Raw genomic sequence first — 57,671 nt, 5'->3', positions numbered from 1 at the left:
GAAGTAAATATTGGGAAGCAAGGCTATCAGGCCTCCGCAAAGGCCTGAGTATCCGGCGACGACTCCTTTCCATTGCCAGAGCGCCAATGTGGCGATCAGTACGACGGTGAATTGAGCCATCAGAACCGGGAAAACTGCCAGACGATGGAACGGCAAGCGGTTTGGCGTGCGGGTTTCCATCGCTTTTGCTCTCCAATAGTCGGCCGCCATAATTCAATAACTTGGCATAATTTGTGCCGACAAAATGCGCGCAGAGTATAGGGGCGGTTCTGCCCCTATTCAACTGTCAGGTAGTGATTTCCGACTGCGCGCTACAAGAGCAATTGTTTCAGCGAATGTGTGCAAGGACACCTTGCAACTCATCGAGGGAGTTATAACCGATCACCAATTGGCCCTTGCCCTTCTTTCCGTGGCGAATCTGCACCGCAGAGCCCAGGCGCTCGGCCAGGCGTTGTTCGAGGCGGGCGATATCCGGATCGGTCTTGGGAGCCTCGACAGGTGCCGGTTTGCCACTGAGCCACTGGCGAACCAGTGCCTCGGTTTGGCGCACGGTGAGACCGCGTGCGACAACGTGTCGCGCCCCTTCAACCTGTTGATTTTCCGGCAAACCGAGCAATGCCCGGGCATGACCCATTTCCAGGTCGCCATGGGACAGCATGGTCTTGATGACTTCCGGCAACGCAATCAGGCGCAGCAGGTTGGCCACGGTCACGCGAGACTTGCCCACCGCCTCGGCAACCTGTTGTTGGGTCAACTGGAACTCCTGCTGCAAGCGTTGCAGGGCCACGGCTTCCTCGATCGGGTTGAGGTCTTCACGCTGGATGTTCTCGATCAGCGCCATGGCGATGGCGGTTTCATCCGGCACATCGCGGACCATCGCCGGGATGGTTTCCTGGCCGGCCTGCTGGCTGGCGCGCCAACGACGTTCGCCGGCGATGATCTCGAAGCGTCCATTGGCGATCGGCCGGACCACGATCGGCTGCATCACGCCTTGGCTCCTGATCGATTGGGCCAATTCTTCCAGCGCCTGCGGGTCCATGTCCCGGCGCGGCTGGTATTTGCCGCGCTGGATCAGGTCCAGGGGCAAGTGCTGCAGCTCGCGCTGGTCGGCCTGTACGGCCTGTTCTTCCAGCGAGCTGACAGTCGGACCGCTGAGCAGTGCATCCAGTCCACGTCCGAGACCTCGTTTCTTGACGGCCATGGGGTTTCCTTAAGTTGGCTGGGCTGCAGCGGTGCGTGGGGTGCGGCGCTGACGACGAACCATCTCGCCCGCCAGGGCCAGGTAAGCCAGCGCACCACGGGATTGTTTGTCGTAGGCCAGGGCCGGCATGCCATAGCTCGGCGCTTCGGCCAGACGGATGTTACGGGGAATGACGGTGTCGTAGAGCTGCTCGCCGAAATGTTCCTTGAGCTGGGCCGAGACATCGTTCATCAGGCTCAGGCGCGGGTCGTACATGGTCCGCAACAGGCCTTCGACCTTCAGGTCCGGGTTCAACAGTTCGGCGATGCGCTTGATGTTATCCACAAGGTCGCTCAACCCTTCCAGGGCGAAGTACTCGCACTGCATGGGGATAATGACTCCATCGGCGGCCACCAGGGCGTTGAGGGTCAGCATCGACAGCGACGGCGGGCAGTCGATCAGGATGTAGTCGTAGTTTTCCCGGATCGGCGCCAAGGCGCTGCGCAGGCGGCTTTCCTTCATCTGCATTTCCAGCAGCACCACTTCGGCCGCCGTCAGGTCACGGTTGGCCGGCAGCAGTTGATAACCGCCATGTTCGGAAAAGTGCATGGCCTGGCCCAGATCGCATTCGCCGATCAGGACGTCGTAGATGGAGTTTTCCAGGCCATGTTTATCCACACCGCTGCCCATGGTGGCGTTGCCCTGTGGATCGAGATCGATCAACAGCACCCGGCGCTTGGTCGCGACCAGGGATGCTGCGAGGTTGATGCAGGTGGTGGTCTTGCCCACACCACCTTTCTGGTTCGCTATCGCGAATACCTTAGCCATTCTTGCTTGTGTTCCCAATCATGCCGTGCGGCGCAGTATCAGCAGATGGCGTTGGCCTTGGCAACCGGGTACGGCCAAGGCGTGTTCGCTATCGAGGTGGAAGTCTGCCGGCAATGCTACCAGCTCATCGGCCGGATGAACGCCCTTCATTGCCAGCCAGCGCGTATCGGCGTCGCCCAGGTGGCGAGTCCAGTTGCTGAAGTTCTCCATGCTGCTGAACGCCCGGGAAATGATCCCGTTGAACGGCTCGGCAGGCTGGAACGCTTCAACGCGGCTGTGGATAACTTGCAGGTTATCCAGTTTGAGTTCGAGTTTGACCTGGGTCAGGAAGCGGGTTTTCTTGCCGTTGCTGTCCAGGCAGGTCACTTGCGAGTGGGGAAACAGGATCGCCAGGGGGATGCCCGGCATGCCACCGCCACTGCCAACGTCCAGCCACCGACCGTTTTCGATGAAGGACATGACGCTGAGGCTGTCGAGCAAATGCCGCGAGACCATTTCATCCGGATCGCGCACGGCGGTCAGGTTGTAGGCCTTGTTCCATTTGATCAACAGCGCCAGATAACCCAGCAATTGCGCATGCTGGGCTTCGCTCAGGCTGACGCCGAGTTCACGGGCACCTGTGGATAACTCTTCAGCGTGTTGCGAGGTGACCATCGAACTCAAGCGCTTTGCTCCAACTGGCGGCCCGCGCCGCGTTTTTTCAAATGAATCATCAACAGGGAAATCGCCGCGGGCGTGACGCCGGGAATGCGCGAGGCCTGGCCCAGGGTCTCTGGGCGGGTCGCACCGAGCTTGCTCTGGATTTCTTTCGACAACCCGGAAATGCCGGTGTAATCGATATCCACAGGCAGCTTGGTGTCTTCGCTGGCGCGCAGGCGGGCGATTTCATCCTGCTGGCGGTCGATGTAACCGGCGTACTTGGTCTTGATCTCGACCTGTTCGGCCACCTGCGGATCTTCCGCGCCCTGGCCGGTCACTTCCACCAGCCCGGCGTAATCGATTTCCGGACGGCTCAAGAGGTTGAGCAGGTTGTATTCGTGGGTCAGCGGCGTGCCGAATTTCGCCGCGATGGCATCGCCCTGCTCGGTACCGGGGCGAACCCAGGTGCTTTTCAGGCGTTGCTCTTCCAGCTCGATACGCTCGCGTTTCGTGCAGAACGCGGCCCAGCGCACGTCATCCACCAGACCCAGCTCGCGACCTTTCTCGGTCAGGCGCAGGTCGGCGTTGTCTTCACGCAGGATCAGGCGATATTCGGCGCGGGAGGTGAACATCCGATACGGTTCCTGGGTACCCAGGGTAATCAGGTCGTCCACCAGCACACCGATGTAGGCCTCATCGCGGCGCGGGCACCAGCTGTCTTTGCCCTGGGCCCGCAGTGCCGCGTTGGCACCAGCCAACAACCCTTGGGCGCCGGCCTCTTCGTAACCGGTGGTGCCGTTGATCTGCCCGGCGAAGAACAGGCCGCCGATGACTTTGGTTTCCAGGCTGTACTTCAGGTCACGCGGATCGAAATAGTCATATTCGATGGCGTAGCCGGGGCGAACGATATGGGCGTTTTCCATGCCGCGAATCGATTGCACGATCTGCAGCTGCACATCGAACGGCAGGGAGGTGGAGATCCCGTTCGGGTACAGCTCGTGTGTGGTCAGGCCTTCCGGCTCGATGAAGACCTGGTGGCTTTCCTTGTCGGCAAAGCGATGGATCTTGTCTTCGATCGACGGGCAATAACGCGGGCCGATGCCTTCGATTTCACCGGCAGCGGAATACATCGGCGAACGATCGAGGTTCGCCGCAATGATTTCATGGGTGCGGGCATTGGTGTGGGTGATCCAGCAACTGACTTGCCGTGGATGCTGTTCCTTGTTGCCCATGAACGACATGACCGGGATCGGCGTATCGCCAGGCTGCTCGGCCATCACCGAGAAATCCACAGACCGACCGTCGATACGCGGTGGCGTACCGGTTTTCAAGCGCCCGACACGCAGTGGCAGCTCACGCAAACGGTGAGCCAGAGCGATCGACGGCGGATCACCAGCGCGACCGCCGGAAAAGTTCTGCAAACCAATGTGGATAAGTCCACCGAGGAATGTTCCGGTGGTCAACACCACGGAATCGGCGAAGAAACGCAGGCCCATCTGCGTCACGACACCGCGTACCTGATCCTGTTCGACGATCAGGTCATCGGCCGCTTGTTGAAATATCCACAGGTTCGGCTGGTTTTCCAGGATTTCACGGACAGCGGCCTTGTACAGGATTCGGTCGGCCTGGGCGCGAGTCGCGCGAACGGCGGGGCCTTTGCGGCTGTTCAATACGCGAAACTGGATGCCACCCTTATCGGTGGCCACGGCCATCGCGCCCCCAAGGGCGTCGATCTCCTTGACCAGGTGGCTTTTGCCAATGCCACCAATGGCAGGGTTGCAACTCATGGCGCCGAGGGTTTCCACGTTATGCGTCAGCAACAGGGTTTTTGCCCCCATGCGCGCTGATGCAAGTGCTGCCTCGGTACCGGCATGACCGCCGCCGATGACGATCACTTCAAAACGGGAAGGGAAATCCACCACGCACCTCGTGCCTGCTTTATTCAGGTAATTCGGAAATAGGTTTTGAGTCTGGCCCTGGGCGTTTTTCGAGCCAGGTCGGCAAGTATAGGGACTTCGGCCTTTCCAAAGAACCCTTTGCACAAAATTTAACCAGCTGTGGAGAACTCGCGGTTAAAAAAATAAAAAAGAAAGAAATTTATAAAACCTTTGTTTTTATGTTTATTCTTATACACCACCCTTTCTGTGGATAAACCTCTGCAAGCCTTTAAATTCAATGTGTACAAAGATCCTAAAGGCTGTGGTCATGTGCTCAGGAGGGGGTTGGATAACCGGTGTAAGCCTGTGGATGAATGGGGTAGTTATCCACAGAGGGGATTATCCTCGGTTTTCAAGGGGGGTTATCAACGGAGCTCAGGGGCAGTTATTCACAGGGCTTAATCGTGCTTTTCGAGCACCTTGTGAAGAGCGTTGCACTCGGCTACGACTGAAAGCTTGAACGAGGCGAAAGGGCTATTGTGAGAAAACGTAACAGAGGCTAATAATAGCTATTATCATTAACGCCTCCTCCCACTATGCCTCTGTCTTCCCACACCTCTGCCATCGAGCAAATTTATGAGCAACATCACTCGTGGCTGTACGGGTGGCTCAAGGGCAAGTTGCATAACGCTTGCGATGCCGCTGATGTTGCGCATGACACCTTTGTGCGGATCCTCGGAGCACGCAATGCCGTGCAGATTCGCGAACCGCGGGATTACCTGGCCACGGTCGCCCGAGGCTTGGTGATTGATCGCTATAGAAGGCACGCTATCGAAGCGGCCTATCTGGAATCCCTTTCAGCGCGCCCCGAAGCCACTGCTATCAGTGAAGAAGACAAGGCATTGATCATCGAGACGCTGGTCGCTGTGGATAAAGCCTTGGGGGGATTGGGCGCACGGACCCAGAGAATTTTCATGCTGTCGCAGATCGATGGGCTGACTTATCAACAGATCGCCCTGCAATTGAAGGTTTCCCTGACCACTGTGAAAAAACACATGGTGCGCGCACTCACCGAATGCGCACTGGTCATGGCCGAACGCTGATGCCGGCCCCGGATCGCAAAGTCTTCGAAACGGCTGCCAGCTGGTACGTGCAGTTCCAGGACCAATCCCCTACGCACGCCGAGCGCCAGGCTTGGCAGGATTGGCTCGACAGCGACCCTGCCCACCAGGCCGCGTGGCAGCAGATCGAACAGTTGCAACGCCATCTCGGTACGTTGCCTCAGGCCCTTTCACGTCGTGCATTGAGCGCCGGACAATACCGGCGGCAAATGCTCAAGCTGCTGTTGCTGCTGGCCGGCACGGGTTATGTGGGGTGGAATCTCCAGGAGCACACGCGGTTGACCTCGGTCTGGGCCGATTACAAAACGGCAGTGGGTCAGCGTCGCACCCTCGATCTGGCGGACGGTAGCCGGGTTCATCTCAACACCGAGACAGCCATCGATGTTTCGTTCGACGCCGATCGACGATTGATCCGGTTGTTCAGCGGGGAAATCCTGGTCCAGACCGGCAAGCGCCAGGACGCGCGGCCCTTTTTCGTCGAGACCGGTGATGGTCGCATCCAGGCGCTGGGCACGCGATTCACCGTACGCCAACTGTCCGACGCGACCCGGGTGGGCGTGCTGGAGGATCGGGTCAGCGTGGCGCCAGGTGGGGCCCTGGGCAGCGCCGGTATCCTGAAAGCCGGTGAGCAAGCTGATTTCAACGGTCAGGGCATGGGGCCCATCCACGCCTACCCGTCCTCGCAGGCGGCGTGGGTGAACGGCCAGCTCATCGTCCTCGATACGCCCCTAGGCGACGTCATTGACGAGCTGGGGCGTTATCGCCCCGGTGTTCTGCAATGTCAGGAGCGGGCACGGCATCTGCGCGTGTCCGGTACGTTACGCCTGGATTCCACGGATGCCGTGTTGGCCAACCTCCAGGCGTCGTTACCCATTCAGGTTCGGTATTTCACCCGGTATTGGGTATCGATCACACGGGTGGATTGAGAAAAACCCGCAGAAAAGAAAATAAACAGGCCACAGGGTTATCTTTTTTTGTGCTGATCCGGCCCTTCAGGTAATCGCGATAACGCGGCTCTTTGCCAACCTCCAGGGCTTACCCACTCATGCGCCTTCCTACGTTTCGTCAACGTTTATCCCAGCATTGCATCGCCTATAGCCTGTTGATGACGGGGGCCGCAAGCGGCCTGCTGATCGCCTCCAACGCTTTTGCCAGCACCGCCACGCAACATTACGCCATTGCCGCCGGCTCGCTGGACAACGTCCTGAGCCAGTTCGCCGCGACGGCCAATGTCATTCTCTCATTCTCTCCTCAACAGACCGGCCAGATGCGTAGCCCGGGATTGACCGGCGACTACTCCGTTGAACAGGGATTCGCGCAATTGTTGCAAGGCTCGGGACTCCAGGCCGTGGCTCAGGCACCTGGCAGCTATACCCTGTTCGCGTTGCCGGCGAACGCCTCGATCGAATTGGCGCCCACGAGCATCAATGCGTCGGCGGCCAACCCGATGGACCTGGATTACAGCGCTGATGTGGGCTACAAGGCGAAAAACAGCCGGATCGGCACGAAAACCAGCACGCCTTTGTCGGAAACGCCGCGCTCGGTATCGGTGGTCACCGGCCAGCGCATGAAAGACCAGAAGTCCCAGACCCTGACCGATGTCTTGGGTTATGTCCCTGGAATCTTTGCCCCGCCTTTCGCCGCCGGCGACAGCCTGGCCGGGGACCTGTTCTACATTCGTGGGTTCAACGCCACGGATTACGGCTATGGTCTGCTGCGCGACGGCTTGAGAGTCCAGGGTAATCGCTACGACACCAGTTCGGAGCCGTACGGCCTGGAGCGGGTCGAGGTGTTCCGCGGGCCTTCCTCGCTGCTTTACGGTGAGAACGCGCCGGGTGGCCTGGTCAATCTCGTCAGCAAGCGCCCGACTGCCGTGCCACAAGGCGAAGTCCAGCTGGGCTACGGCTCCCACAACCGACGCCAACTGGGTGTGGATGTCTCCGGACCGCTCGCCGAGAACGACAACATCCAGGGCCGGATCGTGATGTTGGGCCGTAACGCGGATACCCAGACCGACCATGTACCGGACGACCGCCTCTACATCGCGCCGTCCCTGACGCTTGATTTCGATGATTTCAACACGCTGACCCTGCTGGCCAACTATCAGAAGGACCACACCAACATGGAGCTCGGGCTGCCGGCCGCCGGTACGCTGCTGAGCAATCCGAACGGTCAGTTACCCAAGGACACCATGCTCGGCGATCCGGACTGGAACACATTCGAGCGAGAAACCTGGAGCACCGGCTACGAATACAGTCACAGCTTCAATGACGATTGGCAGTTCCGCCAGAATTCGCGCTACCTGCAGTCACGCATCACCCGCCACGAAACCTGGCCCGGCAATTTGAACAATGGCGGCTTCGGTCGCCGCGTGAACGTCACCGCTTATGACCGTTTCAACAAATCGATGGTGTATTCCCTGGATAACCAGTTGGAGGGCAAATTCAAAGTCGGTGGCCTGGAAAATACCCTGTTGTTCGGTGCCAGTTATGACCGCACCTCGTTCAATCAGGATTGGAACGCCGGATTCGTAGGGCCTGTGGATATCTACGATCCTGTGTACATCGGCGATCCACAGACGCCGATTGCCGTGCAAAACACCCTGCTCGAACAACAGATGAAAGGGGTTTATACACAGCTGCAAAGCAAGTACGACCGTTGGTTGTTCCTGCTTGGCGGGCGCCAGGATTGGGTCGACAGCGATTTCCGTGACAAGGTCGCCAGCGCAGGGAACCTCAGCTCAAAGGACAAGAAATTCACCTACCAGGGTGGGCTGATGTACCAGTTCGACAACGGCATGACGCCTTACGTCAGTTACTCGACGGCGTTCGTCCCGGTGCAGCAGATTTCCAACGCTGGCACCCCCCTCGAACCGATTACCAGCAGCCAGTACGAAGTCGGCCTCAAGTACGAGCCCAATGGCTGGGACACTGCCTTCACCGCTTCCGTCTACGATTTGCGCAAGAAGGACGACACGTACTTTGACGCCACCACGTCCACCTATCGCCAGGTGGGTGAAAGCCGCGCCAAAGGCGTGGAGCTGGAGCTCAATAGCAATCTCACGCCCAGTCTGAATGTCACGGCCGCCTACACCTACACCGATGCCCGGGTCACCAAGGATGCGGCGACCTCTTTGGTAAAAGGACACCAGATGACCGGCGTGCCACGAAACCAGGCGTCTGTCTGGGCGAAATACCGCTTCCTCGAAAGTGACCTGAAGGGCCTGTATGTGGCAGGTGGCGTGCGCTATTTCGACAGTGCATTCGCCTACACCTCGCCCACCCTGTATGGAAAACTCGATGCCGGCGACGTCACCCTGGTGGACGCCGCCATTGGCTACCAGATCGACACCCATTGGAGCGTCGACCTGAATGCAAAAAACCTGTTCGACAAGGAATATGTGTCGGGATGCAACGATGCGGGGCGCTGCTACTGGGGGGAAGATCGAACGCTGCTCGGCACGGTCTCCTATAACTGGTAAAAAAGGGCTGTGGATAAATTGTCCACAGCCCTTTTCATTTGCCGATGCAGAAGCTGGAAAAGATACGCCCCAGCAAATCATCAGAGCTGAAAGCGCCGGTGATTTCGCCCAATGCATGCTGGGCCTGGCGCAGGTCTTCGGCGAGCAGTTCGCCGGCACCGGCCAAAGTCAGTTGAACGCGACCGTGCTCCAGGGCGGCACTGGCATGGCGCAACGCTTCCAGATGCCGCCGGCGAGCGCTGAAACTGCTTTCCGAGGTCTGCTCATAGCCCATGCAGGCCTTGAGGTGCTCGCGTAGCAGCTCCAGGCCTTCACCCGCCGACTTCGCGCTCAGGCTGATGGTCACGTGCCCGTCAGCGCTGACTTCCAGGGCAATCGACTCCCCAGTCAGGTCGGCCTTGTTGCGAATCAGGGTGACTTTCGCCGGATCCGGGCGGACCTCGAGGAACTCAGGCCACAAGGCAAAGGGATCGTCTGCTTCCGGTGCGGTGGCATCCACCACCAGCAATACCCGGTCGGCTTCACCGATGGCCTTGAGTGCGCGTTCGACGCCGATCTTTTCCACTTGGTCCTCGGTGTCGCGCAAACCGGCCGTATCCACCACGTGCAGCGGCATGCCGTCAATGTGGATATGTTCGCGGAGGATATCCCGGGTGGTGCCGGCGATCTCGGTGACGATCGCCGCCTCGCGGCCGGCCAGGGCATTCAACAGGCTGGATTTGCCGGCATTCGGTCGTCCAGCGATCACCACGGTCATCCCATCGCGCAACAAGGCACCCTGCCCGGCTTCGCGCAGTACTGTGGATAACTCGTCGCGCACTTTATCGAGCATGCTCAGCACGTGGCCATCGGCGAGGAAGTCGATTTCCTCTTCCGGGAAGTCGATCGCAGCCTCGACGTAGATCCGCAGGCCGATCAATTGTTCGGTGAGGTTATGCACACGCTGGGAAAACGCTCCCTGCAGGGAACGTAACGCGTTGCGCGCAGCCTGTGCAGAACTGGCTTCGATCAAATCGGCAATTGCTTCAGCCTGGGCCAGGTCGAGCTTGTCGTTGAGGAACGCCCGCTCGCTGAATTCCCCCGGCCGGGCCAGTCGACAACCCAATTCCAGGCAGCGCTTGAGCAGCATGTCCAACACGATCGGGCCACCGTGGCCTTGCAGTTCCAGCACATCTTCGCCGGTGAACGAATTCGGCCCGGGGAAATACAAGGCCAGCCCTTCGTCGAGCACCTGCTGGTCATCACTGAAAAACGGGCCGTAATGCGCGAACCGCGGCTTGAGTTCACGACCGCTGATAGCCTTGGCCGCGGCACTGGCCAAGGGCCCCGAAATACGGACGATGCCGACACCGCCGCGACCTTGGGCGGTGGCAACGGCGGCAATGGTTTCACGCGGTGCGCTCATAAACCGGTATCCAGACAAAAATGGCAGATAGCAAAACGCCCCACTAGGGGGCGTTTTGTGTGGTTATCCACAGAGCAAGTTACGCCTCGGCTTTTTTAGTCGCCGCTTCGATCTTACGCGTGATGTACCACTGCTGAGTGATGGACAACACGTTGTTCACAACCCAGTACAGCACAAGACCCGCCGGGAACCACAGGAAGAAGAAGGTGAAGATGATTGGCATCATTTTCATGACCTTCGCCTGCATCGGGTCCGGAGGCGTCGGGTTCAGTTGCTGCTGGATGAACATGGTGGCGCCCATGATGATCGGCAGGATGAAGAACGGATCCTTGATCGACAGGTCGGTAATCCACAGCATGAACGGTGCCTGACGCATCTCCACGCTTTCCAGCAACACCCAGTACAGCGACAGGAACACTGGCATCTGCACAAGAATCGGCAAGCATCCACCCAGCGGGTTGATCTTCTCTTTCTTGTACAGCTCCATCATGGCCTGGGACATTTTCTGCCGGTCATCGCCATGCTGTTCTTTCAGGGCGGCCAGTTTCGGCGCCACTGCACGCATGCGTGCCATGGATTTGTAGCTGGCGGCCGACAATGGGAAGAAGATCCCCTTGATCAGCATGGTCAGGAAAATGATCGACCAGCCCCAGTTACCGACGATGCTGTGGATATGTTGCAGCAGCCAGAAGATCGGCTGGGCAATGAACCACAGGAAACCGTAGTCCACGGTCAGTTCCAGGCCTGGGGACAACTGTTTCAGCACCGCCTGGCTTTTCGGGCCGGCATACAGGATGGCGCTGGTTTCGACTTTCGCACCTGGCGCGGCAGTCAATGTCGGGCCGGTGTAACCGATGATGAAGTTGCCCTTGCTGTCTTTACGCGTCTGGACAACGTTGCTGTCGCCCTTCTGCGGGATCCAGGCTGTTACAAAATAGTGCTGCAGCCAGGCAACCCAGCCACCTTGTACGGTTTCCTTGAGCTGACCCTTGTCCATGTCCTTCATGGACACTTTCTTGTACGGCTCCGAACTTGTCCACAGGGCGGCGCCCAGGTAAGTCGCGGTGCCGGTGGCGGTGCTGGAGGAAGGATCGTCGCTGGCGTCACGCTTGAGTTGCGCGAACATCGCACCGGACCAAGGCTGGGCGCTCTGGTTGTCGATCAGGTAAGAGACGGTGACGTCATACAGGCCACGTTTCAGGGTGAAACGCTTGATGTAGTTGACACCGTCCTTGCTGAACTTCAGGTCCACGACCAATTGGTCCTGACCGTCAGCCAGTTGATAAGTCTTCTTCTCGGCAGAGTAGACCGGGCGACCGGCCGGGTTCGAATCCGGGCCATTGTTACCAATCAGGCCACTTTGGGCCAGATAGGTGCGCTCGTTACCGTTGTCGAACAACTGGAACGGGATGTCCGGATGATCCTGGCGACGCGGGTACAGCGGCAGCTTCAGCTGGGCGACGTCACCACCTTGTGGATCGATTGCCAGCTCGAGCACGTCCGTCTTGACCTGGATGAGATCTTTGCTTGCGGCCACAGGGGCTTCGGCAGGCGCGCTGGTATCGCTTGCCGCGCGTGGGATGTCGTCATTGCTGGCAGCGTTGTTGCCAACGGGAGCATCCGGCAGGCTCGGTGCGGTATTGCTGGCTGCAACATTCTGAGTCGGCAGGGCAGCCTGGCCATAGTCCTGGTTCCACTTAAGGACCATGACGTAGGACACGATTGCCAGGGCGACGATCAGGATCGTGCGTTTGATATCCATGATTACTCGGCCATCGAAGAAGAACGGGAGGTAGGGATAGGCGGAACCGGGTCATAACCGCCGGGATTCCACGGATGACAGCGACCTAAACGACGAAAGGTCAGCCAGCCACCGCGCAGGAGGCCATGATTTTCTATGGCTTCGTACGCGTAGCAGGAACAACTGGGGTAGAAACGACAGTGACTGGCCATCAAAGGACTAATGGCATAGCGATAAAACTGGATCGGAACGAGTGCCAGTTTACGCATCGGGACTGTCTACCCCTACAGTTTCGGTGTTGACTGCCGGTACTGGCTTGTTGCGCGCCAGACGTTTCCAGAGCTTGCCGAAATGCTGAATCAATTCGGGGTTTTCTACGTCACCCAAACCTTTGCGCGCGACGATAACGATGTCCCATCCAACCAGTGAATCCTGGTTCAGGCGAAACGATTCGCGCATCAGACGTTTGAGGCGATTGCGCTCAACGGAGAGCTTGACGCTCTTTTTCCCGATAACCAGCCCTAGTCGGGGGTGATCGAGATCGTTGTTGCGCGCAAGGAGCAGGAGATTTTTCCCCGGAACCTTGCCGGTAGGGGAGTCAAAGACTGCCTTGAAATGCCGGGGTGTAAGCAGACGCTTTTCCCGACTGAAGTCCTGACTCACCTCCAGTGCCGGATTATCAAACTGCCAGACGCGCACGACCTTTGGCGCGACGACGCGACAGGACGGCACGACCGTTCTTGGTAGCCATGCGAGCACGGAAACCGTGGGTACGAGCGCGTTTGATAGTGCTTGGTTGGAAAGTACGTTTCATGTCGTGTTACCTGGTTCGTCCACAACGGGCCGGAATGGCCCCCGTTTTAAGAGACCGGGGATTCTAGAGAAAGCAAGCCTCTAGGTCAATTTCCAACCAGCGTTTCCTTTAAATAGATATCCAGCCCCTTTCGGCGGATTCATCACACCGCGCTAGATATAGAAATAAAGAAGGGAATTATTTAAAGCTTTTCTGTAAAGCTTATAAAAGCAAGGTTGCCACCTGTCTGTGGATAACCATGCCAAGGCCTTGTAATCCGCCATGTACAGAGAATGACAACTACAGGGGAAAGCAGTGGCAAGCCTGTGCTGCGCTGTCGGATAAGCTGTGGGTGGAATGGCCTGTTATCCACAGGGCGGTTATCCACCGAGTTTCGCCCCCACTTGTGCAACGACCTCAGGCTCGGTTATCCACAGAGCTTATCCACCGACCGTCGGTCGTCTTTCTCTCGGTTAACGCATTGATAAATCATGGGCAATGAGCAACCTGCGTGTGGATAAGTGCACGTCCGCTCGCTACAATGGCCGCTTGTTTTTGCCTCACCGGCTTTCAACTTAGGGGATATCCGTGTCAGTGGAACTTTGGCAGCAGTGCGTGGAGCTTTTGCGCGATGAGCTGCCTGCCCAACAATTCAACACTTGGATCCGTCCACTACAGGTCGAAGCCGAAGGCGACGAGTTGCGTGTCTATGCACCGAACCGTTTCGTTCTCGACTGGGTCAACGAAAAGTACCTGGGCCGGGTCATGGAACTGCTCGACGAGCACGGTAATGGCATGGCGCCTGCGTTGTCCTTATTAATAGGCAGCAAACGCAGTTCGGCACCCCGCGCCGCGCCCAATGCGCCGCTGGCCGCCGCGGCGTCACAAGCCCAGCAGGCTGCTGCCCCGGCCCCGGTGAACAACCACGCCGCCCCGGCGCCCGCGCCTGCCCCGAGCAAACGCAACACGCAAAAAGTCGCCGAAGTCAGCGAAGAGCCTTCCCGGGACAGCTTCGACCCCATGGCCGGTGCCAGCTCCCAGCAGGCTCCGGTGCGGGCCGAACAGCGCACCGTCCAGGTCGAAGGCGCGCTCAAGCACACCAGCTACCTGAACCGGACCTTTACCTTCGAGAATTTCGTCGAAGGTAAGTCCAACCAACTGGCCCGCGCGGCGGCCTGGCAGGTCGCGGACAACCCCAAGCACGGTTACAACCCGCTTTTCCTTTATGGCGGCGTCGGCTTGGGTAAGACCCACTTGATGCACGCCGTGGGCAACCATCTATTAAAGAAGAACCCGAATGCCAAGGTCGTGTACCTGCATTCCGAGCGGTTCGTGGCCGACATGGTCAAGGCGCTGCAACTGAACGCCATCAACGAGTTCAAGCGCTTCTACCGTTCGGTGGACGCCTTGCTGATCGACGACATTCAGTTCTTCGCCCGCAAGGAGCGTTCCCAGGAAGAGTTTTTCCACACCTTCAACGCATTGCTTGAAGGCGGGCAGCAGGTCATTCTCACCAGTGACCGCTACCCGAAAGAGATCGAAGGCCTCGAGGAACGCCTCAAGTCGCGTTTCGGCTGGGGCCTGACGGTGGCCGTCGAGCCGCCGGAGCTGGAGACCCGGGTCGCGATCCTGATGAAGAAGGCCGACCAGGCCAAGGTCGAGCTGCCTCACGACGCGGCATTCTTCATCGCTCAGCGTATCCGCTCGAACGTGCGTGAACTCGAAGGTGCCCTCAAGCGGGTCATCGCCCATTCGCACTTCATGGGCCGCGACATCACCATCGAGCTGATTCGCGAATCCTTGAAGGACCTGTTGGCGCTCCAGGACAAATTGGTTTCTGTGGATAACATTCAGCGAACGGTTGCTGAATACTACAAAATCAAGATATCCGACCTGCTGTCCAAACGCCGTTCACGTTCGGTAGCACGTCCGCGTCAGGTGGCCATGGCCCTGTCCAAGGAACTGACCAACCACAGCCTGCCGGAAATCGGCGATGTGTTTGGCGGACGCGACCACACCACCGTGCTGCACGCGTGCCGCAAGATCAACGAACTTAAGGAATCCGACGCGGACATCCGCGAGGACTACAAGAACCTGCTGCGTACACTGACCACTTGATGACCACCAGCGCAGCTTATTAAGGCAAGGGACTAGACCATGCATTTCACCATTCAACGCGAAGCCCTGTTGAAACCCCTGCAACTGGTCGCAGGCGTCGTCGAACGCCGCCAGACCTTGCCGGTACTTTCCAACGTGCTGCTGGTTGTCGAAGGCCAGCAATTGTCGCTGACCGGTACCGACCTGGAAGTCGAGCTGGTCGGTCGTGTGCAACTTGAGGAGCCGGCCGATCCGGGTTCCATCACCGTGCCGGCACGCAAGCTGATGGACATCTGCAAGAGCCTGCCCAACGACGCGCTGATCGACATCAAGGTCGATGAGCAGAAGCTCGTGGTCAAGGCCGGTCGCAGCCGCTTTACCTTGTCCACACTGCCCGCCAACGATTTCCCGACCGTCGAAGAAGGCCCGGGCTCGCTGACCTGCAGCTTGGACCAGAGCAAATTGCGTCGCCTGATCGAACGCACCAGTTTCGCCATGGCCCAGCAGGACGTGCGTTATTACCTCAATGGCATGCTTCTGGAAGTGTCGGCCGGCGTTATCCGCGCCGTCGCCACCGACGGTCACCGCCTGGCCATGTGCTCGATGCAGGCCGATATCGGTCAGCCGGATCGCCACCAAGTGATCGTGCCGCGTAAAGGCATCCTGGAGCTGGCCCGCCTGCTGACCGAGCCCGACGGCAACGTCAGCATCGTGTTGGGCCAACACCACATCCGCGCTACCACCGGTGAGTTCACCTTCACGTCGAAGCTGGTGGACGGCAAGTTCCCAGATTACGAGCGCGTGCTGCCAAAAGGCGGTGACAAGCTGGTCCTGGGCGATCGCCAGGCCCTGCGCGAAGCCTTCAGCCGTACCGCAATCCTGTCCAACGAGAAGTACCGCGGCATTCGTCTGCAACTGGCCAACGGGCAGTTGAAGATCCAGGCGAACAACCCGGAGCAGGAAGAAGCGGAAGAAGAAGTAGGCGTTGAGTACAACGGCGGCTCCCTGGAAATCGGCTTCAACGTCAGCTACCTGCTCGACGTGCTGGGCGTGATGACCACCGAGCAAGTGCGTCTGATCCTGTCTGACTCCAACAGCAGTGCGCTGGTGCAAGAGTCCGATAACGACGATTCGGCCTACGTTGTCATGCCGATGCGTCTGTAGTCGCTAAATGTCCTTAAGTCGCGTCTCGGTCACCGCGGTGCGCAATCTGCACCCGGTGACCTTCTCCCCCTCCCCCCGCATCAATATCCTTTACGGCGCCAACGGCAGCGGCAAAACCAGCGTGCTGGAGGCCGTGCACCTGCTGGGGCTTGCCCGTTCGTTCCGCAGCACCCGTCTGCTACCGGTCATCCAGTACGATCAACTGGCGTGCACGGTGTTCGGGCAGGTTGAACTGGCGGAAGGTGGCCATAGCGCCCTGGGGATCTCGCGGGACCGGCAAGGGGAATTCCAGATCCGCATCGATGGGCAGAACGCCCGCAGCGCTGCACAGCTGGCTGAGATCCTGCCGTTGCAACTGATCAACCCGGACAGCTTCCGCCTTTTGGAAGGCGCGCCGAAGATTCGCCGGCAATTTCTCGACTGGGGCGTGTTTCACGTAGAACCGCGCTTCATGACGACTTGGCAACGCCTGCAGAAGGCGCTGCGCCAGCGAAACTCTTGGCTGCGACATGGTACACTTGACGCCGTTTCGCAAGCGGTTTGGGACAGGGAACTGTGCCAGGCCAGCGCTGAAATCGATGAATACCGCCGCGCTTACATCAAAGCCTTGAAACCGGTCTTCGAGCAGACCTTGAGCGAACTGGTTGAGCTTGAGGGCCTGACGCTCAGCTATTACCGAGGCTGGGACAAGGACCGGGAACTGAGCACCGTGCTGGCTGGCTCGCTGCAGCGGGACCAGCAGATGGGCCATACCCAGGCTGGACCACAACGCGCTGACTTGCGCCTCAGATTGGGCGCACATAACGCCGCGGACATCTTGTCCCGGGGCCAGCAGAAGTTAGTGGTGTGTGCCTTGCGTATCGCCCAGGGGCATCTGGTCAGCCAGGCCCGGCGCGGTCAGTGTATTTATCTGGTGGATGACTTGCCGTCCGAGCTGGACGAAGCCCACCGCCGCGCGTTGTGCCGCTTGCTGGAAGACTTACGCTGCCAGGTGTTCATCACCTGTGTAGACCACGAATTATTGAGGGAAGGCTGGCAGACGGAAACGCCAGTCGCTCTGTTCCACGTGGAACAGGGCCGTATCACCCAGACCCACGACCATCGGGAGTGAAGGCATTGAGCGAAGAAAATACGTACGACTCAACGAGCATTAAAGTGCTGAAAGGCCTGGATGCCGTACGCAAACGTCCCGGTATGTACATTGGTGACACCGACGATGGCAGCGGTCTGCACCACATGGTGTTCGAGGTGGTCGACAACTCCATCGACGAAGCCCTCGCCGGCCATTGCGACGACATCAGCATCATCATCCACCCGGATGAGTCCATCACCGTTCGCGACAACGGCCGTGGCATCCCAGTAGACGTGCACAAAGAGGAAGGCGTTTCCGCCGCCGAGGTCATCATGACCGTCCTCCACGCCGGCGGTAAGTTCGACGATAACTCCTACAAGGTCTCCGGCGGTCTGCACGGCGTAGGTGTATCGGTGGTGAACGCGCTGTCCGAACAGCTTGTGCTCACGGTGCGCCGCAGTGGCAAGATCTGGGAACAGACCTACGTCCATGGCGTGCCTCAGGCACCCATGGCGATCGTTGGTGACAGCGAGTCCACCGGCACCCAGATCCACTTCAAGGCGTCGAGCGAAACCTTCAAGAACATCCACTTCAGCTGGGACATCCTGGCCAAGCGGATTCGCGAACTGTCCTTCCTCAACTCTGGTGTCGGCATCGTCCTCAAGGACGAGCGCAGCGGCAAGGAAGAGCTGTTCAAGTACGAAGGTGGCCTGCGTGCGTTCGTTGAGTACCTGAACACCAACAAGACCCCGGTCAACCAGGTGTTCCACTTCAACATCCAGCGTGAAGACGGCATCGGCGTGGAAATTGCCCTGCAGTGGAACGACAGCTTCAACGAGAACCTGTTGTGCTTCACCAACAACATTCCGCAGCGCGATGGCGGTACCCACCTGGTGGGCTTCCGTTCGGCGCTGACCCGTAACCTGAACAACTACATCGAACAGGAAGGCCTGGCGAAGAAGCATAAAGTCGCCACGACCGGTGACGATGCCCGCGAAGGCCTGACGGCGATCATTTCGGTGAAGGTGCCGGATCCGAAGTTCAGCTCCCAGACTAAAGACAAGCTGGTGTCTTCCGAAGTGAAGACCGCGGTCGAACAGGAAATGGGCAAGTACTTCTCCGACTTCCTGCTGGAAAACCCGAACGAAGCCAAGCTGGTGGTCGGCAAGATGATCGACGCCGCCCGTGCCCGTGAGGCCGCGCGCAAGGCCCGTGAGATGACTCGCCGCAAAGGCGCGCTAGACATCGCCGGCCTGCCGGGCAAACTGGCCGACTGCCAGGAAAAGGACCCTGCCCTGTCCGAGCTGTACCTGGTGGAAGGTGACTCTGCTGGCGGTTCCGCCAAGCAGGGCCGCAACCGTCGCACCCAGGCCATCCTGCCGCTCAAGGGTAAGATCCTCAACGTCGAGAAGGCGCGCTTCGACAAGATGATTTCCTCCCAGGAAGTCGGCACCTTGATCACCGCGCTGGGCTGCGGCATTGGCCGCGAAGAGTACAACATCGACAAGTTGCGCTATCACAACATCATCATCATGACCGATGCTGACGTCGACGGTTCGCACATCCGCACCCTGCTGCTGACGTTCTTCTTCCGTCAGTTGCCGGAGCTGATCGAGCGCGGCTACATCTACATCGCCCAGCCGCCGCTGTACAAGGTCAAGAAAGGCAAGCAAGAGCAATACATCAAAGACGACGACGCCATGGAAGAGTACATGACGCAGTCGGCCCTGGAAGACGCGAGCCTGCACTTGAACGAAGACGCCCCCGGTATTTCCGGTGAAGCCCTCGAGCGCCTGGTCAACGACTTCCGCCTGGTGATGAAGACCCTCAAGCGCCTGTCGCGCCTGTACCCACAGGAACTGACCGAGCACTTCATCTACCTGCCTGCCGTGAGCCTGGAGCAACTGTCCGATCACGCAGCGATGCAGGATTGGCTGGCCCAGTACGAAGTACGCCTGCGCACCGTCGAGAAATCCGGCCTGGTCTACAAAGCCAGCCTGCGCGAAGACCGTGAGCGTAACGTCTGGCTGCCGGAGGTCGAACTGATCTCCCACGGCCTGTCGAACTACGTCACCTTCAACCGCGACTTCTTCGGCAGCAACGACTACAAGACCGTCGTATCCCTTGGCGCGCAACTGAGCACGCTGCTGGACGAAGGTGCGTACATCCAACGGGGTGAGCGCAAGAAAGCCGTGACCGAGTTCAAGGAAGCCCTTGAATGGCTGATGGCCGAAAGCACCAAGCGCCACACCATCCAGCGATACAAAGGTCTGGGTGAAATGAACCCGGATCAGCTGTGGGAAACCACCATGGACCCAAGCTCGCGCCGGATGCTGAAAGTCACCATCGAAGACGCCATTGGCGCGGACCAGATCTTCAACACCCTGATGGGTGATGCGGTCGAGCCTCGTCGTGACTTCATCGAGAGCAATGCGTTGGCGGTGTCCAACCTGGATTTCTGATCCTTGTCGGCTCACAAAATAGATGCAAAAAATCACAAATAAATGAGTCAAGTCCACCATATCGGTGGGTCTGCTGGAGGCCAGCGCAGAGCGCTGGCTTTTTTTTGCATAAATTTTGTAGAGACTTGTTTGACTCTCAGAAGAACCTACGTCTTTCACAAATTTATGAAACTACTTACCAGAGTTGGGGATGCACTAGGAGTCACTACTACCAATAAAGATAAGGTGCTAACGACATCGCAGAAATCATCAGGCGGCTTAGTGTCCAGTCGAGGACTTTCATTGGGAGGATAAACAGTTTCTCTAGTATAAATAATACGTATTAACTTTTCGTTTATCTATAGGATGGATACGTATTTACTTTTAATAGCTCCGAGCTAACTAGTAGAATCATATTAAAGCATAACGGGTGGAGTTAATACTGTAACTGCAATTTTGTTGGCTGTTTGTATTATGTTTTGGTGTTATGAGGGCAAGGGGCGTTAGTTATTTTTGTGCTGTTTTTTGTGGATTTTGGTTTCTGTCTGGCTTAGTATTTCTCGGTTAATTAGGCGTGTTTTTATAGGGGGGCGGAATTAAAAAAATCGGTTTAGAGTATTTGTTAAATTCTTCGTCCCCTGCATATAGCAGGCGTCGTGAAAGGTTGACAGTACGGAGTTCAGGTTATCGAAATTTAAAAAAGCGTGAGCTGCCAAGCATTTGATGCCTGGTCACTGGTGACAATCAAAATCAATAACGAAAAGACCTTTGATTTCGTCCAGGTACCTGATTTCATGAGTGGCTGTAAGAGGTGATGACATGGGCTACTCCATAATTTATGGGCGATGCTTTACCACCAAGAGTGATGGTATCTTCACGTCAGTGGTTATGCAACCAGTCTGTACATGCATACAGTTTCCGTAGGGAGAATTTCCAGTAGCTGTTTTTTGCCGGTACCTAGTGGAACGGGGTGCGCCTGAGACATCTTATTCAATGCCCGGAGCGCACCACCATGATTGGCTGTAAACTGGCTTTTTTAGCTGTTAACCACCGCGGGTTACTGATGAAAAAATCGGTTAACTACCTACCCAAAGCATGAGTTGCAAAATTACTAAGCAGATATTTTTGAAGACAGCTCCCTGAGAAATTCTCGGCTAGATTGAATTGCTTGTTTAAAGCGTTCTTCGCCCTCTCTAACTCGACTTTGATCATGGATAAAGGCTTCCATCTCAGCCATATTGTCGTCAATATCTTGCTCGCTGCCTCCCATCTTTGGGGACGTTAGCCTAATTGAACTGTAAAAACTAAGTGCGTTAGCAAGATTGCTATCTATAGAGAGGCCGATGGAAGCCGGTACGTAGCGCCCGTGGCTTTGATTGATAAATTGTGTCTGCACATTGCATATGGACAATATGTCTAAATCTGCCAACCCTTCCAAATTACCCTTGGCGGTAAGCTTTAGCACTTTGGTAAGTAGATATTTCCTATCGGCTCCGTAGTGGGCAATAATTTGCTGATCGTTGAGTTTGCATTCAGCGATTTTTTTCTCGATATGTTCTATAAAAAAACTGCTAGCTGTACGCTTGTCAAAGTATTCTAGTTCGATTTTCTCGTACAACCCTTCAGCTGCAAAAACGGGTGGAACGATGATGAATTCTCCATTTTTCGCTGGTATTCCGGCGAAACCGCACCCCGGGGGTTGGAAAAAGTTGAAGCGCCAGTCTCTTCGCTCATAAGAATGCAGTGTTTTTGTTATTTTATCTGCATCGTTCTGGATCAGGTTTAGATAATACTCAGCTCCGGAATATGTTTCGATCCCGTCAAAAAATAAAACCGAACCGAGCTCATCTTCTATAATGGACTTCAGTTCCTTAAACTTTTCCCAGTGCTCCCGTGTGCTTTTAACATTTCTTAGTCTTAGATATTCGTAGAAAACGCTCGGCCTGATAACTAAGTCGATGTGGTGAGGAAGTTTTTTTATTAGTATGAAGACTAAAAGTATCGAAAGAACCCCCTCGTTAATTTTTCCTTGTCGATAATCCTCCAGTCGCATAATAATATTTGAATCTAAAACGAGCCTGTAAGGTCCACGCAGCATTACAGAGCTTTCAATTTGATCAAGTAGTATTACGAAATTTTCGACAAATCTCTTACGGCTCTTTGGGTTTAATTCATTAGAATACTTAATGATTTCGTCGATGTTCATTGTCTTGTGAATTCGCTCAGCTGGATATTTTGGTCGATTTCTAATTGGAAGGCATATGGGGTGGCTAATCGACAACCCGAGTTGGAAATTTTCATCACTTTCTAGATGGTGGCAATTAGCCTCCATGGTCAACACGAAATCACGGTTATTGTGTGAGAGTCAACAATATTCAAAGCAGCGAGCAGAGAGCACCCTAGAGATTGATGTCGTTCGAGTCCCATCACGTCGTGCGGTACGGACACCCGGCGTACGCCGGCAGCCGCAAAAGCTATGGAAAACGTGAAATACCGACCAACACACCTTCCACTCAAGTTTGATCCAGGACTATGCTCGTAGATAGCCCTTAGCCACCAATATCGCTCTTTGCCGCTAGGGACCAGCCAACAGGACAGGGAGGTGGAGAGTGAAATTCGATTTAAGGAACGCGATCAACAGTATCTCAGACGTGGTGATGAACCGACCCGCCCCCTTGCGCGAGTTCGACCAGATCTACATGAAAGTGGCCGACATGGTTATCCAGGCTGAATACGTCGCCCGAGTGTTCAATGGAAAGAAAGTCGTATTCGTGGGAGATGGGGACGGAATCGCTCTTTCAGCGGCACACCTGAAGGCCCAAGATGTAATCGATTACGGCCCATCCTCAATCACTCTGCTCGATTTCGACGAGCGCATCGTCAATTCAGTGCTGCGATTCGGCGAAAAACTGGCACCCAAGATCGAAATCACTGCTCACCTGTACAACGTCGCTGACCCCCTTCCGCCAGAGCACTTCGGGGCCTATGACGGTTTTCACATCAATCCCCCATGGGGAGCAAGTAACGCCGGCCAAAGTGTCACAGCGTTTCTGGAGCGAGGCAGTCAAGCTACAAACGCAAAAGGGTTGGGTATCGTAGTAATTGCTGATGACCCAGACCTTCCCTGGACTCAGGAGGTGTTGAGGGATACGCAAAAAAGAGCTATCGAATTGGGGTATGTCGTATCGGAAATGCTACCTCAGCTTCATCTCTACCACTTGGATGATGCCCCCGATTTGCGCTCTTGCTCTTGCCTATTTCGGCGGGTGGTCCCCGGCCTGATGGAGAAGGGTTCGGAAAAGTTATCAGCTAATCGACTCAGCAATTTCTACGGTAAGAACAACCCGCTCATCTATAAATATGTACGCGAGACGCCAAGCCTCAATGTCAATCGAGAGGCCGACCAGCGCTATTCACTTGAACACTACAAGGAGGTTCCGGATGTCTAATCCGCTTGAGAATGGTCAAGGCCTGATCTTTATGAAGGTCGGACTGCACGCATCAGAGAGCCTCGAAGACATCGTGCGAAGAAAGCGCCGGGAGTTTGAAGAAGCCGGTTCAATCTTTTGGGGCTATGGGGGCAGTTCATGCCATCCCCGGACGATGGTACAGCCATTCGGAAAGTCGATGCAGGAAGAGGGGAAACACCTGCTCATCATCATGAACGAGATGAACTCCAAGCACGCCGCGCCTCCAGTTGCCGCAACCCACTATTCTGAGGATGGCGTTGACTGGGAAGCCGTACCAAAAGGCATTGAAGTTCGTGGCTCCCGTTTTGCACTTGTCCTTGATGAGCTACGGCTCGACGAGTTCGAAGTCAATCTGAACGATTTCGAGGTGGGCTTAGGACAATCTCGAGGGAAAGTCGCCTCGGAATACTTGAAAGGTCAAAACGACAAGGGCTGTCTTATCTATCACGAACCTCATGTCCCTCCACCGCCTGAGGAGCGGATCGTTAAGCGGATAGGCCTGATAGCTAGAGTGAAGCCACCTTTCGCAGTGTTCCTAAAGAACTGAAACGGGGGAGTCCAGGAATGGGACAAATAATCTATCTGACGGGTGCACCGGCGACGGGAAAATCCACGCTGACCGAGCGCCTGGCTGAGCTGTCGGACCAGATAACCGTATTTACCTACAGTAAGGAGCTTGCTCGGGTTACGTCTGCCCGCGTGGGATTGGTCAGTCAGAGCGATATGCGAGAACAATCGGCGAAGCTGATCACTTGCGAAGATGTGGGGCTGGTTGACGCTGAACTGATTGAGATGGCTGCACGGTTCAAGCACAAGGAAGGCTACCTTGTGATTGATTCACATGCCGTCACAATCGAGAGCTTCGGATTCAGGGTCACTCCGTTCTCTAAGGCAATGTTGCACGACTTGGCACCGGACGTAATCGTCTGTCTCTACGCCGACGCCCAGACTCTTATTGATCGTATAAAAGCAGATCCCGCAGGACGGCCTTTACCGCCGCCAAGTGAACTCGATCGGCATGTCAGTCTTCAATGCCAGATTGCATCTCTCTATGCATTCGAGACGGGGGCGAGGCTCTACTACCAGGATGCTTCAAAGTCTGGAGTAGAGGTGTTGCAAGACTTCTTACAGGTATCCCGGATCGCTATCTCAGATAGCGGCGGCTAATCCGTGATCGGTACCAAAAAGGTCGAGAGTAAATGGTGCGCAGGCTTCTGGCTTGCGCTTGCCACGCAGCCTGGAGACAAGCAGATTCCAATCCGCAACGCCTCCGCTGGCTGAGACCTTCTCGATGGACTGTACATCGTGAGGCGAAAGCAACTCAGGGTCGCAAAGCTGTACCGAATAAGGCGCCTCCATGGTAGCGACGAAGCTCACTGCGTACTTTTTGGTAACGTTACCGCTTATCGCGAACTCGGCGTTCTTCACCACAGCCGTAACCTGCGAAGCGCCCAATGGTTTGTCGCTGGAGAAGTTCCTCAGGTACGCCGCCGTCACCTCAAGCTCCGTCCCCGCCCCCAAACGATCAGCGGATTTGCAGACCAGAGCATAGTGACTGGACTTGCGCCGCCCCGATGGCAGGTCTGCGCGGCTAGTAATCAACACGTGCTCTGGAAGTGGCACAGTATTTCCTCGGCCGTCGATCCAGCTGTTCCAGACAAAAACGTCGCCGGGAGTTACGTCGATGGCTTTGGCCTTGCTGGACATCGGTGAAAACAACACCTTCATTTCTTCTTCGATGGAAGCAGCCGCATCGCGGGCGTTCTCACCTAGGGACTGGCCAATTCCCCAAAAAAACAGACCATCCCCCAACTGACGCTCCCACTCCTTGCGACGAATGATCAAATCAAGGCCTTCGCCAGATTCGATACCCATTTTGGTCCAGCAGAAGGTAGAGGGGATCATTGTTATGAGTCCGAGTTTGCATTGACGATCGTAAGCATAGCAATTTTCTATTCATTTTAAAAATGAATTCACATATATTGAATATCATGAATAGCACACAGGTCCGGGTTTACTATACCCAAATCATAGATTCCCTAAGGTCGGATCCCCGCAGCGACGCTGAGATTGCCCGCAGAAGTGGGGTTTCCCAGCCAACTGTGTGGCGATTGCGTAACGGTGCACAACCGAGGCTCCGCTTCAGTGAACAATTCAATAAGCTTTGCAATTTTTATGGTCTTACTGAATTAAAACCCGATCTCCCTGGCAGTTCATTGGAGGGCGAGCTGAAGGGTGCAATAATGGCAATATGGGATGGCTCGGATGCCCATGCCCGGGCACTGATCAAAGTTATTCGCAGCCTCAAGGGGCTTGCCACAACTCAAGCTGATCAATCTGCCCAGCTCACTGCTGAAGGAGGTCGCAATGCCGGCCACACAAATTGATCGAATCTTCGGGGCTCTGGAGTCCGCGGGATATCCGCGGGCATTTCAGAACTCCTTGCTACCCGAATGGGTGACTGATGAGATGCTTCAGGACGAGGGCGCGGCTATTGAGGTTGCTTCGATCCTGGCGAAAAGACTCGGCCTAAGGGTCGCACCGCTGTTCTCCGATAATCCGGGACTTGAGGAGCTTCGCCGGCGGGACACGAAGTACAAAAGATCCATCCCGAACAAATCCAAAAACCTCAGCGCCGCGACGTCCTTGGCGATGTTCGTGGCAGAGTCAGTCGCGTATGCGACGCCCTATGACTACACACCATTTTCACCAGATCCGCTTGAACTCAGGGCCGAGATTCTAGGCACCGAGGGTGGTAACTGGTTGGGCCTGCGAAACCTGCTTCAGGCATGCTGGCGACATGGTGTGCCGGTGATCTACTTAGACCATATCGGTGACGGGCTTCCGAAAATGGATGGCATGGTCACTATGTTCGACGGGCGTCCAGTCATCATCCTGTCCAAGAAGAGCAGCTCCTGGGCCTGGCAGTCATTCATCATCGCTCACGAAATCGGCCACTGCGCCCTAGGGCACGTCGAACCGGATGAAATTCTTATCGATGAGGCGCTGGGTGAGCAGTCGTATGCCCTTGATGATCCTGATGAAGATGAGCAAGCGGCCGATCGGTTTGCTATCACTATGTTGAACGGCAGAGAGGATGCAACGTATGGCCATGGCACCGGGCGCATGTCCGCGCAAGGCCTCGCGGAAGCGGCCATGGCATATGGAAAGGCGAATCATGTCGACCCTGGTCATGTAGTGCTTAATTTCGCGAAGCACAACAACGCATGGGCGCTGGGAATGGCGGCGATTAATAATCTGCAGGCTGGCTTCAAGCCTGCTGGGGTTGTCGTTAATGACCTGCTTTGGCGACGTGTACATCAAGATGTTCTTCCTGATGACACGATCGAGTTACTCCGCCGCGTGGCACCAGCCGAATAGGATTTCGCATGGCGCTCAAACTCTTCGTAGACAACGACGTGATCTTGAAGCTTGCTCAGTATGGAATCCTCGAGCACCTGCCTAAGTTATTCATAGGCCAGAATGGTCAAATTCATCTGCTGGCCTTGGATTCGGCCCGATACAAGCTGCTACCGAAGCGAAACCGCATCGAGTTGTGCAAAACCGAAGAAGCAGCCATTCAAATTGAGGGGTTTCTAGATAGCGCAACGAAATTGACATCTGCGGATGTGGATCTCGAGGTGTTGGATCGGTTAAACGCCGCGCCGGGCATTGATGCCGGTGAGGCCCTCTTGTTTGCGGCTGCCGCAAAAGCTGCTGACGGTCGAGTCTTAACAGGTGACAAGCGTGCACTGGCGGGACTTGCCGAACAAAACCTCGATCACATCGGCCCACTGCTTATCAACAAAGTCATAACTCTGGAGGCCCTAATCCAGGGATTTGTCGAGCTAGATCACGCCGCGACTCAAAACGCCGTGCGTTCAAATCCAGCTGTGGATAAAGCATTAAGCATGGTTTTCGGCGTATCAGCAGCCGCTTCTGAGGAAAGCGTAGGGGCAGGACTGGGTTCGTATGTTGGACATGTCAGAAAATCCTTGGGCGAGATCTTGAACAGCGGTCCTCCGTTCGACTGACTCTCTCTAATCCCTCGTTTACGAGCAAGGTTCGGGCTGCGGTCAACCTCTTCGGCCTATTCAAGAAACATCGCGAGCTTTTCTGCTGGTAACAAACATACGTTAATGCGTGCTTTGCGTAGCAGATTCGCCTTCTCTCCCGTGATAACTCAGTGTCAAAAGCGCGGCAGCCCCTAAATGACACCTACCTCGGCAAGCACATCAATGACCCTGACCTGTCCGAATACTTCGTGCCGGTAGAATGGCTACATACGGTCCCGGTCAAACAGGCAATCAAAGAGGTAGGTATGTTCGGTAACCAGAACACCATCTGACGCCCGACCACTCCTATGTGGCGCTGGACAATTGAGCGGGTGAAAGAGCATTTCAAAATTTCGCTAGAGTAACGACCTAAGGAAGACACATAACAATCGTAGCAGTAGCCGCCCTCGCTTCGCTCTTTACCTTCCTGCCCACGACCAGGGCATTGTTTGTGGAGAGCTTGCGCTCTGCGCAGAACCAACAAGAGTGACGGTTTCGCGAATATCTGATTGATGCCTCGCTTTACCTTTAGCTGAGAATCGAAATACTCAGCGCCTACCCCTGACAGCCAAGAACGGGTTATCCGCATCTACTGCTTGCAGGTGACACCGCCAAAAACCACTGGCAGAATATACAGTGCATGAACTAATAAAAAAGGAGAACAATCATGCACGATGTACTGCTGTTCCTGGGCGTTATTGCCCTTTGCGCTGCACCCTTTATCGGCTTGGTCTGGTGGCTCAGCTACCGGAATGACCGTGATATGAAGGCGCTGGAAGAGAAGTGGGATAACGACCCATTGCGTTACCACTAGCGTTGATCGCTAGCGTTTACATTGAGGGTGGCAAACGCCGCCCTCAATGTGTTTTAGGCCCCCCTCTCGCAGGCCGCTTCCGATCAGCCCCCATCTTAAAGGTCTTCGTAATCAGGGGGACTCGGTAATGCGGACTCAGGAACGTATGGCTGGATCGCGGTCACTACAGGCATGAGCCACGTAAAAGTTGTTCATCACAAGCATGTTGACTAGGGCACGCAGTTCCGGCGAGTCGAACATGACATAGTCGTCTACCTAAAGACGCCGACTGGCGGACTTGCAATGGCATCATCAAGACAATAGCAAAAAAACCAACCCTGCCAGCGCGCACTCTGGACTACTTCCTGTGCGTACTGCCGCTCACGTTCATCGCGATGGTGTATTCCACAAACAGCGCCAGAGGGTAGAAGGGGCCGGGAATTTGGAGTTTATTGACTGGTGACGTAACCCCGCTAATGACTGGGCTCAAGCATTACCTGGATTTCTTTCAAACGGAACAATCCTTTATCTTCTGGGCGCCATCGGATTCATGAGTGCGTTCCTGTTCCGACGTCGTTTGGGGTTGAGGTTCAACATTTGGATCACATAAGGGCCAGGCGGTGGAATCAAGGCCGCGCTTGCATTCACGGTTTTCTTCGTGATGTTGCTGTCGCTATTCCCTAGCCGCCTTACGACATTCCAATGGTTCTACCTAGTCCCAGACTTCAGCATGCTGGTGGAGGGGGCATCAGCCATTGTGACTGCGATGCCCCCACTCCTGATGGTCAATTGCTTGATGAGTTTACCGAGCACGCATCAAACGCTCTTACGCACGGGCTTCAAGAAGGCCTATATCGAACGGAATTTGTTCCTGTAGGACGCCTTTCAATTCACTGGGCATATTGTCTCGTTCGGGCACTCCATCAGCAGGTCAACGGTAATTGGCAGGTTCCCGACTCAACATCAAAAGGTGGATGATGTACTCCCCCTTTTCACGACGAAGCGCACGGGACATCCAGGTGACAGACCTCAAAATCATACGAACACTTCCAACCCCCGCACCTGGTGTCTCGCTGTACTTTCAGATCCGCTTCTTCGCTGAGCAGAACCCTGAGAACGGAGCGGACTGGTACGACTGGCATTCGCTTGAGAACATCCCGCCTTGTGGCTATTTCACATTCGGGTCGGTCGACAGTCTCCGTTACACCTATCCCACAGCGACAGAAAAGTTTTGCATCGTTGAGCTACCCACCATGGCGGTACTTGAAACGATGCAACCTGAGGATAGATTCACCCTCAACCCTGCCCGCTGGCACAGAGTGAAAGCTCAGTTGCAAAACGGCGTCATCGAGTTGCCATGGATCACCACCGACTCCAATGGCGAGCCTGTGCTTATGGATGGCCGCCATCGTCTTGTTGCAATGATGAAGTTCATGCAGGCCAAAACGACCCCGTTTATTGTCGAGCAACAACACCTAGCCACAATCAGAAAATACTTCTTGCTCGATTAGTCTGAAAACCCAGGCTCAAGCAAAACCGCCCGCCTACTTACGGACGCAGTCAAACTATGACCGTGCAACAGCTAACCACAACCCCCACCGAAACTGATCTCGAAGCAGAGATTCACGCTGCTATCAGGCTTGCCTTCCCCCTTCTTCCTGCTCATGCCATTCGCCACCAGATTCAGTTCAGTTTTAAATTTGGACATGCAACTTTCAAGATCGACGGTCAAAGCGCCACCTCCGCCAGAGCGCGGGCTGATGTCGTGTTGTACATGGGCGAAAAGCCCCTGGCTGTACTTGAGCTCAAACGGGAGGGCGAGTCGCTCCTGCCTGAAGACGGCCAACAGGGGCTCTCCTACGCCCAGGCACTGAATCCATCCCCACCACTGGTGGTGGTCACCAATGGCAGCGAAACGCGCTACCTCGAAACTCATACTCGATGCGAATGGGTTCCAGCGGATACAGGAGAGCAGGCATTTTTTGCCTTGATGGACAGTGCCTCAACGGTAGCCAAGGCTGACCTGAAACTAGCTATCCAGACACTCATGGGCACTAATCCCACTGTTTGGATGCAGGCGGTCCATCAAGCCTCCAACGCGAACATGGACGAGCTGACAGGTGATATTGAGGAGACCGATCTGCCTTTCAGCCGAAACTTCCTCATACCTCGTCGTGCGACTTTGGAGGTTATTAGACTTTTTAAGGGTAACCAGAAACTCATTTTGCTCGAAGGCTCATCTCTGGTCGGGAAAAGCAACGTTTTACGTGAGCTTTGTGAACAGACAGCCAAGATCGAATGGGGTGCTACTTTTTATATTGAAACCGAAACAGGGAGCAGTATTCTACAGAGCGTTGCAGATGCACTTGAGGAGCAGCTCAACTGGCCTGTGACGCCGACTGAAGCACGCTCGTGGTTGAAACAGGTTTCACAAGGCGGTGGCCCAGATCTGATCTTGGCCATCGACGGGCTTAACAGTGATGATAGAGAAGTCCGCAAGGAAATCGAGGACCTATCCAGTAGTAAATTCGGACAGCATCTGAAACTTGTGGTGGCACTGGATACTACGGTGGCTAGCCGAATTGTAATCACTAAAAGCCGCAGCCCATCGCCGATCGGACGCAGAGCGGTGAGAGTTGAGGTGGAGCCTCTGGATGACAACGAGTACGCGCATGCCGTCCTAGCTTTGTTAAGCAATCGCCTGGCACTCATGCAGGGCGCTTTCTTCACTCCAGATTATCGTAATCCTTGGGTGCTTAGATCCGTAGCGGCTTCAACTCTTTCAAGACTTGATGACGAATGTCAGGAAACCATTCTGGCCCTCCTACCTATGCTTAACACTGAACTCATTCAATACGCTCGTGACCGATTTGACGACATCGAGCTTAGAGGCGACTTTGCTAAGCTCGCTCAGGCGATGATGATTGAGGCGAGGGACACAACCCGTCATCCGGCATTGGCGGCAGAATGGAATCGCACATTTGCGATACGGCGCACTACCGTGGTGCAGCTGTTGAGTTCCGAGAAGTTGAGTTTACTCGCTGAAGCCGGATACCTGAAATTAGCTATCCATCAGATTACGCAAGAAGAGATTTGTTACGTTCGCCAGCCGGCTCTGCTCGCCAGCGAAGTAGCGCGGGTCATAAAAAGCGAAATCATCACTCGTGCAAAAAGTGACCCTGAGGATGCCGCCACTTGGTTGACAGGCGAGGCGTCTCATCTGCCACTTGGGGATGTGATTGCTGCCCATGCACTGTTCGAGGCCGCAACAGGGGATGGTGGGTTGCCGACAGGGGTCATATTCAAACTTCTGACTATAAAACCCAGAGTGAGCTCACCTAAGAAAGACTCAATACTCGCTCTCAATCATCCTGGATTGGGCTATATAAAATTTCGGGTCATATCCGAAACCGTCATTGAGGTTCTCAGCCAAGGATTGCCAAAAAGGTACGACTTTGGTGAACCACTGGGTCGGCTGACGGAAAATCTCACGTCCTGGCAAATACTTTCACATGTGTGTGGTGTGCGAACCGAAACCATGGACGACAGTGGCAATCTGGCGGCTAGGCTCGAGCCTAGATTGCTTTTAGAGATCGCCGCGGCGCCAATGCCATTACTGCCATCACAGCAAGTGTTAGGGAAATTGCCGACACACGACCTGTCTGATGGTGTCTCAATTGTCTGCCATGCTGTGGGCATTGTAGAGCCGATCACTCAATCGCTTTTTACTTTCCTACGGCAGGACCTAATTGAGTCCAAGGCTTGGGTTGAGTTGGCGTTGACCAGAGGCTCAGGTCCCCTGCTCGCCCGAATCCACATTGCATTAGGAGAGATTGCGTGCATGACAGACCCTGACCTCGCCTCATGGGCAAGGGATGCGCTGACGAATCAGATCGTACCAGCGTTGACGAGTCTGCTACCAGGTCATGAAGGTCATTTCAACGCGCCGCCTTGCCAGTAGAGGCTCATGTCATCCCCTAAATCTGAGGTAAAAAAAGACCCGGCACACACGCTGGGTCTTTACGTGCACTCTATAGCGGGACCACCGTCACGCTAAGCTCCTGCCACAACCTGGCTCTCAGCTTCGGGTCCTTACGTTTAGGGCGAAGGCGTACAAGCTGGATCTCCATGTAAAATTTTTCTATGGTTATCGACCAGTTGCCGACCAATTTTTTCAGCTCGATCTCGTACCCTAAGGGCCTCCCTCAGAACTGTAATAACTATTACTCTCGGTTCTTCATCTGTTTTGAACGTAAGGTGATTGGTGAGGATGCTTTGTATATCACCGCGCAACTTATCGTAAAAGCTTCCCAGCATTCCTCTGTGATGCGCATGCAGCAATTGAAAGAGATTATTGGCAGCGAACTCACTGCACGGAACTCTATCGTTCAGGTAACCTAGGTAGCTCAAAGCCAGCGCTATTGAAATCTGCTCCTCTGCCTCGGATATGGAGTTATGAGGCAGCGCAAAGGTGCGTTGCACCGCAGTTTTCACATCGATGTATCGTTCATTCATTGGTCGCTTTCCTAGATCGTGCGCTTCGGTAATTAGCCAATTGGGCATCATCCGGATTTGTGCCGCAACCGAATAGCATGCTGGTTTTTTCATCATGCCGAACCAGTGAGTGAATCGCCTCTGGTTTTGTAGGCTACTCCAAGTTGAAGTGCCTGACGTCGCGCTTTTGTCTGGTGCGCCCGCTGTTGGTACTGAGGTTGAAGCAGAAGTGGGTCGGGCTGTTTGAGGTACCAAAAACCTGGTAGCCACTCATAGGGTTCGGGTGATCTCGCCCCCCACAAAGAGCCGTCCGAAGGCGGTTGAGCACACATACGTATCACTTGAGCCCGTGAGTCCAGTAACCCTTGGCCATGAGCCCGTTCCGATATTCACACCTGTAACCAACAGCCATGTGGGTTGGTCAAAGTTATCAACTCAACTCTATTTGATTCGGAATCGCCGTTCTCGACACCAACTCATCCGCGAATCCGGCATGTAAACCTACTTTTTTCACCGTAAACCACTGTGGTTAACAGTTAAAGAAACAGGTTTACAAAGTGCCGCATTGTTAGCCTTAAGCGGTCAGGCGCGTCGTAAGGTGCCGTTGGTCAGCGGCGCCGTTAACAATTGACTGGCCCCGCCGTGTTCTTTGGAGCTCGACAGCAGAATCTCGCGCGCGGCCCGGCTGGCACCGAGGTAGACACGCGATACATAGCGTCGGCGCGAGCCTTGGCCTTGGTCTTCGTCGTAGTCCGCACTATCCGCATGTATGAGGAACACGGTGTTGAATTGCAGGCCGGCTACAAATTCGGGCATGCTGAAAACGCATTTGTTCTTGGCGTAGCGCAGCTCCTTGAGGTCTTCGCGCGTGGTGATCGGCACGAATTTGTCCCGAACGCGGCCGGCGACTCGGATTTTGTCAAACATCGCCTCGTTCAAGCAAAGCACCGCCACCTGGCTGCCGCCGTCATCAAGCTCACGCCCTATGCGGGTGGCCTGCTCAAAGACGCTATCGACCAGGTTGATGTCAGTATCGTACACGGTCAGGATCGGCGTTTTGCCGTCTTCCTGCCGAGACTCGGCCACGTAGGTCGCGTACTCACCTTCGAGATCAATGGCCGGGAAAGAGGCGTCAAGGTCGCGTAGGAAAGCAGTGATCTGTGGCGTTGAGCGATAGACCTGATTGAGTTCAGTCAGCACGGATTCGCCGACGCCCGGGTTGCGGAATTTTTCCATCCCGCCGCTGATGGCGATGTCGTTGGTGGCCTGCTTGATGTCATAGGCCATGAGCAAGGGCCAGCGGCCGGCAACCTGCGCCCGCGACTTAAACAGATTGTGGAGCAACATGGCCTCGGCGCGGGTGAAGTAGTGGTATTCGTCGACGAACACCAGATCAAAGCCATCGCGCTCCCGCAAGGCCCCCCACTCGTGCGTGCCGACGTAGGCGTCAAAATCCGCGATCATCTGGCCCATGCTCAACATCTTCTCCCCACGCAGCAGCACCCGGTAGATGTCATGGATCTCTAGAACCACCCGGCGGTGGGCTTCGCTCGGCAGAACCATCTGCCAGGGCTCCCTGGAGCCGCGCGCATAGCGGTTGGCCTCGTGGGTGTCCTTTTTGATGGCTTCCAGATCCAACACACAGGCAAACTCGTTCATCAGTTCGTCAAAGAGCGAGGCGTCTTCGATACGATTCTTCAGGCGCTGCTGTAAATCAGGACATCCAGGGAACAGGTCCAGCACGATACGAGGATCCTTCAATACCTGGTCGATGGCCCTCTCAATTAGGATCCGCTGGTATTCGCGTCCATCACTGCCGTCCAGCGACAAGGGCCTCAGGCCCTTTTTCTCGTAACCCAGTTTCTCCTGCGCCAGCTCGTAGATTGTGCCGATCCACAGCCTAGGTTGCCCGGAGGGCGTCTTCATTGATGTCCAGCGTTCTGTGGGGTCAAGCGAGAGGAGCATGCCCCGCACCACCGTATGGGCCAATGCCGAGCTGTGGGTCAGGAATGCGAAGGTTTTGTCCCCGTCTGCGTCGGCGTATAGATCACGCAGGCACTTCACCACCATCGATTGTGTCTTGCCGGTGCCAGCCGCGCCACGCAGCCGCACTGGCCTATCATGCGGCCGATCGACAAATTCGAGTTGCTTGCGGTTCAAGCGCTGTTCGTACCACTCCTGCATAGTCCCGGCACTCGCCAGCCGGACGCCTAAGGGGTCCGACAGCAGGACGCCGAAGTTGCCGACAGGCGGGGCAGCTGGCGGCTCCGCTAGTAGGGCATCGTAGATGCCTTCTACCGCGCGCTGATACAGGGCATCGTCCTCCGGCACTCCATCCAGGTCTTCTGGGTTGCTAGTGACAGCAAACGCGTAGAGATTGTCGGTGCCATCCGGCGACTGGTCGAAGTAAACCCGTTGCATGGCTCGGGAGGGCTGTGCGTAAACCGAAAGCCGGGAACCGGTGTGATACGGCTGCCATTGGATGGGAATCGCAATGCTGCGATCGAAGTGGCGCAATGCCACGCGGATCACCCGCTCGAAGGCCGTGCGTGGCTTTGCAAGCTCGGCCGCAGGCGCGAAAATGGCAGTGTTGATTACCAGGTAGCCATCATCTAGGTCGGCATTCTCGGACAGCAGGTAGACGATGTCTTTTGACTCCACACGGCGCAGGCCATCGGAGTTCTGTGGCACTTCGAATTTCTGCAGCCAAGCATCCTCTACGAATGCCCGGTCCAAGATGCTGATGGCTTTCTGGTCAACGACAAGGGCGGATACGGTCGTCGTCATAGTCATGCCTTCTCCTGCTCTTTTTTCTTGAAGAATTCCTCGACCGCGAGTTCGGCCGCGGTTTCGCAGGCAGATTCGAAGGTCTTAGGCATGCCGATGCGCGAGAACAAGAATGCCAGCTTTTGAGTGATCGAGAAGCGGATGCCGTCATTGAGGCGCCCCAGGCGGTGGAAAGCGTCCGGGCGGTCATGGATGCGCGCGTCCTGCTCGGTGGGGTACAAGTCGGAGGCCATGATGCTCCACATCGAGCGCAGCATCACCACAAAGCCCAGACCAGTCTCTCGGGGCAGCTCTGGAAGCACGAAGTAATCCTGGAAGCCGCCGCTGTCCTTGAAGGCATTGCGCACGTTGTCCTGCTGGGTTTTCTCGTCGACGCCGAAGAGTGTCCAAGCGGCTTTCAAACGGCTGAAAGCGCTCTGGGTTTCGTCGGCGCTCACCGTGAGCGCGAAGCCTTGGAGATCGCGCAGCGGCTTGTCATCTGCGGTTGGTGCTTTGCCGGTGGCGCTCGTAAAAATGTCCTCAGCAGACTTGCTGCGTAGCCATTGCACCAGTGACTCATATGTCAGTGCCGTAAGGTCAGGTTGCTGTTTGCGAATCTGGCCATTGAGGTAGTCACATACTCCCTTGGCACGTTTCTCAGAGAGCTTTCGCAACTGCTCCTGAGCCCAGGGGCCTTCGACATAGGCTGCCATGGACACGATTTCCAACCAAGTGTAGCGTTCCCCGGCTTTCTTTTGGGCGATATCGCAATCAGCTGTGATTACGATCCCCAGCCTCTCTGTTTCGCTGGTCTTGGGATTTACCTGGCGGATGATGTCGCCTTGGCGCACCTCTTCCGTGTCTTCGATCTGCGTGAAAAAGCCCATCATGTATCTTGCCCCTGGATGGATCAATGGTGCCCATTTGTGACGCCATGTTACATGAGGCGACTCACCCACATTGCAGCCTGGGCACAAGACCGAGCGATGAATAAGTATCGCGTTCTGGCGGTGAGGGCGATCGCGTCCGCTTGAAACAGGCGGGTACCGTCGCCTCGAATAGGGCTTGTCTTATTGCCTCTTGTCAACGCCCGGGGAATCTGGTGTTATTATCGGGTCAGCTATTGCATGGTGGCCGTGCATGAATACAAACCTGACTCCTTCTTATGATTGAACCTGATTCGACATCTAGCTTCGCGTCTAACGGCCCTACAAGCGCAGCTAATCCCAACGTCGATCATTAGGGGATAGTCATGTCTGCAAAAAACCTGCTTCAGTCCCTCGCTGCTCAGCTGCACACTCGCTTTTCTGCTTCTGGGCGCCAGTACGATCACTTGGTGATCCATCAGCTGCTCCATGCTGCGATCGGCACTGTTTCTCCAGAAGTCGCTTCTAACGACAAGCTCCCAATCCAGGTTTGCCGCGATCCTGATACTCAGCAGTACAACCTCTACGCGACGATCGAGCGCGCAAAGAAGTGCCTGGGGTTGAGTGATCTCCAAGCGGTGGGCGTCGCCGAAGAGGTCATCGAGTCGCTACGAGCTGCCGGGATCGGAGTGAACCAAGTCCAGCTGCTACTCGATCCTTCGTTCACCTCGAAGGTTCGCAAGAAAGCTTTCAAGGCCCTTTGCCACAATCTGGACTTGAACGATGACGGCGCTAGATTCGGTCCGAAAACGGCCACGCTAGCCGTTGCTACTGGATTGGCCCCGCGGCCGGACATGTCCTGGAAAGGGCGCTTCGCGCTTGCGGCGGCGTTCCCTATGCGAGGCCCGAGCGAACTCGTAAGCATGGTGACTCGAAGCGAATGTTACCTGTGGGTGCTTCCACCTGCTGACCACCAAGCGACGGCTCCTGCGACACACGACCGTTTCTTCGGTGACCAGACTCATCCGAGCGCAGAACTGGGCATGGGTTTTAGCATCATCGACGCTGGTTGGTCCCGTCCAAAATTCCCGCTGATCCGTAGGTATGCGGATCAGACCTATACGCAATACTCGCTCTCTGCACCCATGTGGTCTTGGCGCGCTCAGAGTTATACCTGGCGACTCGGAAATATCCTTCGTTCCTCGATTCAAGACGGGAATCCTTCGAATGACGAGCCCCTGAGCGACGTGCTGCCGGGTGGTCTTAAGTCCTTGCCACGCATCTATGGGTGCCATACGTGCCGGATGCTGTTCATCGAAAAAGCTACCGCGTATCCGGATGTGCCGACTCACTGCCTATGCGGTGAGGTGAGTACGAGCGACGACACAAAGTCATCTGCTCTCAATAGCTGATCCTTTTCTTCCGGTGGCGGGGCTACGCCCACCTCTAGGGATTGGCTATGGGAGCGGGATTCGCTAACCCAAAACCTGAAGGTCCCGCCATCTAACCAAGCGAAATGAGCTAAATGCTCGCGGAGTGAATGATGGAAAACAGCACTAAGAAACAAGAAGCCTTGGCGTTTATAAACATGATTGCTGAGATGGCCTACGACCAAGGGTTCTCTAATGGGTTTGAGACCGGAAATCAAGTCGGATTTGTGGCCGGTATCACGAGCCTCAAAGGTGCGCTGTCCGATGGGCTGCGGCATGGGTCGCCTGAATGCGGTAAGGCCTTGGAAAGCTTCAAGCGTATTGGGCTCACTGAATGAGTAAAGGGTGCGGGCCGTGCGCACCATGAGGACGGCCCGTTCACCTGTCGAGCTTGTTTAACCTCGACCAGCGGTAATGACATCCATCCAACCCTATCGGCCGGTGCCCCCTCCGCAACCATGGGGTAGGGTGCCCACGTTCCACGTGGAACCAATTATTGTGTGAGGCGGGTAGGCTTTTCTCATTTATTGTGTGACTCCTAACAGGCTGACTCACACAATAAATGACTTTTTCCCAATGTTTGCAGGGGCTCAGGATCATTTATTTTGAGACCCTACAATCCTTGCGCAGCATCCCGCCCAAACAAAAAGCCAACGCACATGCGTTGGCTTTTTTTTACGCTGGAAAATACCCACTCCTTCTAAGACCCACTGGTCAAAAACGGGGTAACTGGGTAACACCCTGGCATAAAGCCTTCATTGTCAATGGGTTAGGATTTGGATGAAGACCCCGAATACCGGGGACTTCGGATTTCCTGGCGCAAAACTTGCGTGTTTAATAACTTACACATCGTTTTTTTAAATTTACAGAAAGCGATGGGTCAAGGTGGTACGAATAAATCCAATGCCAAGGGTAGTCTCAATGAGCGGTACGCAAACTTCCGATAATCTGGCGCAAGGGCTCAAGCCCCGTCATGTGACGATGCTTTCCATAGCCGGTGTGATTGGCGCCGGTCTATTCGTCGGCTCCGGCCATGCGATCGCAGCGGCCGGTCCGGCTGTGTTGTTGGCCTACGCTGCCGCAGGTGCCTTGGTGGTGCTGGTGATGCGGATGCTGGGCGAAATGGCGGTGGCGTCGCCGGACACGGGCTCCTTCTCGACGTATGCGGACCGGGCGATTGGTCATTGGGCGGGTTTCACCATCGGCTGGCTCTACTGGTGGTTCTGGGTCCTGGTGATTCCGCTGGAGGCCAACGCTGCTGCAACGATCCTGCACGCCTGGTTCCCGAACGTGGCGATCTGGGTCTTCACATTGGTCATCACCCTGCTGCTGACGGTCACCAACCTGTTCAGTGTGAAGAATTACGGAGAGTTCGAATTCTGGTTCGCCCTGGTCAAGGTGGTGGCGATCATCGGCTTCATCGGGCTGGGTCTGATGGCGATATTCGGTGTTCTGCCAACCAGCCAGGTCAGCGGTGTTTCGCACCTGTTCGACACCCAGGGCTTCCTGCCCAATGGCATGGGCGCGGTGCTGGGGGCGATCCTGACTACCATGTTTTCGTTCATGGGCACCGAGATCGTGACTATCGCGGCTGCTGAATCGAAGAACCCAGGCCAGCAGATTTCCAAGGCAACCAACTCGGTGATCTGGCGGATTGGCTTGTTCTACCTCGTCTCCATTTTCATCGTCGTCGCCCTGGTGCCATGGAACGACCCGCTCCTGGCCAGTGTCGGCTCCTACCAGACGGTGCTGGAGCGCATGGGCATTCCCAATGCCAAGCTGATCGTCGATATCGTGGTCCTGGTGGCGGTCACCAGTTGCCTGAACTCGGCGTTGTACACGGCTTCGCGCATGATGTTCTCGTTGGGCAAGCGCGGTGATGCGCCGGCCGTTTCCCAGCGCACCAACAAGAGCGGCACGCCTCATTGGGCGGTGATGTTGTCGACCGGCGCGGCCTTTTTGGCGGTGTTCGCCAACTACGTGGCACCGGCGGCGGTCTTCGAATTCCTGCTGGCCAGCTCTGGCGCCATTGCGTTGCTGGTGTACCTGGTCATTGCGGTTTCGCAGCTGCGTATGCGCAAACAACGTATGGCTCGCGGGGAAAAAATCGCTTTCAGCATGTGGCTGTTTCCCGGCCTGACCTACGCGGTGATTATCTTCATCGTCGGCGCCTTGACCATCATGCTGTTCCAGGAAGCCCATCGCGTGGAGATCCTCGCGACCGGGCTGCTGAGTGTCCTGGTGGTGATATCCGGCGTGCTGATACAGCGTCGTCGGATCGTCAAAGCAGGAAGCTTGGTACCGACGATCGGGTGATACCTGTTGTGGCGAGGGGATTTATCCCCGTTGGGCTGCGCAGCAGCCCTAAAGCAGTGAATTCAATCTTCCAGGCACACCGAGGTGCCTGGTTGGGGGGCTGCTGCGCAGCCCAGCGGGGATAAATCCCCTCGCCACGGATGTATCCAATACCTAACTCGCGACAGACGCCTCACTCCCCGCCACCACACTCTCCAACCGATACCCATACCCGTAGATCGTCAGCAACTGCCAACCCCGATCCGCCGTCAGCCCGAGTTTGTTGCGCAGGCGATAGATGTGGGTGTCGAGGGGGCGGGACGAGGTCATTTCCTCGTGGGTCCAGAAGCGTTCGTAGAAGTATTCCCGGGACAGCGGCCGGCCCAGGTTGGCGAACAGGCACCGGGCCAGGCGGTATTCCCGTTCGGTCAGGCTGATGGGGATGCCGGCGCGGGTGATGGTCAGCTCGGCGTCGTCGAACGCCAGGTCGTTGAACACCAGCACATCGCTGACGGGCGCGCGTTGCAGGTTATGACGGCGCAGCACGGCGGTGACCCGGGCCTTGAGCTCGTTGGGCCTGAAGGGTTTGCTCACGTAGTCGTCGGCACCGCTGTTGAGGGCCTGGACGATGTCGTGCTCACCGTCGCGGCTGGTCAGCATGATGGCGGCCGGTGGCGAATCCATGTGCTCGCGGGTCCAGCGCAGCAATGAAAGCCCGCTGATGTCGGGCAGTTGCCAGTCGAGGATCAGCAAGTCGAAGGTTTCCCGCCGCAGTTGTCGCAACAAGTCTTCCCCTCGTTCAAAACTGTGCAGGGTCCAGGCTTGCTCGCCTTTGCCGGGGATTTGTTGCAACGTCTGTTCTACCCGGCGCAACTCGGCCGGTTCATCGTCCAGTATGGCGACACGCATGGAATGCGATTCCTTGATCTCGAGAGTAACGGACATCTTCAGGTGGCAATGAGACAGCCAGTGGCTGATTCATTGACCTGTCGCTGGCTGCGACAATACCGGCTCGCGACACAGAGGGAAAGGCAGCAGCGCGCCACCCATCGAGTCCGTTATAGTCGTGGGCTTTCAAGCCTGTCGACTGAGGCAGGCCAGTGAGAATATCCACAGTCCTTGAGTTCGGCCAGGAGGCCTATGAGTAACCAGCGTCGCCGTGAAAGTCGTGAACCCACCCAGGTTCAGCGGTTGTTTCGACAGTTGGTGCGGGAGTGGTTGTGGATAAGTCTGCTGCTGTTGCCGCTGACGGCCTTGTTGTCATTGAGCAGCCAATCCACAGGCCATTCAAGCGCCGCGTTGTTGTCGGTGTGCCTGGTGGGTTGTGTCTTGGGCTTGCTGCTGTTGCGCCCGCGCCTGGCCCTGTGGACAACGGTGGGTGGTATGAGCCTGGCCCTGTTGATCAGCGCCATGATGGGCGCGCGAGGGTGGTGGTGGTCGCCCATGGCGAGTGTGCTGGGGATCATGTTCGGCTACCTGATCTGGAACTGGCGACGGCTGAGCGTGGTGTTGGCCTACTTCGGTTGGGAACTGGCACGCCTGGACGCCGAGCCCAAGGTCTTTCCGGAGCGTCGCCGCGCCTCCTACACCGGTAGTGACCGTTTACAGGGCCAGATCATGGCTCTGGAACAAGCCATGAGCCGAACCCGCGACACCCGGCGCTTCATTGCCGACGGCCTGGAATACTTGCCGGTGGCAACCATGATCAGCGATCCCCAAGGCAAACTGCTGCTGGGTAATCGAAAGGCGCGCGAGTTGTTCGGTCATGGCTTGGCGGGCGGCGATGTGCTGGAGCACCTTGGGCAACTGGGTTATCCGGGGCTGGAGCACGGGACGCATCACCGCTTATCCACATTGCCCCTGGTGGAGTTTCGCGACATTCGCGAGCGCAGCTTGCGCCTGGAACGGGCCGCACTGTTGCCGGTGGAGGGCGATGCGCCGATTGGCTGGTTGCTGAGCCTCACGGACCTGAGCGCCGAACGTGAGGCGGAAGAACAGCGCAGTGTCATGCTGCGGTTCCTCTCCCATGACTTGCGCGCCCCTCACTCGGCGATCCTTGCGCTGCTCGATGTGCAGCGGCATCAGGCCGGTGGCAATCATCCGCTGTTCGACCAGATCGAGCGCCAGGTACGGCGCGCCCTGGACCTGACCGAGGGTTTCGTACAACTGGCCAAGGCCGAATCCGAGGCCTATCAGTTCCAGCCAACGCTGTTCGCCATGTTGGTGTTGGACGTGCTCGATCAGGCGCTGCCCATCGCCCAGGCAAAGCGTATCCAGTTGGTTCACGAAATAGAGGATGAAGACGCGATGGTGAGGGCGGATCAATCGTTATTGACCCGTGCCCTGTTCAATCTGCTGGAAAATGCCATCAAGTACAGCCCGCCCGACGCCTGCATTTCCCTGCAGGTTCATTGCGTCTCGGGTTGGTTGATCTGCAATGTCGCCGACCAAGGCAAGGGCATCAGCGCCGAAGAACTGCCGGACCTGTTCAGTCAGTACCGACGGTTTTCCTCGGCCAACGGAGTCGATGGAATTGGTTTGGGATTATCGATGGTCAAGGCCGTGGTTGACCATCACGAGGGGAAAATCGAGTGTCGGAGCGTGGTGGGTAAAGGCACGACGTTCAGCCTGCGCTTTCCGTTATTGGAAGATTGAGAAGATCGCAGCCTTCGGCAGCTCCTGCAGGACGTATCCAATCCCCGAAGGCTGGGATTTTTTGCTGCTATAAAAACTTATGCACCTGAACGTGGGTTTTATGTGTTTATGAAATATGTATAAAAAACATATAGTTATGACGTAAAAGCAACGGATTTCGAAAAAACGGTACACAGGTTATCCACAGATCTCAAACAGCGGCTTGTTCCGTGGAGACTTCCGCGACAGGGCCTGGAGGAAGCGAGCCCATTTCCCGTTGTGCCTGTTCATTCCAGGCTTGTACGCGGTCATTGAGCTCGGCGATGGCGCGGGGCCCAGTGCCTTCGGCATACATCGGCGCGCCGATCACCACGGTGATGACGCCTGGTGTTCTGATCCAACCTGCCTTGGGCCAGAATTTGCCGGCATTGTGTGCAATCGGCAGCACCGGCAGGTTCGCGTTCACCGCCAATGCGGAACCGCTGCGGGAAAACTTGCCAATCGTTCCATAAGGAACACGGGTGCCTTCGGGGAAGATCAGCACCCAGGTGTTGTCCTTGAGCAGTTCGTCGCCCTTTTTCGCCACTTGCTTGAGCGCCACTTTGGGATTGTCGCGATCGATGGCGATCGGACGCAGCATGGCCATGGCCCAGCCAAAGAACGGTACGAACAGCAGCTCACGCTTGAGGACCTGGCTCAACGGCTCGAAATAGGCCGAGAGAAAGAACGTCTCCCAGGTGCTCTGGTGGTTGGACTGGATCACGCAGGGCCGGTCCGGCACGTTCTCGGCGCCTTTCACTTCATAGCGAATGCCCAGGAACACCTTGCTCAGCCACAGTGCGCAACGGCACCAGTACACATTGATGAAACGGTAGCGCGCCTTGAACGACATGAACGGCGCGATAAAAAAACTCAGGGTGCACCACAGCAAGGAGCTGGTGCCCAGCAGCAGGTAAAAGAGAAAGCTTCTGATGGCCTGCAATATCGACATAGCGGCGTTTACCGTTGCGGGCAATGCCCGCCTGTTTAAGCGCTTCCCGAACAGTCCTTGATCAGGTTGTCGTGGGAGCTCTAATTGTGGATAAGTTCAGCGGCAATCGCCGCCAGGTCGTCAAAAATCAAGGTGCCCACCGGCAGGGTCTTGCCCAGGGTCTTCTCGCCTTTCCCGGTCTTTACCAAAACTGGCTGACAATCGACGGCCTTGGCCGCCTCCAGGTCACCGAGACTGTCACCGACGAACCACACACCTGCCAAGGCCACATCGTAATGCGCGGCAATGGTTTTCAACATGCCCGGCTTGGGCTTGCGGCAATCGCAGCCGTCGTCCGGCCCATGCGGGCAATAGACGATCAAGCCGACTTCCCCGCCCTGCTCCGCCACCAGGGCGCGCAGGCGCTCATGCATGGCGTCCAGGACGGTGAGGTCATAATAACCGCGAGCAATGCCCGACTGGTTGGTGGCGACCGCCACCGTCCAGCCGGCCTTGCTCAACTGCGCGATGGCTTCGATCGAACCGGGCAGCGGCAACCACTCCTCCACCGATTTGATGTAAGCGTCGGAGTCGTGATTGATCACCCCGTCCCGATCGAGAATCAGCAGTTTCAAGCGTTACCCCAGCAACGAAATATCGGCGACGCCGAGGAACAGCCCACGCAGACGCGCCAGCAGCGCGTAACGGTTGGCCCGTACTTTGGCATCTTCGGCGTTGACCATCACCGCCTCGAAAAACGCATCCACCGGTTCGCGCAGTGCCGCCAGGCGCGCCAGGGTTTCGCTGTACTGACGCGCCGCCGCCATTGGCTGGACCGCCTGGTCCGCCTGCTGGATCGCCGAGTACAGGGAAAACTCGTTGGCGTTGTCGAAGTACTTGGCTTCGACGGTGGCCGCGATGTTGCCTTCGGCCTTGCCCAGCAGGTTCGATACCCGCTTGTTCACCGCTGCCAGCGCGGCGGCTTCCGGTAATTTGCGGAAGGCTTGCACCGCTTGTACACGCTGGTCGAAGTCCAGGGCCGAACCCGGTTTCAGGGCTCGCACCGACAGGTAGGTGGCGACGTCGACGCCTTCGTCTTCATAACGCGCACGCAGGCGGTCGAAGATGAATTCCAGCACCGCATCGGCCAGGCCGGCAGCCTTGACCTTGCCGCCGAACGCGTTGACGGCGAATGCCACGGCGTCGTTCAGATCCAGGTCCAGTTGCTTGTCGATCAGGATCCGCAACACGCCCAGGGCCGCACGACGCAAGGCATACGGGTCTTTGCTGCCGGTAGGCAGCATGCCGATGCCGAAGATACCGACCAGGGTGTCGAGCTTGTCGGCGATCGCCACGGCCGCACCGGTCAGGGTGGTTGGCAGCTCAGCGCCGGCACCGCGGGGCATGTACTGTTCGTTCAGGGCCAGCGCCACGTCCTGCGGCTCGCCATCGTTGAGGGCGTAGTAGTAACCGGCGACGCCTTGCATCTCCGGGAACTCACCGACCATCTCGGTGGACAGGTCGCACTTGGACAGGATGCCGGCACGGGCCGCGCGCTGGGCGTCGCCGCCGATGCGTGGGGCGATGAACGCCGCCAGTTTCGAAACGCGCTCGGCCTTGTCGTAGACGCTGCCGAGTTTTTCTTGGAACACCACGTTGCGCAGGCGCTCGTTGAAGCTTTCCAGGGGCTGTTTCTTGTCTTGCTTGAAGAAGAACTCGGCATCGGTCAGGCGCGGGCGAACGACTTTTTCGTTACCGGCGATGATCTGCTGCGGGTCCCTGCTTTCGATGTTGGCAACCGTGATGAAGCGCGGCAGCAACTTGCCTTCGGCGTCCAGCAGGCAGAAGTACTTCTGGTTGTCCTGCATGGTGGTGATCAGCGCTTCCTGCGGCACTTCAAGGAAACGTTCCTCGAACGAGCACACCAGCGGCACTGGCCACTCCACCAGCGCGGTCACTTCGTCCAGCAGGTTGGCCGGCACGATGGCGGTGCCTTCCTGCAGGGTGGCCAGCTCTTCGGTGCGCTTGCTGATCAACTCGCGCCGCTCGTTGGCGTCGGCCAGCACGTAGGCGGCACGCAGGTCGGCCAGGTAGTTGGCCGGCGAGGTGATGCGCACGCTCTGCGGGTGATGGAAGCGGTGACCGCGGGAATCGCGACCGGCCTTCTGGGCCAGGATCGTGCAATCGATGACCTGGTCACCGAACAACATCACCAGCCACTGGGTTGGACGTACGAATTCTTCCTTGCGCGCGGCCCAGCGCATGCGCTTGGGGATCGGCAAGTCATTGAGGGAGTCTTCGACGATGGTCGGCAACAGGCTGGCGGTCGGCTTGCCCTTGATGCTCTGGCTGTAGCGCAGCTTCGGACCGCTCTGGTCGATTTCGCTCAGGTCCACGCCGCACTTCTTGGCGAAGCCCAGGGCGGCCTGGGTCGGGTTGCCGTCGGCATCGAACGCGGCTTGGCGTGGCGGGCCGTCGAGGTTGATGCTGCGGTCCGGCTGCTGGGTCGCCAGGGCGGTGATCAGCACGGCCAGGCGGCGCGGCGCGGCATACACCTGTTTGGCTTCGTAGCTCAGGCCGGCGGCTTGCAGGCCTTTGTCGATACCGGCCAGGAACGCATCGGCCAGGGTGTTCAGGGCTTTGGGTGGCAGTTCTTCGGTGCCCAGTTCAACCAGAAAATCTTGAGCACTCATTGTGCAGCCTCCAGCTTAGCCAACACTTCATCACGCAGGTCCGGGGTCGCCATCGGGAAGCCCAGCTTGGCACGGGCCAGCAGGTAGGCTTGCGCAACGGAACGCGCCAGGGTGCGTACACGCAGGATGTATTGCTGGCGCGCGGTCACGGAAATCGCCCGGCGTGCGTCCAGCAGGTTGAAGGTATGGGACGCCTTCAACACCATTTCATAGCTCGGCAACGGCAGCGGCTGATCCAGCTCGATCAGGCGCTTGGCTTCGCTCTCGTAGAAATCGAACAGCTCGAACAGCTTCTCGACGTTGGCGTGTTCGAAGTTGTAGGTCGACTGCTCCACTTCGTTCTGGTGGAACACGTCGCCATAGGTCACTTTGCCGAACGGGCCGTCGGCCCACACCAGGTCGTAGACCGAGTCCACGCCCTGCAGGTACATGGCCAGGCGTTCCAGGCCGTAGGTGATCTCGCCGGTGACCGGGTAGCACTCGATGCCGCCCGCTTGCTGGAAGTAGGTGAACTGGGTCACTTCCATGCCATTGAGCCAGACTTCCCAGCCCAGGCCCCAGGCGCCCAGGGTCGGCGATTCCCAGTTGTCTTCGACGAAACGAATGTCGTGCACCAGTGGGTCGAGGCCCACGTGCTTGAGGGAGCCCAGGTACAGTTCCTGGAAGTTTTCCGGGTTTGGCTTCAGGACCACCTGGAACTGGTAGTAGTGCTGCAGGCGGTTCGGGTTTTCGCCGTAGCGGCCGTCAGTCGGGCGGCGGCTGGGCTGCACATAAGCGGCGTTCCAGGTTTCCGGGCCGATGGCACGCAGAAACGTGGCAGTGTGGAAAGTGCCGGCGCCTACTTCCATATCGTAGGGCTGAAGTACCACGCAACCTTGCTCGGCCCAGTATTGCTGGAGGGCGAGGATCAAGTCTTGGAAGGTACGCACGGCTGGCGTAGGCTGGCTCACGAAATTCACCTGTTTCTTGGGCTGCGATTTAAAGAGCGGGAGTATACCCGATTCGTTCGTGCGCACGCCCCCTGGAGCCTTATGCCACGCTGCTTTTGGTGTTCTGACGATCCGTTGTACATGGCTTATCACGATCAGGAGTGGGGCACGCCGCTGCGCGATGCGCAGGGTTTGTTCGAGTTGCTTTTGCTCGAAGGGTTCCAGGCCGGGCTGTCCTGGATCACCGTTTTGCGCAAGCGCGAGCGCTACCGGGAAGTGTTGTACGGCTTCGATGTGCAGCGCGTGGCGCAGATGAGCGACGCGGAAATCGATGAGCTGATGCTCGACCCGGGCATCATCCGCAACCGTCTCAAGCTCAAGGCCGCCCGTCGCAATGCCCAGGCCTGGCTGGTGCTGGACGACCCGGTAGCGTTCCTTTGGTCGTTCGTGGGTGGCAAACCCATCATCAACCATTTCAAGGACCGCAGCGAAGTGCCGGCTATCACGCCCGAGGCACTGGCGATGAGCAAAGGCTTGAAAAAAGCCGGGTTCACTTTCGTCGGGCCGACCATTTGCTACGCCTTGATGCAGGCCTCGGGCATGGTCATGGATCACACCCAAGACTGCGACCGCTACGCCGAGTTGGTAAACGGCGGTTAGAATAGCCGGCTCGCAACACGGCCCATACATTCAGGAGTGACCTGTGGATAAGTTGAAAGGCGCCTTGCTGGTCGGCGCTCTGCGGTTGTTTGCGCTGCTGCCCTGGCGAGCGGTGCAGGCGGTGGGCTCGGCGATTGGCTGGCTCATGTGGAAATTTCCCAACCGTTCCCGCGACGTGGTGCGGATCAACCTCGCCAAGTGCTTTCCCGAGATGGACCCGGCCGAGCGCGAACGCCTGGTGGGCCAGAGCCTCAAGGACATCGGCAAATCCCTGACCGAAAGCGCCTGCGCCTGGATCTGGCCGGCCCAGCGCTCCATCGACCTGGTGCGCGAAGTCGAAGGCCTGGAGGTGCTGAAAGAAGCCCTGGCCTCCGGTAAAGGCGTGGTGGGCATCACCAGCCACCTGGGCAACTGGGAAGTGCTCAACCACTTTTATTGCAGCCAGTGCAAACCGATCATTTTCTACCGCCCGCCCAAGCTCAAGGCGGTGGATGAATTGCTGCAAAAGCAACGTGTGCAACTGGGCAACAAAGTCGCGGCCTCCACCAAGGAAGGCATCCTCAGCGTCATCAAGGAAGTGCGCAAGGGCGGCCAAGTGGGCATCCCCGCCGACCCGGAACCGGCCGAATCCGCCGGCATCTTCGTACCCTTCTTCGCTACCCAGGCCCTGACCAGCAAGTTCGTGCCGAACATGCTCGCCGGCGGCAAGGCGGTCGGCGTCTTCCTTCACGCCCTGCGCCTGCCGGACGGCTCCGGCTACAAAGTCATCCTCGAAGCCGCGCCAGAGGCCATGTACAGCACCGACACCGAAACCGCCTGTGCCGCCATGAGCCAAGTGGTGGAGCGCTACGTGCGGGCCTACCCGAGCCAGTACATGTGGAGCATGAAACGCTTCAAGAAACGCCCGCCGGGTGAGGCGCGGTGGTACTGAAGATCTGTTGCTTCATATGCGCGGGGGATTTGTGGTGAATGCAGGGTCTGTGAACACCCCAGTCCCTATGTGGGAGTACCTATGTGGGAGCCGAGCTTGCTTGCGATGACGACGGCACACTCGACATGGATGCAAGCAGACCCACCGCTATCGCGAGCAAGCTCGCTCCCACCGTTTTTCCGGGCTGTTTACAGACATTGCGTCCATCATGAATCCCTGTGGGAGCGAGCTTGCTCGCGATAGCGCCCTAACAGTCGCCACATAACTAACTGACCTCACCCCACGCCATCTCCCTCCTAAAGCTCGGTCCACGGCTGTCGATAACCCGATGTATCCGCCAATCATGGACCGATGAAATGGAACTCTCCCTTAGCGCTGCTGCACCCGCCAACACCCACCTCACCCGCTCCGATCAGACGTTGGTCACTCATCCACCAACAGGCTCTGTAAAAGAACTGGCAAGCGCCGGCCCAGCGGCCATCTACCATCCCAGTGAAGAAACCCAGACCGTGGAGCAACCGCTGGTGGCCATTACCACCTGGGTCGGTCGATCCCAATCGCCAGATTTTCCTCGCTATGTCGCGATCACCGAGAGCGCGAAAAACACGTTGAAAACCTCCTTCGAGGCATTCCAGTCACAGCTGTCGGCGACCCACCCGGATTTGGCCAGCAAGAAATACGGCTTCACCGTCGAGGCCGATGGCAAGCTGAAAGTGCTCAACACCGCCGGGCAGCTCAGCACCTCGGAGACCCAGCGCCTCACCGATCTGCTCAATGAATCCACTGATTTGAAAGCCGCAGCCACCGCCTTCCGCGACGCTTCCATCGACATGGTGGATGCTGACTCGCCCTGGTCTGGCAGCTACCTGGGCCGCTACAACCTGACCAAGGAAAACTTCGCCAGCACCATCGACCTGGCACCGCTGCTCAAGCGCTCTGGCTCGGTGCCGCCCCAGGAGTTTTCGGACGGGTTGTTCTTCAATCAACTGGCGCACAAAGGCGAACTGGCGACCCAAGAGACGGAAGCCGCGATGTTTGAACGGCGTGCTGCGCAGCGATTCAGCACGCAGGCCTGAAAGCCGGGTCTACCGAATCGTGTGGCGAGGGAGCTTGCTCCCGCCGGGCTGCGCAGCAGCCCTTCCCTATGACCAGCTATGAGCTGGCGGTGTGGTCGGCTTCCTGATGGTTGATTGATCACGAGGAGGCGCGAAGCCTCAATCGTGTCCATGATTAAGGGCCTGCGATATCGGCGACGTGGGATGGCAAAGCCATCTCTAAATCCGTCGGACTACCACCCAGTCAGAAATATCGCACTTCCTCTGGTTCATTAATCAAGGAGTCTCCTTCATGAACATCGATTTCACCGGACGTCAGGTCCTGGTCACCGGGTCCACCAGCGGTATCGGTTTCGCGACCGCCAAAGGCTTTCTCGAAGCCGGCGCCCATGTAGTCATCAACGGTCGCAGCCAGAGCAGCGTGGACGACGCATTGCAGCGCCTGGGCGCCCTTGCTTCAAATGCCGTCGGTTTCGTTGGTGACCTGAGCAATGAATCAGGCTGCCAGGCACTGATCGCCAAGCACCCCCGCTTCGATATCGTCATCAACAACCTGGGCATTTTCAAACAGGAGGATTTCTTCGAAACACCGGACAGCGAATGGCAGCGCTTCTTCGAAACCAACGTGATGTCGGGCGTGCGGGTTTCCAGGGCCTACGCGCAAGGCATGGTCGAGCGCGGTTGGGGACGGATCGTGTTTATCTCGTCTGAATCGGGCGTGAACATTCCTGCCGACATGATCCACTACGGCTTCACCAAGACCGCCCAACTGTCCATCGCTCGCGGCCTGGCCAAGCGCCTCGCCGGCACGGGCGTGACGGTGAACTCGGTGTTGCCTGGGCCGACGCTTTCCGAAGGGGTTGCCCAGATGCTCCAGGCAGACGTCGAGCGCAGCGGGGAAAGCCTGGAAAAGGTCGCGGCAGATTTCGTCAACCAGCACCGTAGCACCTCGATCATCCAGCGCGCGGCGCGCGTCGAGGAGGTCGCCAACATGATCATCTACGCCAGCTCGGAGCAGGCCTCGGCCACCACGGGTGCGGCGTTGCGTGTTGATGGGGGTGTGGTGGATAGCATCGTTTAAGAACCTGTGACACAAAAAAACGCCGCTTCCTCATGAGAGATAAGCGGCGTTTTTTATTCGTGGATGAAGTGAGTTAGACGGTGACGTGCAAACGGACGTCGACGTTGCCGCGTGTCGCGTTGGAGTACGGGCAAACCTGGTGAGCCGCGTCGACCAGCGCTTGGGCATCGGCTTGATCCAGACCTGGCAGGTTGATGTGCAGGTCGATGTCCAGGCCGAAACCGCCAGGGATCTGGCCGATGCCAACGTGTGCGGTGATCGAAGCGTCGGCAGGAATGCTGCGTTTGCTCTGGCTGGCGACAAACTTCAGTGCCCCGATGAAACAGGCCGAGTAGCCGGCTGCGAACAGTTGCTCAGGGTTGGTGGCTTCACCACCGGCACCACCCAAGGCTTTTGGCGTGGCCAGTTTCACGTCGAGAATCTTGTCGCTGGAAACAGCACGGCCATCACGGCCACCGGTGGAGGTTGCGACTGCGGTGTAGAGAACGTTCATGGTGTTTCCTCTTGCTGAATGGGCTGATCGAGTTCGGGCTTGGTATGCGCTAAATGTTTGTGCGCTAACCAGTTGAAATAAAGTTAACGCTCAAATACTTTGCGTGCAAGATAAAATTTCAAGAAATTATCATTTTTTTATTAACTGTTTGATCTAAAAAGAAATTTATTTTTCGGATAGCGCAGTATCACCCGCCGCGAGGCAAGGAGAAGGAGGTGCCAGGGGATCAGTGCCCGCGCAACTGCAGGCCTTTGGAGAGAGGGTGCTCAGGGTTTCTCGATCGTTCCCACGCTCCCGCGTGGGAACGCCGCCAGAGACGCTCCGCGTTCCGCTTCTGAAAGGTGACGCAAAGACTGGATACGATCAAATTCCAATTAGTGATGCAAAGCCAACCCGACTAAGCAACAGCCACTCGATTGCGCCCCAACGCCTTCGCCCGATACAGGGCCTTATCCGCATCGTTCATCAATCCGTGGAGATCCTTATTGCAGGCCTCCGTAGACGCGACGCCAAGGCTGGCGGTTATGCAGTGAACAGGCTCGATCATCAAACCCGCAATCGTATCGATGAGCTGTTCTGCAATCTGGGTGGCGACCTCGATGGACGTGTCCGGAAGCAGAATGGCGAACTCTTCCCCACCCAGCCGGCCGTGAATGTCCGTCGCCCGAAACGACGAACTGATGACCATCCCCATCTCGCGCAAAACCTGATCCCCGACCTGATGGCCGTAGGTGTCGTTGATGTGCTTGAAGTGATCCATGTCCAACATGACGGCGCACAACCCCAACCGGTTGGTCTTGCATTCGTCATAAAGCCGCTGGGCATGCTCGAAAAAAGCCCGCCGACTCTTCAGGCCGGTCAGTTCATCGGTTTGTGCGGCACGGGTTGAAATGCTGTTCGCCTGCTCCATTTCACGGGTGAGTCGAAAAGCGGTTTCCAATGCTTGGGACATTTTGCTCGTAGCGCGGGCAGCAAATGCGGTGAACATCACGATCGACAATGCCATGCCAACTTGAATCGGAGACGGTTGAAACAGCAGCCAGGCGGTGCACGGCAACAGAACCAGGCCAATGGAGACGAGTGTCATATTGCGGTAAGCGGAGTAGCAAGACACCGCGCTGACGGACATCCCGACAGTAAAAAGCATGACCAATGCCTGCGATAAAAGATCGTCTGCCGGCATGACCGCTAACGCGCCTGCGCCCCAGATGCTGGCGGACAGCACGAGCGTGATCCAGTATTTGCGCTCCCAGCGTTCAGGTGTGCGTTCACTTTCGTCGCTGCGAACATAGGCAACAAACAGCGCGATGCGCAACAGCGTCGATCCGGTCAGCAGGGCCAGCCACCAAAAGATGACGCCGTGTTCAAAACGATCCCAGCACAGCCAACTCAGCATGACGGCAGCGAGATAACTGCCAAATACCGCAGACACGGATTGGCGAAACAGTTGCTGCAATCGGTCAGTTCGCACCTGCTCGGCTATGAAAAGCGCCTGGTTATTCCGTGATCTTGGGCCATGCATGTGATCCACCTGATCGTGACGCAACGAAAGCGGCGATTGTGGCACCCTGCCACCAATGCAAACAACTGAATTACACCCACGGCCCCGATTGAACCAATACCCGTGGCGAGGGCGCTTGCTCCCGCTGGACTGCGAAGCAGCCCCAACCATTCTTACAGCCAAACGGCGTCATCTGTTTTACAGGATCAGGCTGGAATCAATCCTGCTTCCCGGTAGCTCAAAATCAGATCATCGAACAGGCCGACATCCGCCCGAGTCCGCGCGATTAACTGAGCACCCGCGATAGCGGTGTAGATGGCGCGGGCTCGGCGTTCACATTCTTCTGCGCTACCTGTTCCCGCATCTGCCAGCACCTGGGCAAGCCACGCCACGTTAACGTCCGCAAAAGCCCTGACCTCTCGCGACACTTCATCGGGAAGGTCTTCGTATTCGGCTGCCATGAAGCTGGACAGACAAAGCCTGTTACCGTCCTCGAGCGACTTTCGAAAAATGGAGGGGTACAGCCGCACGCACGCCTTCGGATCGGTATTGGCGGCGCGTATTTCTTCAAGCATGCGCAACGCGTCCTGCCAGTAGCGTTCAGCAACCGCCGCCGCCAGGCCTGCCTTGCTCGGAAAGTGGTAGTAAATGCTGGCGTTCTTGATGCCCACCTGATCGGCGATGCTACGGAAATTGATACCGCTGTAACCGTGCAGTTGGGCAGCGGCTTTCGCTGCCGCCAAGATAGCTTCTCGAGCATTTTCGTTCACGTTGCAGCCTCGTTTCGAGATTCGACTCACTCAGGTAACCGCGATTCTACGCGCAGATTGGTTTGCCTGCCAATTGTCAGGTAGGGGGTTGACAGCGCCAAATCGGTGGCTCAGTCTTTGCCTACCAATTGACAGGCAGGTTATCGAATCATGACTTCTTCACCACAGCGCGTTGATGTTTCCACTGTTCCTACGATGAAAATCTACGATTGGTTCAACGGCCCCTACCCCGCCCGAGTGCGCATTGCGCTGGCGGAAAAAGGATTGCTGTCGAACATCGAATTCGTAGCGGTGAATCTCTGGGCCGGTGAGCACAAGAAACCCGAGTTCCTGGCCATCAATTACTCCGGGACACTGCCCGTGCTGGAGCTGGACGATGGAACGCGGATCGCGGAGTGCACGGCGATCACCCAGTACCTGGATAGCCTGGACGGTCATCCGACGCTGACGGGGGAAACGCCTGTTGAGAAAGGCATCATCCATATGATGACCAAACGTGCCGAGATCGAGTTTCTCGACGCCGTCAGCGTGTACTTCCACCATGCCACGCCGGGCCTCGGCCCCGATGTCGAGCTGTACCAGAATGCCGAGTGGGGCGCCCGGATGCGCGATAAGGCGATCAGGGGCATGCGCTATTTCGACAATCTTCTCAAAGACCGGCCCTTTGTGGCGGGCGACAAGTTTTCGATGGCCGACATTGCGGTACTGGGCGGCATGATCTTCGCCTCGCTGGTGCAACTCCCCGTGCCTGAAGAGTGCGTGGCGCTTCGAGCATGGCACGCCAGGATGCAGGAGCGCTCCAGCGTCCAGGCATGGAGTGCCATGGTCGAGCGTGGCGCTGCGTAGCACGGATAGTGACTAGCCAGCGCCCGTCATGAAAAAGGGACAAGGGCTAATGCCAGTCAGTTAAGGATCAAACGACACAAAACCTGTGGGAGCAAAGCTTGCTCGCGATGGCGGCAGACCCGTCGACGCGCTGTCGACTGGCTCACCCCAATCGCGAGCAAGCTTTGCTCCCACGGATTTGGGCTTGGCATTAGGGCAAGCCCGACGTGCTCATTGCTTACGGGTTACTCGACTTGCGACAGCTTGGCATCGTCGCAACCGGCAGCACGGCACTCGCGCTCGACGGCTTTGAGTATGACGATACGCGCCTCGGTCTTCTCATTGGCACAATCCAGGTAGAGCAGGCCATCGTTGGAACAGGCGCTGTCACGATTTTTGATCCACTGGATTTGAGCGGCTTTCACTTTTTTCTTTTGATCCGGGTTCAGAGCACTCATGGTCTTCTTGTATTGATCATTGATTTCCTGATCCGACTGAACCATTTTCAGCGACGCGCAATAGGTTCTGTCATAGGCGTTTCTAGGGTTATCGCAACTCATCGCAGATGCCGATGCTGATGCCATTGCCAGCAATGCCCCAACCAACAAAGACTTGAACACTTACTTCTCTCCCTGAATGCCCTTGATTAGAGGTCGCGGCGGGGAATTTATCATGGGGGTTGTTGAACAATGAAGCACAACTGCAACGCTTCGGTCGCCGCGCAATCGGCGACTGTCTTTTGTTACAACTTTGACTTTCTTGACCACAGATCGAAGTCGCTGCTGCACGCCGCGACGATGTAGTTCCCACACCAAGAGAAACCGAACGCTCTCACGTGGTCCCTGTAGATCACCGTGCAATCCGCTTGATGGCCCTCAAACAGAGCATTTTTGAAGGGTTTGCTCAGAATAAGACTGTTTTCAGGCCAATCCGGGGAAACCAACTCCAGCCCTTCTCCGGCGACGTTGCAAGTTGGCAAGCCACCACCCTGAATGCCACACAACGGTATGACTTCATCGGCGATCACGCCAATACCCTGGCAATGCAACCCGAGCTCGCTCAAGCCCGCATATTCTTCATAATCGCGCTCAATTTTTTCCCCTGTGTCACAGTGCACAACACTCCGACCCGAGCTTGAGACGACCAGCAAGTAGGGACCTTTTTGCGAAAACCCTACCGATAGCAGCCCACCGACGGCTATCGAAGTAATATGAGTCCAACCCTCGGGGTTCTCATCGACAGGGATCTGGTCGATGAGTCGTATCAAGCGCTTTCGATTGTCTTCGCGTAATGAATTCATGAGTGCATTCGGGTACAAAAGGGGCAAGTTTACTCTGCCCTTCGCCCGCTCTTTTTCGGACCGAAAGACAAGCAGCTACCAGGCATCGAGTAAGGGACCGGTCAAACATTCGTGGCGAGGGAGCTTGCTCCCGCTGGGCTTTCCTTAATGCCGCATACCTCCGAGCAAAAAAAAAACGGGCCTGCATTCCCACGCAGCCCCGTTTTTTCACCACCCGATCAGCTCAAAACGCCGGCAAAACCGCCCCTTTGTACTTCTCAAGAATAAAAGCCTTCACTTCCGGCGTATGCAACGCCGCAACCAGCTTCTTCATCGCCTCACTGTCCTTGTCATCCTCACGAGCCACCAGGATGTTCACATACGGCGAGTCGCTACCTTCAATCACCAGCGCATCCTTGGATGGATCAAGCTTCGCCTCCAACGCATAGTTGGTATTGATCAACGCCAGATCCACCTGGGTCAGCACCCGCGGAATGGTCGCGGCTTCCAGCTCACGGAATTTCAAATCCTTCGGATTCTCGGTGATGTCCTTGGTGGTCGACAGGATGTTGTTCGAATCCTTCAACTTGATCACCCCAGCCTTCGCCAGCAGCAACAACGCACGGCCGCCGTTGGTAGCGTCGTTCGGGATCACCACGTTGGCGCCGCCTGGGAGTTCGTCGAGCTTCTTGTACTTGCTGGAGTACGCGCCCAGGGGTTCCAGGTGCACACCGGCCACGCTCACTAGATGCGTGCCCTTGGCCTTGTTGAATTCATCCAGGTACGGCTGGTGCTGGAAGAAGTTGGCGTCCAGGCGTTTTTCCGCGACCTGTACGTTCGGCTGGATGTAGTCGGTGAAGACTTTGACCTTCAGGTCGACGCCTTCTTTGGCCAGGGCCGGTTTGACGAATTCGAGGATTTCCGCGTGGGGCACCGGCGTTGCGGCGACGGTCAGGGTGTCGGCGGCGTGGGCGGAAAACGCTGCGGCGGCAGCGAAGGCAACCAGTAGTTTTTTCATTCAGCTAACTCCTTGTGAGGCGCCTGCTCTCGGCGCCTGCCAGCGAATGGCCGGCTCATGGTTTATTGGCCGCGAGGCCTTATTTTCTAGAAAAATGCACAACCAGTTTGTCGCCCACGGTTTGCAGCACCTGGACCAGCACCAGCAGCAACACCACCGTGACCACCATGACGTCGGTCTGGAAACGCTGGTAGCCGAAGCGGATCGCCAGGTCGCCCAAGCCACCGGCGCCGACCACACCGGCCATGGCCGTGTAGGACACCAGCGTAATCGCTGTCACCGTAATCGCTGCAAAAATGCCTGGACGGGCTTCTGGCAGCAAGGCGTTGACGATGATCTGCCGCGTGGTGGCGCCCATGGCCTGAGTCGCTTCGATGATGCCGCGGTCGACTTCGCGCAGGGCCGTTTCCACCAGGCGGGCGAAGAACGGTGTCGCGCCGACCACCAGCGGTGGGATCGCGCCAGCCACGCCCAGGGAGGTGCCGGTGATCAATACCGTGAACGGGATCATCACGATCAACAGGATGATGAACGGCAGCGAACGCAGGATGTTCACGATCAGCGACAGCAGCGCATACACACCGCGGGCCTCGAGCAACTGGCGCGGGCTGCAGAGGAACAGCAACACGCCCAGGGGCAAGCCGAGCAGCACGGTGAACAGCAGCGAACCGAACAACATCAGGAAGGTGTCGCCGGTGGCCAGCCAGATTTCCAGCCAGTCGATGTTGGAGAAGAACGAACTCAACAGTTCCATTAGCGCAGCACCTCCATATGGACATCGGCCGCGGTGAAGCGGGCGAACGCCGCCTCCATGTCACCGCCGG

The 57,671-nt window shown here is 56.9% G+C and carries 53 protein-coding genes and 1 pseudogene (2 of these 54 running past the window's edge); 26 read left to right on the top strand and 28 right to left on the bottom strand.

Features of this window, described 5'->3' with window-relative positions; translation table 11 throughout:
- The 5 genes from BM321_RS11670 to mnmG all read right to left on the bottom strand — a co-directional run.
- Nucleotides 1-180, bottom strand: the beginning of a protein-coding gene (locus tag BM321_RS11670) for a F0F1 ATP synthase subunit I (RefSeq protein ID WP_053126821.1). 228 nt of this gene lie to the left of the window's left edge; only the first 180 of its 408 coding nucleotides appear in the window; it begins with the start codon at nucleotides 178-180; the stop codon falls past the left edge of the window.
- Between the two features lie 148 nt (nucleotides 181-328).
- Nucleotides 329-1,201 carry a ParB/RepB/Spo0J family partition protein gene (locus BM321_RS11665; protein WP_092333831.1) on the bottom strand — a complete coding sequence of 291 codons (873 nt, stop codon included), beginning with the start codon at nucleotides 1,199-1,201 and terminating at the stop codon, nucleotides 329-331.
- 9 nt (nucleotides 1,202-1,210) lie between these two features.
- Entirely contained in the window at nucleotides 1,211-2,008 is a 798-nt protein-coding gene (locus tag BM321_RS11660; RefSeq protein ID WP_092333833.1) for a ParA family protein, read from the bottom strand.
- Nucleotides 2,009-2,026: 18 nt separating this feature from the next.
- Nucleotides 2,027-2,662 carry a 16S rRNA (guanine(527)-N(7))-methyltransferase RsmG gene (gene rsmG, locus BM321_RS11655; RefSeq protein ID WP_175534921.1) on the bottom strand — a complete coding sequence of 212 codons (636 nt, stop codon included), beginning with the start codon at nucleotides 2,660-2,662 and terminating at the stop codon, nucleotides 2,027-2,029.
- Nucleotides 2,663-2,667: 5 nt separating this feature from the next.
- Nucleotides 2,668-4,566 (bottom strand): tRNA uridine-5-carboxymethylaminomethyl(34) synthesis enzyme MnmG, encoded by a 1,899-nt coding sequence (mnmG, locus tag BM321_RS11650; RefSeq protein ID WP_092442621.1) that lies wholly within the window; start codon nucleotides 4,564-4,566, stop codon nucleotides 2,668-2,670.
- Nucleotides 4,567-5,120: 554 nt separating this feature from the next.
- On the opposite strand from mnmG, the gene BM321_RS11645 reads away from it, so the two are divergent.
- The 3 genes from BM321_RS11645 to BM321_RS11635 all read left to right on the top strand — a co-directional run bounded on the left by BM321_RS11645 (nucleotide 5,121) and on the right by BM321_RS11635 (nucleotide 9,126).
- The gene (locus tag BM321_RS11645; protein ID WP_092442620.1) at nucleotides 5,121-5,627 is read left to right on the top strand and encodes a sigma-70 family RNA polymerase sigma factor; all 507 of its coding nucleotides are present in this window, start codon (nucleotides 5,121-5,123) and stop codon (nucleotides 5,625-5,627) included.
- On the top strand, nucleotides 5,627-6,571 hold the full coding sequence (locus tag BM321_RS11640) for a FecR domain-containing protein (protein WP_092442619.1): 945 nt from the start codon (nucleotides 5,627-5,629) through the stop codon (nucleotides 6,569-6,571). The genes BM321_RS11645 and BM321_RS11640 overlap by 1 nt, the downstream gene beginning before the upstream one ends.
- Nucleotides 6,572-6,690: 119 nt before the next feature.
- Complete coding sequence (locus tag BM321_RS11635; RefSeq protein ID WP_092442618.1) at nucleotides 6,691-9,126, top strand: TonB-dependent siderophore receptor; 2,436 nt, start codon at nucleotides 6,691-6,693, stop codon at nucleotides 9,124-9,126.
- 34 nt (nucleotides 9,127-9,160) lie between these two features.
- On the opposite strand, the gene mnmE is transcribed toward BM321_RS11635, so the two are convergent.
- From mnmE to rpmH, 5 genes are all read right to left on the bottom strand, one after another.
- Complete coding sequence (mnmE, locus tag BM321_RS11630) at nucleotides 9,161-10,531, bottom strand: tRNA uridine-5-carboxymethylaminomethyl(34) synthesis GTPase MnmE (protein WP_092442617.1); 1,371 nt, start codon at nucleotides 10,529-10,531, stop codon at nucleotides 9,161-9,163.
- Between the two features lie 79 nt (nucleotides 10,532-10,610).
- A complete protein-coding gene (yidC, locus tag BM321_RS11625) occupies nucleotides 10,611-12,293 on the bottom strand; it encodes a membrane protein insertase YidC (protein ID WP_092442616.1) in 1,683 nt (560 codons plus the stop codon).
- A 2-nt stretch (nucleotides 12,294-12,295) separates the two neighbouring features.
- A complete protein-coding gene (gene yidD / locus BM321_RS11620) occupies nucleotides 12,296-12,541 on the bottom strand; it encodes a membrane protein insertion efficiency factor YidD (RefSeq protein ID WP_010465488.1) in 246 nt (81 codons plus the stop codon).
- Entirely contained in the window at nucleotides 12,534-12,935 is a 402-nt protein-coding gene (gene rnpA, locus BM321_RS11615; RefSeq protein WP_218130119.1) for a ribonuclease P protein component, read from the bottom strand. Before rnpA ends, yidD begins: the two co-directional genes overlap by 8 nt.
- 16 nt (nucleotides 12,936-12,951) lie before the next feature.
- Complete coding sequence (gene rpmH / locus BM321_RS11610; RefSeq protein WP_003213577.1) at nucleotides 12,952-13,086, bottom strand: 50S ribosomal protein L34; 135 nt, start codon at nucleotides 13,084-13,086, stop codon at nucleotides 12,952-12,954.
- Nucleotides 13,087-13,653: 567 nt separating this feature from the next.
- Between rpmH and dnaA the strand changes: the two genes are divergently transcribed.
- From dnaA to gyrB, 4 genes are read left to right on the top strand one after another with little or no spacing between them, the layout of a single operon-like run.
- The gene (gene dnaA, locus BM321_RS11605; RefSeq protein ID WP_092257036.1) at nucleotides 13,654-15,183 is read left to right on the top strand and encodes a chromosomal replication initiator protein DnaA; all 1,530 of its coding nucleotides are present in this window, start codon (nucleotides 13,654-13,656) and stop codon (nucleotides 15,181-15,183) included.
- Nucleotides 15,184-15,222: 39 nt separating this feature from the next.
- Entirely contained in the window at nucleotides 15,223-16,326 is a 1,104-nt protein-coding gene (dnaN, locus tag BM321_RS11600; RefSeq protein WP_003196145.1) for a DNA polymerase III subunit beta, read from the top strand.
- Between the two features lie 7 nt (nucleotides 16,327-16,333).
- Nucleotides 16,334-17,437: a DNA replication/repair protein RecF gene (gene recF, locus BM321_RS11595; protein ID WP_003196148.1), complete on the top strand. Its 1,104-nt coding sequence runs from the start codon at nucleotides 16,334-16,336 to the stop codon at nucleotides 17,435-17,437.
- A gap of 5 nt (nucleotides 17,438-17,442) precedes the next feature.
- Nucleotides 17,443-19,860, top strand: a complete 2,418-nt coding sequence (gene gyrB, locus BM321_RS11590; RefSeq protein ID WP_072407669.1) for a DNA topoisomerase (ATP-hydrolyzing) subunit B — start codon at nucleotides 17,443-17,445, stop codon at nucleotides 19,858-19,860.
- A gap of 1,090 nt (nucleotides 19,861-20,950) precedes the next feature.
- On the opposite strand, the gene BM321_RS11585 is transcribed toward gyrB, so the two are convergent.
- Nucleotides 20,951-22,045 (bottom strand): hypothetical protein, encoded by a 1,095-nt coding sequence (locus tag BM321_RS11585; RefSeq protein ID WP_092490780.1) that lies wholly within the window; start codon nucleotides 22,043-22,045, stop codon nucleotides 20,951-20,953.
- A 403-nt stretch (nucleotides 22,046-22,448) separates the two neighbouring features.
- Here BM321_RS11585 and BM321_RS11580 point away from each other — a divergent pair, with 403 nt between their 5' ends.
- Genes BM321_RS11580 through BM321_RS11570 form a run of 3 tightly spaced genes read left to right on the top strand, consistent with a single transcriptional unit; the run spans nucleotide 22,449 to nucleotide 24,476 of the window.
- A complete protein-coding gene (locus BM321_RS11580; protein ID WP_092442614.1) occupies nucleotides 22,449-23,288 on the top strand; it encodes a bis-aminopropyl spermidine synthase family protein in 840 nt (279 codons plus the stop codon).
- Nucleotides 23,281-23,856, top strand: a complete 576-nt coding sequence (locus BM321_RS11575) for a hypothetical protein (RefSeq protein ID WP_092442613.1) — start codon at nucleotides 23,281-23,283, stop codon at nucleotides 23,854-23,856. The genes BM321_RS11580 and BM321_RS11575 overlap by 8 nt, the downstream gene beginning before the upstream one ends.
- A gap of 17 nt (nucleotides 23,857-23,873) precedes the next feature.
- Nucleotides 23,874-24,476, top strand: coding sequence for an ATP-binding protein (locus tag BM321_RS11570; RefSeq protein WP_092442612.1), 603 nt, complete (start codon nucleotides 23,874-23,876; stop codon nucleotides 24,474-24,476).
- Here BM321_RS11570 and BM321_RS11565 read toward each other — a convergent pair.
- The gene (locus BM321_RS11565; protein ID WP_256573422.1) at nucleotides 24,459-25,184 is read right to left on the bottom strand and encodes a hypothetical protein; all 726 of its coding nucleotides are present in this window, start codon (nucleotides 25,182-25,184) and stop codon (nucleotides 24,459-24,461) included. The two genes, BM321_RS11570 and BM321_RS11565, sit on opposite strands and share 18 nt — an antisense overlap.
- 236 nt (nucleotides 25,185-25,420) lie before the next feature.
- Between BM321_RS11565 and BM321_RS11560 the strand changes: the two genes are divergently transcribed.
- From BM321_RS11560 to BM321_RS11535, 7 genes and pseudogenes are all read left to right on the top strand, one after another.
- Entirely contained in the window at nucleotides 25,421-25,696 is a 276-nt protein-coding gene (locus BM321_RS11560; protein WP_218190450.1) for a hypothetical protein, read from the top strand.
- Nucleotides 25,677-26,690, top strand: a complete 1,014-nt coding sequence (locus tag BM321_RS11555) for a M78 family metallopeptidase domain-containing protein (protein ID WP_092442609.1) — start codon at nucleotides 25,677-25,679, stop codon at nucleotides 26,688-26,690. Before BM321_RS11560 ends, BM321_RS11555 begins: the two co-directional genes overlap by 20 nt.
- 8 nt (nucleotides 26,691-26,698) lie before the next feature.
- On the top strand, nucleotides 26,699-27,343 hold the full coding sequence (locus BM321_RS11550; protein ID WP_092442608.1) for a hypothetical protein: 645 nt from the start codon (nucleotides 26,699-26,701) through the stop codon (nucleotides 27,341-27,343).
- Between the two features lie 203 nt (nucleotides 27,344-27,546).
- Nucleotides 27,547-27,729: pseudogene (locus BM321_RS30870) on the top strand (nuclease); the annotation flags it as partial.
- Nucleotides 27,730-28,031: 302 nt separating this feature from the next.
- Entirely contained in the window at nucleotides 28,032-28,178 is a 147-nt protein-coding gene (locus BM321_RS30505) for a hypothetical protein (protein ID WP_175534920.1), read from the top strand.
- A gap of 998 nt (nucleotides 28,179-29,176) precedes the next feature.
- Nucleotides 29,177-29,668 (top strand): hypothetical protein, encoded by a 492-nt coding sequence (locus BM321_RS11540; RefSeq protein WP_139230481.1) that lies wholly within the window; start codon nucleotides 29,177-29,179, stop codon nucleotides 29,666-29,668.
- Between the two features lie 56 nt (nucleotides 29,669-29,724).
- Entirely contained in the window at nucleotides 29,725-32,118 is a 2,394-nt protein-coding gene (locus BM321_RS11535; protein WP_092442605.1) for a type I restriction enzyme HsdR N-terminal domain-containing protein, read from the top strand.
- Between the two features lie 137 nt (nucleotides 32,119-32,255).
- Here the strand turns inward: BM321_RS11535 and BM321_RS29780 are convergent, their stop codons facing one another.
- The 3 genes from BM321_RS29780 to BM321_RS11520 all read right to left on the bottom strand — a co-directional run bounded on the left by BM321_RS29780 (nucleotide 32,256) and on the right by BM321_RS11520 (nucleotide 36,307).
- On the bottom strand, nucleotides 32,256-32,672 hold the full coding sequence (locus BM321_RS29780; protein ID WP_139230482.1) for a hypothetical protein: 417 nt from the start codon (nucleotides 32,670-32,672) through the stop codon (nucleotides 32,256-32,258).
- A 561-nt stretch (nucleotides 32,673-33,233) separates the two neighbouring features.
- Nucleotides 33,234-35,444 carry a DEAD/DEAH box helicase gene (locus tag BM321_RS11525; RefSeq protein WP_139230483.1) on the bottom strand — a complete coding sequence of 737 codons (2,211 nt, stop codon included), beginning with the start codon at nucleotides 35,442-35,444 and terminating at the stop codon, nucleotides 33,234-33,236.
- Nucleotides 35,441-36,307, bottom strand: a complete 867-nt coding sequence (locus BM321_RS11520; RefSeq protein WP_139230484.1) for a hypothetical protein — start codon at nucleotides 36,305-36,307, stop codon at nucleotides 35,441-35,443. Before BM321_RS11520 ends, BM321_RS11525 begins: the two co-directional genes overlap by 4 nt.
- 362 nt (nucleotides 36,308-36,669) lie before the next feature.
- Here BM321_RS11520 and BM321_RS11515 point away from each other — a divergent pair, with 362 nt between their 5' ends.
- The 3 genes from BM321_RS11515 to gabP all read left to right on the top strand — a co-directional run bounded on the left by BM321_RS11515 (nucleotide 36,670) and on the right by gabP (nucleotide 40,029).
- Nucleotides 36,670-37,695: a hypothetical protein gene (locus BM321_RS11515; RefSeq protein WP_092442601.1), complete on the top strand. Its 1,026-nt coding sequence runs from the start codon at nucleotides 36,670-36,672 to the stop codon at nucleotides 37,693-37,695.
- A 131-nt stretch (nucleotides 37,696-37,826) separates the two neighbouring features.
- Nucleotides 37,827-38,051, top strand: a complete 225-nt coding sequence (locus BM321_RS11510) for a hypothetical protein (protein ID WP_092442675.1) — start codon at nucleotides 37,827-37,829, stop codon at nucleotides 38,049-38,051.
- Nucleotides 38,052-38,634: 583 nt separating this feature from the next.
- Nucleotides 38,635-40,029, top strand: a complete 1,395-nt coding sequence (gene gabP, locus BM321_RS11505) for a GABA permease (RefSeq protein ID WP_092442600.1) — start codon at nucleotides 38,635-38,637, stop codon at nucleotides 40,027-40,029.
- Between the two features lie 153 nt (nucleotides 40,030-40,182).
- Here the strand turns inward: gabP and BM321_RS11500 are convergent, their stop codons facing one another.
- Nucleotides 40,183-40,917: a response regulator transcription factor gene (locus tag BM321_RS11500; RefSeq protein WP_092442599.1), complete on the bottom strand. Its 735-nt coding sequence runs from the start codon at nucleotides 40,915-40,917 to the stop codon at nucleotides 40,183-40,185.
- A 231-nt stretch (nucleotides 40,918-41,148) separates the two neighbouring features.
- On the opposite strand from BM321_RS11500, the gene BM321_RS11495 reads away from it, so the two are divergent.
- The gene (locus BM321_RS11495) at nucleotides 41,149-42,663 is read left to right on the top strand and encodes a sensor histidine kinase (RefSeq protein ID WP_092442598.1); all 1,515 of its coding nucleotides are present in this window, start codon (nucleotides 41,149-41,151) and stop codon (nucleotides 42,661-42,663) included.
- A 190-nt stretch (nucleotides 42,664-42,853) separates the two neighbouring features.
- On the opposite strand, the gene BM321_RS11490 is transcribed toward BM321_RS11495, so the two are convergent.
- From BM321_RS11490 to glyQ, 4 genes are all read right to left on the bottom strand, one after another.
- Complete coding sequence (locus BM321_RS11490; RefSeq protein WP_092200166.1) at nucleotides 42,854-43,633, bottom strand: lysophospholipid acyltransferase family protein; 780 nt, start codon at nucleotides 43,631-43,633, stop codon at nucleotides 42,854-42,856.
- Nucleotides 43,634-43,713: 80 nt separating this feature from the next.
- Nucleotides 43,714-44,247, bottom strand: coding sequence for a D-glycero-beta-D-manno-heptose 1,7-bisphosphate 7-phosphatase (gene gmhB, locus BM321_RS11485; protein ID WP_060739901.1), 534 nt, complete (start codon nucleotides 44,245-44,247; stop codon nucleotides 43,714-43,716).
- Between the two features lie 3 nt (nucleotides 44,248-44,250).
- Nucleotides 44,251-46,305 carry a glycine--tRNA ligase subunit beta gene (gene glyS / locus BM321_RS11480; protein WP_092442597.1) on the bottom strand — a complete coding sequence of 685 codons (2,055 nt, stop codon included), beginning with the start codon at nucleotides 46,303-46,305 and terminating at the stop codon, nucleotides 44,251-44,253.
- Entirely contained in the window at nucleotides 46,302-47,255 is a 954-nt protein-coding gene (glyQ, locus tag BM321_RS11475) for a glycine--tRNA ligase subunit alpha (RefSeq protein ID WP_003177094.1), read from the bottom strand. Before glyQ ends, glyS begins: the two co-directional genes overlap by 4 nt.
- Nucleotides 47,256-47,336: 81 nt before the next feature.
- On the opposite strand from glyQ, the gene BM321_RS11470 reads away from it, so the two are divergent.
- From BM321_RS11470 to BM321_RS11455, 4 genes are all read left to right on the top strand, one after another.
- Nucleotides 47,337-47,894: a DNA-3-methyladenine glycosylase I gene (locus BM321_RS11470; RefSeq protein ID WP_092442596.1), complete on the top strand. Its 558-nt coding sequence runs from the start codon at nucleotides 47,337-47,339 to the stop codon at nucleotides 47,892-47,894.
- Nucleotides 47,895-47,937: 43 nt separating this feature from the next.
- A complete protein-coding gene (locus tag BM321_RS11465; protein WP_092200157.1) occupies nucleotides 47,938-48,825 on the top strand; it encodes a lysophospholipid acyltransferase in 888 nt (295 codons plus the stop codon).
- Nucleotides 48,826-49,181: 356 nt separating this feature from the next.
- Nucleotides 49,182-49,901: a hypothetical protein gene (locus tag BM321_RS11460; RefSeq protein ID WP_092442595.1), complete on the top strand. Its 720-nt coding sequence runs from the start codon at nucleotides 49,182-49,184 to the stop codon at nucleotides 49,899-49,901.
- A 271-nt stretch (nucleotides 49,902-50,172) separates the two neighbouring features.
- Entirely contained in the window at nucleotides 50,173-50,961 is a 789-nt protein-coding gene (locus BM321_RS11455; protein WP_092442594.1) for an SDR family NAD(P)-dependent oxidoreductase, read from the top strand.
- Between the two features lie 73 nt (nucleotides 50,962-51,034).
- Here the strand turns inward: BM321_RS11455 and BM321_RS11450 are convergent, their stop codons facing one another.
- The 3 genes from BM321_RS11450 to BM321_RS11440 form a co-directional block, all read right to left on the bottom strand.
- Nucleotides 51,035-51,454, bottom strand: a complete 420-nt coding sequence (locus tag BM321_RS11450; RefSeq protein WP_003196182.1) for an organic hydroperoxide resistance protein — start codon at nucleotides 51,452-51,454, stop codon at nucleotides 51,035-51,037.
- A gap of 397 nt (nucleotides 51,455-51,851) precedes the next feature.
- Nucleotides 51,852-52,976, bottom strand: a complete 1,125-nt coding sequence (locus BM321_RS11445; RefSeq protein WP_092442593.1) for a GGDEF domain-containing protein — start codon at nucleotides 52,974-52,976, stop codon at nucleotides 51,852-51,854.
- Nucleotides 52,977-53,161: 185 nt separating this feature from the next.
- Nucleotides 53,162-53,725 carry a TetR/AcrR family transcriptional regulator gene (locus tag BM321_RS11440; protein WP_092442592.1) on the bottom strand — a complete coding sequence of 188 codons (564 nt, stop codon included), beginning with the start codon at nucleotides 53,723-53,725 and terminating at the stop codon, nucleotides 53,162-53,164.
- Between the two features lie 150 nt (nucleotides 53,726-53,875).
- Here BM321_RS11440 and BM321_RS11435 point away from each other — a divergent pair, with 150 nt between their 5' ends.
- Entirely contained in the window at nucleotides 53,876-54,571 is a 696-nt protein-coding gene (locus tag BM321_RS11435; protein WP_092442591.1) for a glutathione S-transferase, read from the top strand.
- A 224-nt stretch (nucleotides 54,572-54,795) separates the two neighbouring features.
- Here the strand turns inward: BM321_RS11435 and BM321_RS11430 are convergent, their stop codons facing one another.
- From BM321_RS11430 to BM321_RS11410, 5 genes are all read right to left on the bottom strand, one after another.
- The gene (locus BM321_RS11430) at nucleotides 54,796-55,170 is read right to left on the bottom strand and encodes a lysozyme inhibitor LprI family protein (protein WP_092442590.1); all 375 of its coding nucleotides are present in this window, start codon (nucleotides 55,168-55,170) and stop codon (nucleotides 54,796-54,798) included.
- A gap of 122 nt (nucleotides 55,171-55,292) precedes the next feature.
- Entirely contained in the window at nucleotides 55,293-55,850 is a 558-nt protein-coding gene (locus tag BM321_RS11425) for a hypothetical protein (protein ID WP_092442589.1), read from the bottom strand.
- Nucleotides 55,851-56,073: 223 nt separating this feature from the next.
- A complete protein-coding gene (locus BM321_RS11420; RefSeq protein ID WP_092442588.1) occupies nucleotides 56,074-56,847 on the bottom strand; it encodes a MetQ/NlpA family ABC transporter substrate-binding protein in 774 nt (257 codons plus the stop codon).
- 79 nt (nucleotides 56,848-56,926) lie between these two features.
- Nucleotides 56,927-57,601 carry a methionine ABC transporter permease gene (locus BM321_RS11415; protein ID WP_003196204.1) on the bottom strand — a complete coding sequence of 225 codons (675 nt, stop codon included), beginning with the start codon at nucleotides 57,599-57,601 and terminating at the stop codon, nucleotides 56,927-56,929.
- Nucleotides 57,601-57,671, bottom strand: the 3' end of a protein-coding gene (locus tag BM321_RS11410) for a methionine ABC transporter ATP-binding protein (protein WP_063323627.1). Its footprint extends 937 nt past the window's final position; the window shows 71 of its 1,008 coding nt (coding positions 938-1,008); the start codon falls outside the window, past its right edge; it ends in the stop codon at nucleotides 57,601-57,603. Before BM321_RS11410 ends, BM321_RS11415 begins: the two co-directional genes overlap by 1 nt.

The sequence above is a fragment of the Pseudomonas sp. NFIX10 genome, assembly GCF_900111955.1.
GTDB lineage: Bacteria > Pseudomonadota > Gammaproteobacteria > Pseudomonadales > Pseudomonadaceae > Aquipseudomonas > Aquipseudomonas fluorescens_AA.
Note: the sequence above shows the minus strand (reverse complement) of the source record. Positions and strands in the feature narration are given on the sequence as shown.

Coding starts and splice junctions, on each gene's coding strand:
- rsmG (WP_175534921.1), bottom strand. CDS start 2,662: ATGGTCACCTCGCAACACGCTGAAGAGTTATCCACAGGTGCCCGTGAA.
- BM321_RS11420 (WP_092442588.1), bottom strand. CDS start 56,847: ATGAAAAAACTACTGGTTGCCTTCGCTGCCGCCGCAGCGTTTTCCGCC.
- BM321_RS11450 (WP_003196182.1), bottom strand. CDS start 51,454: ATGAACGTTCTCTACACCGCAGTCGCAACCTCCACCGGTGGCCGTGAT.
- BM321_RS11575 (WP_092442613.1), top strand. CDS start 23,281: ATGTCTAATCCGCTTGAGAATGGTCAAGGCCTGATCTTTATGAAGGTC.
- BM321_RS11515 (WP_092442601.1), top strand. CDS start 36,670: ATGTCTGCAAAAAACCTGCTTCAGTCCCTCGCTGCTCAGCTGCACACT.
- BM321_RS11525 (WP_139230483.1), bottom strand. CDS start 35,444: ATGACTATGACGACGACCGTATCCGCCCTTGTCGTTGACCAGAAAGCC.
- BM321_RS11425 (WP_092442589.1), bottom strand. CDS start 55,850: ATGAATTCATTACGCGAAGACAATCGAAAGCGCTTGATACGACTCATC.
- BM321_RS11500 (WP_092442599.1), bottom strand. CDS start 40,917: ATGCGTGTCGCCATACTGGACGATGAACCGGCCGAGTTGCGCCGGGTA.
- BM321_RS11520 (WP_139230484.1), bottom strand. CDS start 36,307: ATGATGGGCTTTTTCACGCAGATCGAAGACACGGAAGAGGTGCGCCAA.
- BM321_RS11490 (WP_092200166.1), bottom strand. CDS start 43,633: ATGTCGATATTGCAGGCCATCAGAAGCTTTCTCTTTTACCTGCTGCTG.
- BM321_RS11550 (WP_092442608.1), top strand. CDS start 26,699: ATGGCGCTCAAACTCTTCGTAGACAACGACGTGATCTTGAAGCTTGCT.
- yidD (WP_010465488.1), bottom strand. CDS start 12,541: ATGCGTAAACTGGCACTCGTTCCGATCCAGTTTTATCGCTATGCCATT.
- mnmE (WP_092442617.1), bottom strand. CDS start 10,531: ATGAGCGCACCGCGTGAAACCATTGCCGCCGTTGCCACCGCCCAAGGT.
- BM321_RS11665 (WP_092333831.1), bottom strand. CDS start 1,201: ATGGCCGTCAAGAAACGAGGTCTCGGACGTGGACTGGATGCACTGCTC.
- BM321_RS11570 (WP_092442612.1), top strand. CDS start 23,874: ATGGGACAAATAATCTATCTGACGGGTGCACCGGCGACGGGAAAATCC.
- BM321_RS11640 (WP_092442619.1), top strand. CDS start 5,627: ATGCCGGCCCCGGATCGCAAAGTCTTCGAAACGGCTGCCAGCTGGTAC.
- rpmH (WP_003213577.1), bottom strand. CDS start 13,086: ATGAAACGTACTTTCCAACCAAGCACTATCAAACGCGCTCGTACCCAC.
- BM321_RS11555 (WP_092442609.1), top strand. CDS start 25,677: ATGCCGGCCACACAAATTGATCGAATCTTCGGGGCTCTGGAGTCCGCG.
- BM321_RS11470 (WP_092442596.1), top strand. CDS start 47,337: ATGCCACGCTGCTTTTGGTGTTCTGACGATCCGTTGTACATGGCTTAT.
- BM321_RS11535 (WP_092442605.1), top strand. CDS start 29,725: ATGACCGTGCAACAGCTAACCACAACCCCCACCGAAACTGATCTCGAA.
- BM321_RS11510 (WP_092442675.1), top strand. CDS start 37,827: ATGGAAAACAGCACTAAGAAACAAGAAGCCTTGGCGTTTATAAACATG.
- recF (WP_003196148.1), top strand. CDS start 16,334: ATGTCCTTAAGTCGCGTCTCGGTCACCGCGGTGCGCAATCTGCACCCG.
- BM321_RS11495 (WP_092442598.1), top strand. CDS start 41,149: ATGAGTAACCAGCGTCGCCGTGAAAGTCGTGAACCCACCCAGGTTCAG.
- dnaN (WP_003196145.1), top strand. CDS start 15,223: ATGCATTTCACCATTCAACGCGAAGCCCTGTTGAAACCCCTGCAACTG.
- BM321_RS11635 (WP_092442618.1), top strand. CDS start 6,691: ATGCGCCTTCCTACGTTTCGTCAACGTTTATCCCAGCATTGCATCGCC.
- BM321_RS11660 (WP_092333833.1), bottom strand. CDS start 2,008: ATGGCTAAGGTATTCGCGATAGCGAACCAGAAAGGTGGTGTGGGCAAG.
- glyS (WP_092442597.1), bottom strand. CDS start 46,305: ATGAGTGCTCAAGATTTTCTGGTTGAACTGGGCACCGAAGAACTGCCA.
- BM321_RS11585 (WP_092490780.1), bottom strand. CDS start 22,045: ATGAACATCGACGAAATCATTAAGTATTCTAATGAATTAAACCCAAAG.
- gabP (WP_092442600.1), top strand. CDS start 38,635: ATGAGCGGTACGCAAACTTCCGATAATCTGGCGCAAGGGCTCAAGCCC.
- BM321_RS11445 (WP_092442593.1), bottom strand. CDS start 52,976: ATGCATGGCCCAAGATCACGGAATAACCAGGCGCTTTTCATAGCCGAG.
- BM321_RS11460 (WP_092442595.1), top strand. CDS start 49,182: ATGGAACTCTCCCTTAGCGCTGCTGCACCCGCCAACACCCACCTCACC.
- BM321_RS29780 (WP_139230482.1), bottom strand. CDS start 32,672: ATGAATGAACGATACATCGATGTGAAAACTGCGGTGCAACGCACCTTT.
- BM321_RS11565 (WP_256573422.1), bottom strand. CDS start 25,184: ATGGGTATCGAATCTGGCGAAGGCCTTGATTTGATCATTCGTCGCAAG.
- yidC (WP_092442616.1), bottom strand. CDS start 12,293: ATGGATATCAAACGCACGATCCTGATCGTCGCCCTGGCAATCGTGTCC.
- BM321_RS11455 (WP_092442594.1), top strand. CDS start 50,173: ATGAACATCGATTTCACCGGACGTCAGGTCCTGGTCACCGGGTCCACC.
- BM321_RS11435 (WP_092442591.1), top strand. CDS start 53,876: ATGACTTCTTCACCACAGCGCGTTGATGTTTCCACTGTTCCTACGATG.
- BM321_RS11415 (WP_003196204.1), bottom strand. CDS start 57,601: ATGGAACTGTTGAGTTCGTTCTTCTCCAACATCGACTGGCTGGAAATC.
- BM321_RS11645 (WP_092442620.1), top strand. CDS start 5,121: ATGCCTCTGTCTTCCCACACCTCTGCCATCGAGCAAATTTATGAGCAA.
- BM321_RS30505 (WP_175534920.1), top strand. CDS start 28,032: ATGCACGATGTACTGCTGTTCCTGGGCGTTATTGCCCTTTGCGCTGCA.